General features: G+C 36.1%; 51 protein-coding genes and 2 tRNA genes (1 of these 53 running past the window's edge). 49 read left to right on the top strand and 4 right to left on the bottom strand.

The window, feature by feature from the left end; translation table 11 throughout:
- From racE to Q0371_RS12625, 19 genes are all read left to right on the top strand, one after another.
- Positions 1-357 carry the 3' end of a glutamate racemase gene (gene racE, locus Q0371_RS12715; RefSeq protein ID WP_169360996.1) on the top strand. The gene continues 441 nt to the left of window position 1, outside the view, so only the last 357 of its 798 coding nucleotides appear in the window; the start codon falls outside the window, past its left edge; the stop codon is at positions 355-357.
- A gap of 66 nt (positions 358-423) precedes the next feature.
- Complete coding sequence (rph, locus tag Q0371_RS12710) at positions 424-1,173, top strand: ribonuclease PH (RefSeq protein WP_169360997.1); 750 nt, start codon at positions 424-426, stop codon at positions 1,171-1,173.
- Positions 1,174-1,180: 7 nt separating this feature from the next.
- Positions 1,181-1,774: an XTP/dITP diphosphatase gene (locus Q0371_RS12705; protein ID WP_251553413.1), complete on the top strand. Its 594-nt coding sequence runs from the start codon at positions 1,181-1,183 to the stop codon at positions 1,772-1,774.
- Between the two features lie 16 nt (positions 1,775-1,790).
- Positions 1,791-2,297: a metallophosphoesterase gene (locus tag Q0371_RS12700; RefSeq protein WP_169360999.1), complete on the top strand. Its 507-nt coding sequence runs from the start codon at positions 1,791-1,793 to the stop codon at positions 2,295-2,297.
- A 77-nt stretch (positions 2,298-2,374) separates the two neighbouring features.
- A tRNA-Arg gene (locus Q0371_RS12695) sits at positions 2,375-2,448 on the top strand.
- Between the two features lie 738 nt (positions 2,449-3,186).
- On the top strand, positions 3,187-4,488 hold the full coding sequence (locus tag Q0371_RS12690; RefSeq protein ID WP_251553415.1) for a cation:dicarboxylase symporter family transporter: 1,302 nt from the start codon (positions 3,187-3,189) through the stop codon (positions 4,486-4,488).
- Between the two features lie 286 nt (positions 4,489-4,774).
- A complete protein-coding gene (locus tag Q0371_RS12685) occupies positions 4,775-5,092 on the top strand; it encodes a hypothetical protein (RefSeq protein ID WP_205964137.1) in 318 nt (105 codons plus the stop codon).
- Between the two features lie 45 nt (positions 5,093-5,137).
- Entirely contained in the window at positions 5,138-5,470 is a 333-nt protein-coding gene (locus Q0371_RS12680; RefSeq protein ID WP_169361001.1) for an antibiotic biosynthesis monooxygenase, read from the top strand.
- Between the two features lie 267 nt (positions 5,471-5,737).
- A complete protein-coding gene (locus Q0371_RS12675) occupies positions 5,738-6,910 on the top strand; it encodes an endospore germination permease (protein ID WP_298471658.1) in 1,173 nt (390 codons plus the stop codon).
- Positions 6,849-8,315 (top strand): spore germination protein, encoded by a 1,467-nt coding sequence (locus Q0371_RS12670; protein WP_298471655.1) that lies wholly within the window; start codon positions 6,849-6,851, stop codon positions 8,313-8,315. Before Q0371_RS12675 ends, Q0371_RS12670 begins: the two co-directional genes overlap by 62 nt.
- Entirely contained in the window at positions 8,296-9,447 is a 1,152-nt protein-coding gene (locus tag Q0371_RS12665) for a Ger(x)C family spore germination protein (RefSeq protein ID WP_298471652.1), read from the top strand. The genes Q0371_RS12670 and Q0371_RS12665 overlap by 20 nt, the downstream gene beginning before the upstream one ends.
- A 161-nt stretch (positions 9,448-9,608) precedes the next feature.
- Positions 9,609-9,682, top strand: a tRNA-Arg gene (locus Q0371_RS12660).
- A gap of 377 nt (positions 9,683-10,059) precedes the next feature.
- Entirely contained in the window at positions 10,060-11,025 is a 966-nt protein-coding gene (locus tag Q0371_RS12655; RefSeq protein WP_169361004.1) for a tRNA-dihydrouridine synthase, read from the top strand.
- Between the two features lie 140 nt (positions 11,026-11,165).
- A complete protein-coding gene (locus Q0371_RS12650; RefSeq protein ID WP_251553420.1) occupies positions 11,166-11,303 on the top strand; it encodes a YfhE family protein in 138 nt (45 codons plus the stop codon).
- Positions 11,304-11,521: 218 nt separating this feature from the next.
- Positions 11,522-13,075: a phytoene desaturase family protein gene (gene crtI / locus Q0371_RS12645; RefSeq protein WP_298471648.1), complete on the top strand. Its 1,554-nt coding sequence runs from the start codon at positions 11,522-11,524 to the stop codon at positions 13,073-13,075.
- A 120-nt stretch (positions 13,076-13,195) separates the two neighbouring features.
- Complete coding sequence (locus Q0371_RS12640; RefSeq protein WP_298471804.1) at positions 13,196-14,080, top strand: phytoene/squalene synthase family protein; 885 nt, start codon at positions 13,196-13,198, stop codon at positions 14,078-14,080.
- Complete coding sequence (crtI, locus tag Q0371_RS12635; RefSeq protein ID WP_298471646.1) at positions 14,080-15,582, top strand: phytoene desaturase family protein; 1,503 nt, start codon at positions 14,080-14,082, stop codon at positions 15,580-15,582. Before Q0371_RS12640 ends, crtI (Q0371_RS12635) begins: the two co-directional genes overlap by 1 nt.
- A gap of 15 nt (positions 15,583-15,597) precedes the next feature.
- Positions 15,598-16,722: a glycosyltransferase gene (locus Q0371_RS12630; RefSeq protein ID WP_298471643.1), complete on the top strand. Its 1,125-nt coding sequence runs from the start codon at positions 15,598-15,600 to the stop codon at positions 16,720-16,722.
- Complete coding sequence (locus tag Q0371_RS12625) at positions 16,715-17,248, top strand: glycosyl-4,4'-diaponeurosporenoate acyltransferase (protein ID WP_298471641.1); 534 nt, start codon at positions 16,715-16,717, stop codon at positions 17,246-17,248. The genes Q0371_RS12630 and Q0371_RS12625 overlap by 8 nt, the downstream gene beginning before the upstream one ends.
- A 74-nt stretch (positions 17,249-17,322) precedes the next feature.
- On the opposite strand, the gene dhaK is transcribed toward Q0371_RS12625, so the two are convergent.
- On the bottom strand, positions 17,323-19,074 hold the full coding sequence (gene dhaK, locus Q0371_RS12620; RefSeq protein ID WP_298471638.1) for a dihydroxyacetone kinase subunit DhaK: 1,752 nt from the start codon (positions 19,072-19,074) through the stop codon (positions 17,323-17,325).
- Between the two features lie 189 nt (positions 19,075-19,263).
- Here dhaK and Q0371_RS12615 point away from each other — a divergent pair, with 189 nt between their 5' ends.
- The 3 genes from Q0371_RS12615 (at position 19,264) to Q0371_RS12605 (ending at position 23,944) form a co-directional block, all read left to right on the top strand.
- Positions 19,264-20,487: a DUF819 family protein gene (locus Q0371_RS12615; protein ID WP_298471635.1), complete on the top strand. Its 1,224-nt coding sequence runs from the start codon at positions 19,264-19,266 to the stop codon at positions 20,485-20,487.
- 626 nt (positions 20,488-21,113) lie between these two features.
- Complete coding sequence (locus tag Q0371_RS12610; protein ID WP_251553427.1) at positions 21,114-22,295, top strand: nucleoside transporter C-terminal domain-containing protein; 1,182 nt, start codon at positions 21,114-21,116, stop codon at positions 22,293-22,295.
- A 401-nt stretch (positions 22,296-22,696) separates the two neighbouring features.
- Positions 22,697-23,944, top strand: coding sequence for a dicarboxylate/amino acid:cation symporter (locus tag Q0371_RS12605; RefSeq protein ID WP_298471632.1), 1,248 nt, complete (start codon positions 22,697-22,699; stop codon positions 23,942-23,944).
- A gap of 75 nt (positions 23,945-24,019) precedes the next feature.
- Here Q0371_RS12605 and Q0371_RS12600 read toward each other — a convergent pair whose 3' ends face one another.
- Positions 24,020-25,024: a hypothetical protein gene (locus Q0371_RS12600; RefSeq protein WP_298471629.1), complete on the bottom strand. Its 1,005-nt coding sequence runs from the start codon at positions 25,022-25,024 to the stop codon at positions 24,020-24,022.
- Positions 25,025-25,256: 232 nt separating this feature from the next.
- Here Q0371_RS12600 and Q0371_RS12595 point away from each other — a divergent pair, with 232 nt between their 5' ends.
- The 7 genes from Q0371_RS12595 (at position 25,257) to Q0371_RS12565 (ending at position 33,053) form a co-directional block, all read left to right on the top strand.
- On the top strand, positions 25,257-26,162 hold the full coding sequence (locus tag Q0371_RS12595; RefSeq protein ID WP_298471626.1) for an HNH endonuclease: 906 nt from the start codon (positions 25,257-25,259) through the stop codon (positions 26,160-26,162).
- 308 nt (positions 26,163-26,470) lie between these two features.
- A complete protein-coding gene (locus Q0371_RS12590; RefSeq protein ID WP_298471624.1) occupies positions 26,471-26,923 on the top strand; it encodes a hypothetical protein in 453 nt (150 codons plus the stop codon).
- 23 nt (positions 26,924-26,946) lie between these two features.
- The gene (locus tag Q0371_RS12585; protein WP_298471622.1) at positions 26,947-27,816 is read left to right on the top strand and encodes a tetratricopeptide repeat protein; all 870 of its coding nucleotides are present in this window, start codon (positions 26,947-26,949) and stop codon (positions 27,814-27,816) included.
- A 4-nt stretch (positions 27,817-27,820) separates the two neighbouring features.
- Entirely contained in the window at positions 27,821-29,089 is a 1,269-nt protein-coding gene (locus tag Q0371_RS12580; RefSeq protein WP_298471619.1) for an ATP-binding protein, read from the top strand.
- Between the two features lie 145 nt (positions 29,090-29,234).
- A complete protein-coding gene (locus Q0371_RS12575) occupies positions 29,235-29,840 on the top strand; it encodes a YitT family protein (RefSeq protein WP_298471616.1) in 606 nt (201 codons plus the stop codon).
- A 136-nt stretch (positions 29,841-29,976) separates the two neighbouring features.
- Positions 29,977-31,572 (top strand): amidohydrolase, encoded by a 1,596-nt coding sequence (locus tag Q0371_RS12570; protein WP_298471614.1) that lies wholly within the window; start codon positions 29,977-29,979, stop codon positions 31,570-31,572.
- A gap of 20 nt (positions 31,573-31,592) precedes the next feature.
- Positions 31,593-33,053 carry an amino acid carrier protein gene (locus tag Q0371_RS12565; protein WP_169361021.1) on the top strand — a complete coding sequence of 487 codons (1,461 nt, stop codon included), beginning with the start codon at positions 31,593-31,595 and terminating at the stop codon, positions 33,051-33,053.
- A gap of 59 nt (positions 33,054-33,112) precedes the next feature.
- Here the strand turns inward: Q0371_RS12565 and Q0371_RS12560 are convergent, their stop codons facing one another.
- Positions 33,113-33,508, bottom strand: a complete 396-nt coding sequence (locus Q0371_RS12560) for a pyrimidine dimer DNA glycosylase/endonuclease V (protein WP_169359843.1) — start codon at positions 33,506-33,508, stop codon at positions 33,113-33,115.
- 311 nt (positions 33,509-33,819) lie between these two features.
- Here Q0371_RS12560 and Q0371_RS12555 point away from each other — a divergent pair, with 311 nt between their 5' ends.
- Positions 33,820-34,110 (top strand): hypothetical protein, encoded by a 291-nt coding sequence (locus Q0371_RS12555; RefSeq protein ID WP_298471611.1) that lies wholly within the window; start codon positions 33,820-33,822, stop codon positions 34,108-34,110.
- Between the two features lie 122 nt (positions 34,111-34,232).
- On the opposite strand, the gene Q0371_RS12550 is transcribed toward Q0371_RS12555, so the two are convergent.
- Positions 34,233-35,063, bottom strand: a complete 831-nt coding sequence (locus Q0371_RS12550) for a Ku protein (RefSeq protein ID WP_298471609.1) — start codon at positions 35,061-35,063, stop codon at positions 34,233-34,235.
- A gap of 86 nt (positions 35,064-35,149) precedes the next feature.
- Between Q0371_RS12550 and Q0371_RS12545 the strand changes: the two genes are divergently transcribed.
- From Q0371_RS12545 to Q0371_RS12455, 19 genes are all read left to right on the top strand, one after another.
- Complete coding sequence (locus Q0371_RS12545) at positions 35,150-37,006, top strand: DNA ligase D (RefSeq protein WP_298471606.1); 1,857 nt, start codon at positions 35,150-35,152, stop codon at positions 37,004-37,006.
- 118 nt (positions 37,007-37,124) lie between these two features.
- Positions 37,125-37,355, top strand: coding sequence for a KGG domain-containing protein (locus Q0371_RS12540; RefSeq protein ID WP_298471603.1), 231 nt, complete (start codon positions 37,125-37,127; stop codon positions 37,353-37,355).
- Between the two features lie 141 nt (positions 37,356-37,496).
- Positions 37,497-37,712 carry a KGG domain-containing protein gene (locus Q0371_RS12535; protein ID WP_298471600.1) on the top strand — a complete coding sequence of 72 codons (216 nt, stop codon included), beginning with the start codon at positions 37,497-37,499 and terminating at the stop codon, positions 37,710-37,712.
- Between the two features lie 504 nt (positions 37,713-38,216).
- Positions 38,217-38,774: an integrase gene (locus tag Q0371_RS12530; protein ID WP_298471598.1), complete on the top strand. Its 558-nt coding sequence runs from the start codon at positions 38,217-38,219 to the stop codon at positions 38,772-38,774.
- A gap of 115 nt (positions 38,775-38,889) precedes the next feature.
- On the top strand, positions 38,890-39,057 hold the full coding sequence (locus Q0371_RS12525; RefSeq protein WP_298471596.1) for a hypothetical protein: 168 nt from the start codon (positions 38,890-38,892) through the stop codon (positions 39,055-39,057).
- A 695-nt stretch (positions 39,058-39,752) separates the two neighbouring features.
- The gene (locus Q0371_RS12520; RefSeq protein ID WP_169359851.1) at positions 39,753-40,748 is read left to right on the top strand and encodes a DUF3196 family protein; all 996 of its coding nucleotides are present in this window, start codon (positions 39,753-39,755) and stop codon (positions 40,746-40,748) included.
- A gap of 422 nt (positions 40,749-41,170) precedes the next feature.
- Positions 41,171-42,700 (top strand): family 10 glycosylhydrolase, encoded by a 1,530-nt coding sequence (locus Q0371_RS12515; RefSeq protein ID WP_298471593.1) that lies wholly within the window; start codon positions 41,171-41,173, stop codon positions 42,698-42,700.
- Positions 42,701-42,927: 227 nt separating this feature from the next.
- Positions 42,928-44,523: a glycoside hydrolase family 3 protein gene (locus tag Q0371_RS12510; protein WP_298471589.1), complete on the top strand. Its 1,596-nt coding sequence runs from the start codon at positions 42,928-42,930 to the stop codon at positions 44,521-44,523.
- A gap of 102 nt (positions 44,524-44,625) precedes the next feature.
- Positions 44,626-46,227: an extracellular solute-binding protein gene (locus Q0371_RS12505; RefSeq protein WP_169359853.1), complete on the top strand. Its 1,602-nt coding sequence runs from the start codon at positions 44,626-44,628 to the stop codon at positions 46,225-46,227.
- Positions 46,228-46,306: 79 nt separating this feature from the next.
- Positions 46,307-47,263 carry an ABC transporter permease subunit gene (locus tag Q0371_RS12500; protein WP_298471586.1) on the top strand — a complete coding sequence of 319 codons (957 nt, stop codon included), beginning with the start codon at positions 46,307-46,309 and terminating at the stop codon, positions 47,261-47,263.
- Between the two features lie 12 nt (positions 47,264-47,275).
- Positions 47,276-48,166, top strand: a complete 891-nt coding sequence (locus Q0371_RS12495) for a carbohydrate ABC transporter permease (RefSeq protein ID WP_298471584.1) — start codon at positions 47,276-47,278, stop codon at positions 48,164-48,166.
- A 282-nt stretch (positions 48,167-48,448) separates the two neighbouring features.
- Positions 48,449-49,066 carry a YesL family protein gene (locus tag Q0371_RS12490; RefSeq protein WP_298471581.1) on the top strand — a complete coding sequence of 206 codons (618 nt, stop codon included), beginning with the start codon at positions 48,449-48,451 and terminating at the stop codon, positions 49,064-49,066.
- A gap of 16 nt (positions 49,067-49,082) precedes the next feature.
- Positions 49,083-50,231 (top strand): DUF1343 domain-containing protein, encoded by a 1,149-nt coding sequence (locus tag Q0371_RS12485; protein WP_298471578.1) that lies wholly within the window; start codon positions 49,083-49,085, stop codon positions 50,229-50,231.
- A gap of 10 nt (positions 50,232-50,241) precedes the next feature.
- The gene (murQ, locus tag Q0371_RS12480; protein WP_298471575.1) at positions 50,242-51,162 is read left to right on the top strand and encodes an N-acetylmuramic acid 6-phosphate etherase; all 921 of its coding nucleotides are present in this window, start codon (positions 50,242-50,244) and stop codon (positions 51,160-51,162) included.
- Positions 51,163-51,176: 14 nt separating this feature from the next.
- Positions 51,177-53,021 carry a metallophosphoesterase gene (locus Q0371_RS12475; protein WP_298471572.1) on the top strand — a complete coding sequence of 615 codons (1,845 nt, stop codon included), beginning with the start codon at positions 51,177-51,179 and terminating at the stop codon, positions 53,019-53,021.
- Between the two features lie 58 nt (positions 53,022-53,079).
- The gene (locus tag Q0371_RS12470) at positions 53,080-53,946 is read left to right on the top strand and encodes a MurR/RpiR family transcriptional regulator (protein WP_251553447.1); all 867 of its coding nucleotides are present in this window, start codon (positions 53,080-53,082) and stop codon (positions 53,944-53,946) included.
- Between the two features lie 60 nt (positions 53,947-54,006).
- The gene (locus Q0371_RS12465) at positions 54,007-54,984 is read left to right on the top strand and encodes a BadF/BadG/BcrA/BcrD ATPase family protein (RefSeq protein ID WP_298471568.1); all 978 of its coding nucleotides are present in this window, start codon (positions 54,007-54,009) and stop codon (positions 54,982-54,984) included.
- 9 nt (positions 54,985-54,993) lie between these two features.
- On the top strand, positions 54,994-55,941 hold the full coding sequence (locus Q0371_RS12460) for a GNAT family N-acetyltransferase (RefSeq protein ID WP_298471565.1): 948 nt from the start codon (positions 54,994-54,996) through the stop codon (positions 55,939-55,941).
- A 40-nt stretch (positions 55,942-55,981) separates the two neighbouring features.
- Positions 55,982-57,166: an anhydro-N-acetylmuramic acid kinase gene (locus Q0371_RS12455; protein ID WP_298471562.1), complete on the top strand. Its 1,185-nt coding sequence runs from the start codon at positions 55,982-55,984 to the stop codon at positions 57,164-57,166.
- Positions 57,167-57,671 lie beyond the last annotated feature (505 nt).

Here is a 57,671-nt window from a genome sequence, read left to right as displayed (position 1 = left end):
CCAATTGTTGAGAGTAATGAATATGAGGGTGACTTTGCGAGAAAAATGGTTTTTGAAGCCTTGCAACCCTTAAAATCAGAGCATTTTGATACGGTTATCCTTGGTTGCACGCATTACCCATTATTGCAAAAGCATATTGAGGATGCAGTTGGTGAACATGTAAATGTACTATCATCAGCTGAGGAAACCGCCCAGGATGTATTGGAGTACTTAGATTATCATCATTTACGCAATCCGACCGAGATAGAGAAAGAACCTATTTTCTATACGACCGGTTCGGTGCCCATCTTTAAAACAATTGTCGAAAAATGGTTAAACTTGTCGAATGCAGATATACGGACAATTTCATTTCATTAACCCTGTTAAGAGAATCCTCGAATAGCGGGGTTTTCTTCTGTTCAGGTACATAAAAAGGAGAAATATATGATTAGATTTGATGGAAGAGAAACAAAGCAATTGCGAAAGGTAACGATCGAGACAGATTATTTAATGCACCCAGAAGGATCTGTATTAATCACGGTAGGTAATACCAAAGTTATTTGTAATGCAACAATTGAAGATCGAGTTCCTCCTTTTTTAAGAGGACAAGGTAAGGGGTGGATTACAGCTGAATATTCTATGCTTCCACGCGCCACAGAATCACGTACACAGCGTGAGTCGTCTAAAGGGAAGGTTACTGGTCGTACGATGGAAATACAGCGTCTAATAGGACGAGCTTTGCGATCAGTAGTAGACCTCGAAGTAATAGGGGAAAAGACAATTTGGATTGACTGCGATGTCATTCAGGCCGATGGAGGCACAAGAACTGCTAGTATAACTGGGGCGTTTGTTGCATTAACCATTGCACTAGGAAAACTGTATGAGCAAAAGCAGCTTCCTAAATTTCCTGTAATTCAATACCTAGCTGCTACTAGTGTAGGGATAGTTGATGAAATTGGAGTAGTGTTAGATTTAAATTACGTAGAGGACTCTTCCGCAACTGTGGATATGAATATAGTACAAACTAGCAGTGGTGAGTACGTTGAGCTTCAAGGTACGGGAGAAGAAGCAACTTTCTCAAAAAGTGAACTATTGGAGCTTCTAGAGTATGGCGAAGCTGGAATCCAGCAGTTAATGGATATCCAACGAGCTGCATTAGGAGATTTAGCTTCTAAAATTGATGAGAAAGGATGATTTGAACATGAAACAAATAATTATTGCAACTAAAAATAAGGGGAAAGCAAAGGATTTTGAAGCATTATTTAATCCCCTTGGATACGAAGTGCTAACCCTACATGACGTAGCAAAAGAAATGGATGTTGAAGAAACAGGTATAACCTTTGAAGAAAATGCCTTGTTAAAGGCGACTGCATTAGCTGAACATTTACAATCGATTGTAATTGCGGATGACAGCGGCCTTGAAGTTGATGCCTTAGGCGGTCGTCCTGGTGTCTATTCTGCGCGTTATGCGGGAGAAGAGAAGAGTGATGAGGCAAACATCACCAAACTGTTAGAAGAGCTTAAAAACGTAAAAGAATCCGAAAGAAGTGCCCGCTTCGTTTGTGTGATTGCAGTTGCATCTCCAACCATGGAGCCATTCACAGTCAGAGGAACATGCGAAGGCGTTATTGCTCAAGAAAGAAAAGGGAATAACGGTTTTGGTTATGACCCAGTCTTCTTTGTTCCGTCCGAGAATAAAATGATGGCCGAATTATCTGCAGAAGAAAAAGGGGCTATTTCTCACCGTGGAAATGCTATTAAGCAATTAAAGTCAAAATTACCTGATTTACTATAAAGGTGGTGGCTGTTCGATGAAGCTTTTAGTCATGAGTGATACGCATAAGGAAATAACGGCTATGGAAGAGGTAATCCGTTTATATACCGAAAAGGTTGATGCAATCATTCACTGTGGGGACAGTGAGTTAGAGGCTTCCTTTTTTGAGGACAAACCTGTTTCCGTTGTTAAAGGGAATTGTGATTATGATCTTGGATTTCCAGAGGAGAAAATTATTTCGTTGGAAGACCAAACCATTTTAATCGTTCATGGCCATCGTCATCAAGTCAAATCCACGATATTGCCTCTCAATTATAGGGCGCAGGAAGTAGGAGCGACGATTGTCTGCTTTGGCCATTCACATTTACTTGGTGCTGAGCTTCAAAACGGCATCTTGTTTGTGAACCCAGGAAGTCTTCAACAGCCAAGGGGACGCAAGGAAAAGAGCTATTCAATTATTGAAAAACAAAAAGATCGTTGGCAAGTTCTATTCTTCTCCTCTGACCATAATCTGTTAGAAGAAGTCACTTTCAATTTTTCATAAAAGTAGTGTTGACAATCATTTGTTATCATTATATAATAAATCTTGTCTTTCCTATCTGTGTGGTGGGGGAGTACTTGGTCTCAGTAGCTCAGCTGGATAGAGCAACGCCCTTCTAAGGCGTCGGTCGGGAGTTCGAATCTCTCCTGGGACGTAAATGGGTTCAGAAATAATTTTAAATCAATTAAAAGGCACCTCAAATCCTTTATTTTCAAGGATTTGAGGTGCTTTTTTGTTTTTTGCTGAACCTAGAGTAATGTTGATCCACCAATTATTGAGAAGATCTCTAATATATTCTCTATAAGCTGAAGGAGCCTTACTTTCAACCTAAGCTGCTTATAATTCAATGAAGCATTTAAACTAATTCCATAATAAATGGGCCTAAGAATATCGGTTTTTGAAAGAATACGCATAAAAGACATTGCCAAATGCCATAACAATTAGAGGCTATATAATAAATCAGCATAAACACTCTACATAAAATTGCTATCAATTGTTGTAGTAAATGCCCTCTAAATATCGCTTAACCTTTTTTTACTATAATGATCTTGGGTATACGAATAGGAAAAAGGAGCACAGCTATAGTCGATTAGAATATTGCCAAACGTATAAAATATACAAGCAAGAATCAAAAGCCAAGCCATAGAAATATGGCCATGAACGATAAAAAAATACTCCTACGAGCAAGGTGGCTGTACATAATAGATAATCTGTGAGTAGCGGTATGCATAGATATATTATCTTTATAGTCATAAAAATTTAAATGCTATTACCATTATTTTCATAGAGCTAATAATTTCACTCTTATATAATATTCTAGTATAATAAAAAACAATATATTATTTTAAGATAGTTTATTTTTATGCACAGTAATAAGGGGGGGTATAAAGAAATGAAAAAGAAAAATCGTATAAGAATTGGGCTAGCTTGGCAAATCTTAATCGGCTTGATATTAGGTATTATTGTTGGCGGTATATTTTATGGAAATGATATTATTTTAAAATACCTTTCTCCATTCGGTACAATTTTCATGAATATGATTAAAATGATTGTAGTCCCAATTATTATTTCGACATTAATTGTTGGTGTAGCCGGTCAAGGTTCTTTAAAACAGGTTGGAAAACTTGGTGTTAAAACACTTGTTTATTTTGAAATCATTACAACGGTTGCCATTATTCTAGGTATATTATTAGCTGATATAACGCAGTTTGGTAGCGGTGTCGATATGAATGAGTTAACAAAAGGAGATATTTCTTCGTATGTGGAAACAACAGAAGAAATGTCTAAAGAAGATCATAGCATAATGGATACAATTGTAAATATTGTACCGACAAACATTGTCTCCTCAATGGCAGCAGGGGACATGTTGCCAATCATCTTCTTTTCCGTACTGTTTGGTCTAGGGGTTGCAGCTATTGGTGATAAAGGCAAACCGGTATTAGCATTAGCACATGGTGTAGCTGACGCGATGTTCTGGGTAACGAATTTAATTATGAAATTTGCGCCAATTGGTGTTTTTGCATTAATCGCAACGACTGTTTCCACATTCGGGTTATCTTCTTTAATTCCATTAGGGAAACTAATGATTTTAGTTTATTTTGCGATGATTTTCTTTATTGTAGTTGTATTGGGCATAACGGCTAAAATTGTTGGGTTAAGCATATTCCGCATTATTAAAATGATTAAAGACGAGCTCATATTAGGATTTTCCACTGCAAGCTCGGAAACTGTATTGCCGCGTATTATGCTGAAAACAGAAAAAGCAGGTGTACCAAAAGATATTGGGTCATTTGTTATTCCAACAGGTTATTCGTTTAATTTAGATGGCTCTACTTTATACCAAGCAATTGCAGCATTATTCATTGCACAAATGTACAATATTGATTTGTCTTTATCAAATCAAATTATTTTAGTTTTAACGTTAATGGTCACATCGAAAGGCATAGCAGGTGTGCCGGGAGTATCGTTTGTCGTGCTTCTTTCAACACTTGGTGCAGTAGGTATTCCTTTAGAAGGGCTAGCTTTCATTCTTGGAATTGATCGTCTATTAGATATGATGCGTACAGTTGTTAACATATGTGGTAATACATTAGCAGCATTAGTCATGGCGAAATGGGAAGGCCGTCTTGACATGGACAAGTATAATAACTACTTTAATAACGAAACAGTTGATGCTTCAGTTAAAGAGGATTAATTGTATAAAAGTAAACAGATGTATCAAGGTTTAGAAAGTTGGTACCGTGGTAGAAAAGCGCTTAAAATCCTTTAACGTTGGGGGTCTTAGGCGCTTTTCTTTTTTTGAGAAGTCGTTAAATACAAGAAATTATTATCTTTTTGCTTCTTTGCCTGTAATCCACTGCTTTAATGGCATCTGTTTTTCTGGTAGCAAAACATACAGATTTCATTACTTAAAATTGACAGGATGTATACATTCGTATACAATTTTATGTATACGAATGTATACATTAGGGGGATGAAAAATGAAAAATGATTCCCATAGAGAAAGACTCACGGATCACTGTGAAGACCGAAATGGTCCTTGTAGAGGTAGTGGAAAAAGACGTGGAGCAAAAACGTTTCGTCGGGGAAGAGCTTTGGCCTTCTATGAGATAATGCAAACTAAATCTAATTCTCTAAAAAGACAGCTCGCTACTCCAGAGCTACAATCCGTGAACTCAGTGTTAGTGGGGGAGCTAAAGGCTGTAGAAATGTTAATGGATGAATTTGCCCAGTTATTTGAATTAGTAGAAGTTGACGAAAAAGATCAACAGAATGAAGTGGAAGAATCAGGACAGTAATAAGAAAGATATTACATATATTCGTAATAATTTGGAGGGATGACAATGTTCGTACAAATTCGCAAATGGACAGTAACAGAAGGAAACTCAGATAAGGTACTAGAACGCTTTAAGAAAAAACCAGATCAAGGACCATCTTTAATTGAACAAAGAGAAGGTTTTATCGGACGTGAACTTTTAGTGAAAAACGTTCGCCGTGGTGAAGAAGAAGTAGTAATGATCGTTCGCTGGGAATCAGAAGAGGCATGGAAAGCATGGGAAAAGAGCCCTGAACATATCGCTGGTCACAAAAATAAAATTAAAGAACACGGTGGAAAACCACCGAAGCCTGAATATGTAATTTCCATGGAGCACGGAAACTATTCAGTAGTTGAATAAGTATTTTGCAAAAGAGTGAGCTATTAATATAGCTTGCTCTTTTTGTTTTAGAAGAATCCCTACCCCGAGGAAAGCGTCCGGCTGGGGCGAAAAATCAAATCTACTCTCTGATTTAAGATTTCTTTGCATCATAAATCAACCCTACCCTTTAACATAGCTAATATAGTTGCTTAAGAATAGTTCTCAAATTTATATCTATTTTACCTTATAAACGCTTTAAAAGTTGTCAAAACTAGAAAGTATTATAAAACGTTAGAAGGTATGAATTTGAAAAGAGTCGGTCCGATAAGTATTTTACATATTGTTGCTTTATCCATGACGATGATTGGATTAAAAAATCATGTCACTATTCTACCACCCATTTTAGAGGTTGGGGGTAGAGATGGGTGGATGTCTGTCATACTGGCTGCAGTAGTTATGAGCTTCTGGATTTTTATACTTGTTTATATTTATAAGCAAGCGAAACAAAGGCCCTTGATGGAGTGGCTTCAGGAGGCAACAGGTCCCAAAACTAGTACAATCTTTCGTTACGTAGTAGGGATCTATCTGTTCGTATTGGCAGCCTTTACCATGCGTGAAGCGATGCAGTGGGTGAAAACCACCTTCTTGCCTACGACATCCATCATCGTCTTATTAATAATTTATATTGTTTTGTGCATCCTATTAGCAACTAGTAATATCCAAACTATTGCAATAGTAAATGTTATGGTCTTGTTTGGTGTTTTAGTTTTAGGATTTTTTGTTGCCTTTGTGAACATTCAGGTGAAGGATTATTCATTGATCCGACCTTTTTTAGAGCATGGCTGGGAGCCTGTGCTAAAAGCCAGTATATTTCCTGCTGCAGGTTATATCGAGCTAATACTACTTCTCTTTTTACAGCAACATATTAAAGACAAAATGAGATGGTACCATTTTGCCATTATCCTTTTCTTGTTAATGGGGCTAACTTTAGGCCCTTTACTGGGAGCCATTACAGAGTTTGGTCCACACGAGGCCGCGGAACAAAATTATCCGGCATATGAGGAATGGGGTTTAGTTACTATTGGGCAGTTCATCGAACATCTTGACTTTTTTTCCATCTACCAATGGTTAACTGGTGCCTTTATACGTGTTGGGCTGCTTTTATTCATCACAATTGACCTTCTTAAAATGAAAAACAAGAAGCCTGTATGGTTCATCTTAGCCCCAGCGTTCTTTATCATTTGTATGATTTTAACGTTAATAAACGACAATTTATTTCTTTTCATTAAAGGTAACTACTTTCTTATAACTACTTTCGTGTTCTTTTTACTAGTATCAATCTTCTTGTTCTTGATAGCTTTTTTTCATAAAAAAACAACAAAAAAAGAGAAAAGACGTATGAAAGGAGGGAAACAAAGTGAAACCAACGGAGGAGAAACTGGATCTTCAAACAATAAAAGAACTATTCAAGAAGAATGAAGATGTCATTTTTCAGTTGTATAACTATGGGAAATATAAAGTCCATTTCATTACCTGTGATGCTATGACCGATCTCCAACTACTAAATGAAACCATTGTTCCTCGGATACAAAAAATGTGCACTGAGGTTGGCGAGGAACCACTTGAGGAGTTCATTTTGAATAAGCTTCATATACCAGATTTACAAAAGGTAGAGGCAAAAGAAGATATAATCACTAGAATATTTAATGGTTATCTAATTCTTCATATTGAGAATGAAAATCTAACATTTTCAAGTAATATTGCTAAAAAGCCTAATAGAAGTCCTGAGGAATCCAGGATGGAAGTACTTATTAAGGGGCCAAGGGATAATTTTATTGAGGATATTTCGGTTAATATTGCTTTAATAAGAAAAAGATTACCTACAAACTCCTTGAATGTGGAAAAACTGGAACTAGGAAAAAGATCAAAGACAACAGTTGCTGTACTTTATATGGATGATATTGCTAGCAAGGACATCCTAAAGGATATTATGAGTCAATTAAAGGAAGTGGATATTGATATTGTTTTTAGTGGAGAACTTTTGCTGGAAAAAATAAATAAAAAATCTCCCATCTTCCCTAGAAATGATTATACTGGAAGGCCAGATTTTGCTGTACAAGCCTTGGTAAGGGGAAGGTTTCTTATTCTAGTTGATGGCGTGGCTTATGTAGTAATAACCCCAGTCAACTTATTTTTGCTATTAAAATCAGGGGAAGACGTAGAATATCCGATGGCTTTTAGTAGTGCTGAAAGAGTTCTGAGAATAATTGGTCTAATGATAGGATTAGCCTTACCTGCCTTTTGGCTAGCGCTTACTACTTTTCATCAGGACCAACTACCCTTTCAATTACTAGCCACTGTTGTTCAAAATAATTCTGGACTTCCGTTGCCTTCAGCCCTTGAAATGCTGACGATGCTAGTTATGTTCGAGTTATTTAGGGAGGCAGGCTTACGATTGCCAACTGTAATCGGAGGAACCATTAGTGTGGTAGGTGGCCTAATTGTAGGGGATGCAGCTATAAGAGCAGGTTTAACAAGCCCCGCCATGATTGTGGTGATAGCTATATCTACCATCGCTACCTTCACTTTAGTGAATCAGTCGCTTGTCACAGCTGTAAGTATAGTTCGAATCATACTCATACTGATTACTTCTATATTAGGGTTGTTTGGGTTTTTTATTTCTTTATATTTTTTACTTCTTTATTTATCAAGTATTAGAATATTTGGAGTTCCATATATGAATATTGCAACCGATTTGAGTTGGGCTACCATTAAAAAGTCGCTTATAAGGTCAGCACCCAAAAACTATAAAGAGCGCCCACATGCTTTAAGTCCTCAGGATTCTACTCGAATTGGAGGAGAAGATGATGAAGAGAATAACTAAACGGTTGTGCATTCTTTGCTTAGTTCTACCTTTACTTACCAGCTGTTGGGATGTGGATGAACCAAATAGAATACGATACATTTATGCAATAGGGATAGATTATAAAGAGGATAAGTATGAAATACATGCTCAAATCATCGACTTCATCAATATTGCAAAGACTGAGCAACCAAACCAGGATGCTATTCAGGTGGAAGTTGGAAAGGCTAAAGGTGACACCATAGAAGAGGCATTCTTCGAATTATATAAATCAATGGATTTGAAGCTTTTCTGGGGACATATGACGTATATGGTTCTTTCTGAGGAAGCACTGAAAGAAGGAAGAGCTAATATTGTTATTAACGCCTTTTTAAGATTTAGAGAGATTAGATATCAAACGTGGGTATATACAACGAAAGATCCTATCGGTGAAATTATGTTGTTAAATCCTCTTTTTAACAGTGCCATGACTAGACTTAAACTAGCCGATCCTATGAGTTCATACCAACAAGAGTCCTTTATAGAACCAATAGATTTTCGGAAGCTTGTTATCCGTTTAAATGAACCTAGTTACGAAGTAAACATACCCTATGTGAAAATAGACGATAATTGGGAGAATGAAAAAGAAAAAGATAAACTACCGAAATTCGAGGGTGTAGGTGTCGTTACTCCAGACGAATTTAAAGGCTTTATCTCAGGCGAAAAAATTAATGGATTACAATGGATGACTAAGGAAACAAAAAAAGGGGAAATTACGATTCCTCGTAATGATAAGTTTGTTTCGATTACGATAGATAATCTCAAAATAAAAGTAAAGCCTAAAGTACAAGGCGACGAAGTGAAATTTGAAGTGAAATTAAATATGAATGCTTTACTAAGTAGCTTTGAGGGGAAGATTACAGAGAAAGAGATTCGACAATTTGTGAAGAAACAAATTAAAAAAGAAATCGAAGAAACCTATTTAGAAGGACTGGAAAAAGACGTGGATATTTATCGTCTATCAGAATATTTATATAGAAGTGATGTGAAGAATTGGAAAAAAGTACAGAAGGATGGCAAAGTTCCTTTGACAGAAAGCTCTATTAGCAGTATAACGATAGAAGTTAATAAAGTTTATACAGGGAGAAAAGCATTTAAAGAAACAATTGAATAGCTTAATTGCTTCTTCTGTAGGAAATAAGGGGATAGGATAGGAAATAATGTTCTTTTTTCCTTATTAATTTATAAAAAATGATTAATACCCTTGACAATAAATCAAATATACATGATAATAAATATTGTCTTTCCAGTATTTTAATTCGGAAAGAAAATATTGTCTCAGTAGCTCAGCTGGATAGAGCAACGCCCTTCTAAGGCGTCGGTCGGGAGTTCGAATCTCTCCTGGGACGTAGATTGGTTCAGGTGATCGAAGTTTGAACCTAACTAAAAGTGCTTCAAATCCTTTTATATAAAGGGGTTTGGGGCATTTTTTCTGTCTTTTGACTCCTTGTTTTAAATGTGTCACTAAACGAAATAAATAAAGAGCAGAACTACCAAATTTACTTCTTGCAAAATGAAAATCTTTATAAGAGAAACATGTATGAAGATAAATTGAAAAAGCTAGGTTATACTATAAAAATGACTTTATTGCCTAGCCAAACGAGATCTTTATAGCTCTCTTTATATGTGCAATAACTTTTTATATGTAAATTAAATCATAATTTTTAATAACACTGGGATCTGTGGTTGAAGATGAATCCCATTACGAGAGGGTTGGAATATAAATATGACTAAAAATTTTTGGCAGGAATTGCCTAAACCTTTTTTTGTACTTGCACCAATGGAAGATGTGACAGATGTAGTTTTTCGTCAAGTTGTTAGTAAAGCAGGTAGACCTGATGTCTTCTTTACGGAATTTACAAACACGGAGAGCTATTGTCATCCAGAGGGCCAAAAAAGTGTGCGCGGAAGATTACTTTTTACTGAGGACGAACAGCCAATGGTTGCGCATATTTGGGGAGATAAACCCGAATTTTTCCGTCAAATGAGTATCGGAATGGCTGAGCTAGGTTTTAAAGGTATTGATATAAATATGGGCTGTCCTGTACCGAATGTAGCAACAAGAGGAAAGGGCAGCGGTCTAATTCTTCGTCCAGACACAGCAGCTGAACTTATAGAAGCAGCAAAAGCTGGTGGATTGCCAGTAAGTGTGAAGACAAGACTTGGATATACAGAAATAGATGAATGGCAAGAATGGCTAACGCATATTCTTGAACAAGATATTGCGAACCTTTCTATTCATTTACGTACTAGAAAGGAAATGAGCCAAGTTGACGCACATTGGGAGCTGATTCCAGAAATTAAAAAGCTACGTGATCGTATTGCGCCAAACACGCTTTTAACTATAAACGGTGATATCCCTGATAGAGAAACAGGGCTTAAGCTAGTAGAACAATATGGCGTGGATGGAGTTATGATTGGACGCGGTATTTTTAAAAATCCGTTTGCATTTGAAAAAGAGCCAAAAGAGCATAGTACACAGGAATACCTTGACCTTTTAAGGTTGCAGCTGGATTTACAGGACAAATATGCAGAGGAATTGCCACGCTCCATCTCGGCACTTCATCGTTTCTTCAAAATATATGTTAAAGGCTTCCCAGGGGCAAGTGAATTAAGAAATCAATTGATGAATACAAAGTCAACGGATGAAGTTCGTACGTTGCTCGATAATGTTGAATTAAAACAAGATTAATAGCTGAAGTGCATGATATAAGTAAAAGTTGGATAACATATCCCTGACAGGATTATTATACTTTTTTAAAATTAGCATGATGTAGTATATCTCTCCTTTCAAAGAACAACATAATAATATACTTTGAAAGGAGTGGTATGATGCCAGACCGTAAACCGCCACATGAGCAATTAACTGTAAAAGACAATGGTTTAACATCAACTCAAGAAGTTTTGTATCAGCAGGAATTTAAAAAGGCTGATCAAGCGACACAAAAAAATAATTCACGAAAAAAGTGAATAATAAATCATAGTATAGAACCCTCTTGTGCTAAAGGAGCACAAGGGGGTTTTTTTAATTTTATAATAGAAAGAAATAATTTTATATAATGTTTGTATAATGTAAAACAAATAAAGGTTATACAAATTGATTGACTTTTGTATAATGTTTGTGAATAATTAAAACAAATAACGTTTGTAGGATAAAGACAATATTTGACGGAGAGGAAGAATAAATAATGCCAAAAAGTAAAAAGAGAGTAGTAGTTATTGGAGCAGGGGTAGCTGGATTAGCAAGTGCCATTCGCCTTCAGCATGCTGGATATGAAGTGGAGTTATATGAAAAGGAGGCTTTACCAGGTGGCAAAATGAATCGAATTGACATGGATGGTTATCAATTTGATCTTGGGCCGAGTATTGTGATGATGCCTGAGCTATATAGGGAAGTATTTGAGTTAACTGGAAGAGATCCGGACGATTATATCCCTATGCAAAAAATTGATCCGATGTATTCAACTTACTTCGGAGCAAAGGCGGAGGAAAAATACGACATCTCTTCTGATTTGGTAGAGCTTATGAAGACGCTAGAGAATATATCAGAGGAAGATTCAAAAGGCTTTTTAAACTATCTTCAGGAAATTTACCAACGTTATCTTGTAGCAAAAAATCATTTTCTTCAAAGACCTTTCCGTAACTTCACTGATTTTTATAATCCAAATACGATTCGTCAAATGCTTAAGCTAAAAACGTTTGATAGTGCAGACCATTTTATCGGGAAGTATGTAAAGAATGAACGCATAAAGCAAATTCTCAGCTTTCAAACGTTATACATAGGAGTGTCGCCATACAATGGACCTTCTTTATACACAATTATCCCAATGATAGAAATGCTTTATGGAGTTTGGTTTATCAAAGGTGGAATGTATACAATGGCTTCCTCAATGGAGCGGTTATTTAAGGAACTAGGTGGCAAAGTTTATTACAATGCATCTGTAGATGAGGTTCTTATAAAAGATCAACAGGCTTATGGTATCCGAGTAAAAGGAAAAGAAGTTCTTTCTGATTTTGTTATGTGCAATGCTGATTTCCCTTATGCAATGAAAAATTTAGTCAAGGATACTAAATCCAAAGGAAAGTATACGGATAAAAAAATAGATAGTATGAAATATTCCTGTTCCTGCTTCGTGATGTATTTAGGAATGGATCGAAAATACGATGAACTGGACAATGTACACAATTTCTTTATCACTGAAGAGTTAGAGAAGAACCTCACTGATATTTTTGATGGGAACAAGTTGGAGCAGCCTTCTTTCTATGTTTACGTAGGCTCTAAATTAGATCCTAGTCTTGCACCAGAAGGAAAGGACGGGCTTTATATTCTTGTGCCAGTTCCTGAGCTATCTTCCTCGAAGTATGAATGGACAGATGAAACGGTTCAATATTATCGGAAAAAAGTAATGGATTCTCTAAAGAATGTTAAAGGGTTAGAAAATATTGAAGAGGAAATTGTTTCTGAAACGTATATGACTCCATTAGATTTTGAGTCGAAATTTAATGCATATAACGGTGCTTGCTTTGGTCTACAGCCAACACTGACGCAAAGCAACCATATGCGTCCACAGAGTAAAGCAAAAAACTGTGAAAATCTATATTTTACTGGAAGTAGCACGCATCCAGGAGCAGGAGTGCCTATCGTCTTACTCTCTGCTAAGATCGCAACCGAAGAACTGTTATTGGATGATGGAATAAAAGAAAAAAATAAAGCGGGCTTTCCAGAACTTGTGACCAATTAAAAAAGTGAAACTATGAAAATCTTGTTCGCTTGCTCCAATTATTGTCCAGCTATTGTTATTAGCAGGCTATGAGAGAGGATGCGCAAGTCCTATAAATATTAGAAGGAGGCGAAGGATTTGGTGAGAAAACAGGATACAACAGTAAAGGATTACTATCGGTATTGCGAAGAAATCATTAAAAAGAACTCGAAGAGCTTTTATTTCGCTTTTAGTCAGCTGCCAGAGGACAAAGCGAATGCTGTATTTGCTATTTATACTTTTTGCAGGAGAGCAGACGACAGTGTCGACGAGAATGGTTCCAAGGTTAGACAACAGGAAGAACTGGAACGCTTAAAAAAGGAGCTGCAGCTTTTTGAGAAAGGGGAAGAAATTCAACATCCAATGTGGCTAGCACTTCGGGACGTATTTAATAGATATAACATGAGCATTGAACCCTTTTATGAGCAATTGGAGGGTCAGCGGATGGATATAAATTTTACTGAACCAATGACGCTTAAGGAATTGGAGAAATACAGCTATTATGTAGCTGGAGCAGTTGGCTTAATGCTTTTGCCTGTCCTTGCACAAGGCAGTAGCATAGATTTAACAGAGCAGGCTATTAGCCTTGGTATAGCTATGCAAATTACGAATATTCTGCGAGACATCGGCGAAGATTACCAGATAAAAAATAGAATTTATATACCTCAGTCTCTTTTAGCTTCAGAGTTATACAGCGCGGATCATTTAAAGAATGCCACGATTAACTCCAGTTTTATTCGCATTTGGGAATCCCTAGCGCAACATGCGGAGGAGTTATACGACAATTTCTTTCATTCTATCTTTTATTTTGATGAGGATAGTCGTTTTCAAGTATTACTAGCAGCAAAGGTTTATCGGGGAATATTAAATGCGGTGAGAAAAAATAATTATGATTGTTTTCATGTAAAAAATTATGTTTCACCAATTGAGATGCAAAAAATTTATCAGGCAGCTCGTTTTGTAGTGAATAGGAAGGTGCTTTCATAATGGTAGAAAAACAAAAGACTGTCGTAATAATAGGTGGAGGATTAGGTGGTTTATCTGCGGCTATTTCATTGGCTCAGGCAGGCTATTCCGTTTCCCTTTATGAGAAAAACAATCATCTAGGCGGAAAGCTAAATCGACTAGAACAAGATGGTTTTGGATTTGATTTAGGACCCTCTATTCTTACAATGCCACATATCTTTAACCGACTATTTACACGTAGTGACCGTAATATGTCGGATTATATATCGGCATTTAGATTAGAACATGAGTGGCGTTCCTTTTTTACAGATGGAACAACTATTGATCTATACGGGGATCTTGAAAAGATGGCAAAGGAAAATATGAGCTTGTCAGCAAAGGATATACGAGAGTACGAGGCATTCCTTCTATATGCAAAAAGAATATATGAAGTAACAGAAGAAGGGTATTTAGGTAAAGGATTAGATAGCACCATGGACGTATTTAAGCAGCATGGATTCATAGAGTCACTAAAAGGCTTTGATTATTTTTCTACTATGTATGATGGGATAAAAAAGAGAATAAGCAATCCTAATTTAAGAACTATGCTTTCTTACTTTATTAAGTATGTTGGCTCATCTCCGTATGATGCACCCGCAGTACTAAATATGATGATTTATATGCAGCATGCACAGGGTGTATGGTATGTTCCAGGAGGTATGCATGGAATCGCCCGTGGGATGGTGAAGCTTGGTAAGGAGCTTGGCATATCCTTCCACACTGGAAAAGAGGTAAAGCAATTACATAGAGACGGAGCCAAGCGTATTGCTTCTGCAGAGCTTGCCGATGGAACAAGAGTTAGTGCAGATTATTTTATCTCTAATATGGAGGTAATTCCAGCATATGAAAAGTTACTAGAAGAAGAGCCAGCCTATGTAGAAAAGCTAGAAAATAAGTTTGAACCTTCAAGCTCGGGTTTAGTATTACATCTAGGGGTTAATAAAAAATATCCTCAATTAGCTCACCATAACTTTTTCTTTTCGGATAACTTGAAGGAACAAATGGATCAGGTTTTCCATCGCTATGAGCTACCTGATGATCCAACGATTTATTTGGTAAATACAAATAAAACAGACCCAAGTCAGGCGCCTCCTGGACATGAAAATATAAAAATATTACCTCATATTCCTTATATACAAGATAAGCCCTTTACGGATAACGATTATTTAGAGCTAAGAGAACGAGTATTGATTAAGCTTGAAAAAATGGGATTGGAAGGGCTTCGACAGCATATTGTCACGGAGGATATGTGGACACCACATGACATTGAACGTACGTATTATTCCCATCGAGGTTCTATTTATGGAACAGTTTCCTCGAAAAAGAAAAATCACGGTTTTAAGAACCCAAAGCATAGTGAACTATACGATAATTTATACTTTGTAGGCGGCACAGTGAATCCAGGTGGCGGTATGCCTATGGTTACACTAAGTGGTCAGCAGGTGAGCGGGATGATAGAGGAGAGAGACAGAAAGGAATCATAAGGAAGAGGTGGGCTTATGTTACAGTTACTTTTTATGATTATAGTTGCTTTTCTCATCCTAGCAATGGTTTGTGGTGTTCTGATGCTTTGGAAAATCCCAGTACCGGGACAAATAAAAGAAGAACTATCTGGAAACCCTTCTATAACAGTTATCATTCCAGCAAGAAATGAAGAAGGTCGCTTACAGCCATTGCTAGAATCATTACAAAAACAGTCTCTAAAGCCGAAGGAAATTATTGTTGTTGATGATGAATCCACTGACAGGACAGTACAAATTGCGAATGAATTTGGAGGCAGGGTTATACAAACCCATGAGGGAGACCTTAGCTGGAAGGGAAAATCTGCGGCTTGCTGGATCGGCTCAAAGGCTGCAACTGGAGATTGGTTATTATTTTTGGATGCTGACACAAGGCTGGAGCATGAGAATAGTTTAAAAACTCTAGCATTAAATTATCAGTCGCAAGGAGCGAGTGGAATTTTATCAGTCCAGCCTTATCACAAGGTTAATAAGCTGTATGAAAACTTTTCTGCCATTTTTAATATTATTGTGATAACTGGCATGAATGTCTTTACTGTGTGGAGTACTCGATTGGAAAGTGCTGGAGCATTCGGTCCCTGTATTCTTACATCCCGAAAGGACTATATGGATGCTGGAGGACATTTTGTTGTTGGTGAAGCGATTATGGATGATTTTGAGCTTGCGAAGGCTTTTAAAAAAATTGGTATACCAGTGCGATGTATTAGCGGTAGAGGAGTACTTAACTTTCAAATGTATCCGGAAGGCATGAACTCATTAATAGAAGGATGGACAAAAAATTTTGGTACTGCCTCTCGGTCTACGCATCCACTTGTAATGTCGTTAATAAGTACTTGGATCAGTGGAAGCTTTCTTCCCATTGCATTACTGATATTAGGATTTTATATTGGTTCTGTCTCATGGATTGCTATTGCCTGTATTTGTTATGTAGGATTTATGATACAAGTCTATTTAATGGCACGCCGTACTGGTAACTTTAGATTTTATGTATTTATAATTTATCCAATATTATTTTTCTTTTTTATTGGAATCTTTTCCTGGTCACTGGTGCGAACAAAGCTGTTTCGTACGGTTACTTGGAAGGGTAGAAAAATAAATGTATAAGGGGAATCCAATACAGCTGGTAGAGTTACCTATAATGGAAACTATTTTAATAGATATAGTAGCATGGACTTTTTTTCATATAGCTATATCGCTTTGCATGGCGGCTATTCCTTCAAGTAAATTTGAAAATGATAATAATTTATATCGTATTAGAGAATGGGAAAAATCAAATCAGCTATGGTCACGACTTTTCCAAGTTAAAAAATGGAAGCATCTGATACCAGATGGAACAAAAATCATCCAAAAGGGCTTTGAGAAAAAGAGTCTTATAAGTAAAAATAGGGATTACCTTTTCAAGTTTTTAATAGAGTCAAGAAGGGCAGAACTAACCCATTGGCTATCCATCTTACCTTCCATTTTCTTTTTTCTTTGGAATCCTTTGTGGGCAGGATGGGTCATGGTTCTGTATGCCTTTTTATTCAATGGTCCAATTATAATCGCACAACGGTATAACCGTAATCGATTAGAGAGAATCTTATCTAGTAAGAGAAAAAGCGTAGTAAAAAGAGAAAAAGTATTGAATTGATTACCAATGTAAAAATATAAAGAATATAATTTAAAACGACCTATCCTCCTTATGGAGAGATAGGTCGTTTATAGTTATTTGATAGAGTTGGAAAGCTCGGTAAAGATTACTCCTAACCCATAGGCTCCTGCATCAGGGTAACCGAGGCTTCGTTCACCTACTGTGCCTGCTCGTCCCATACGAGCTACAATGTCTTTTGTCTTTTCGGCACCTTCAACTGCAGCAGCAGCTCCTTGTTCAAAGGCTTTTTTAAATGTTTTTTCTGTAGAGACACTATCCATCCAAGACTCTACACAAGGTATTAAAGCATCGATCAGTGTCTTATCTCCAACCTCTGCACCTCGCCCAAAGGAACGTTCTCCAGTAGTTTGAATTCCTTTTACAGCTTCCTGGAGCATGTCAGCGAACTCAGCTATAGACAAGTCATTCTTACCCATTGTTGCTTTTCCAGCCGCTCTAAATGCAGATCCCCAAATAGGTCCTGATGCTCCTCCGCAATATTCCATAATTACTAGGGAACAACTGTGTAAAAACGATCCGATGTTTAGGTCACGCTGCTGAATAATGTCATTCCATTCTCTTTTCAATTGCTTAAAACCTTTAGCCACACTCATCCCAAAATCACCGTCTCCAGCATGGGAATCTAATTCGCAGAAAGGCACCTCGTTTTGTATAATAACTTCACTCATTTTGTCTATTAAGTAAATCATGTTGTGTAAGTTTAATTTTTCATTCTGTATTACCGCATAGTCTTCATCCGTTTCAGTTTTAAAGGATACGAGCTTATCTGTCTTTTCCTCTAACACTTCCGTATATTCAATTGGATCAACTGGTCCGTCTACTTTAAAGGCTGGTGTGTCACTAGGTTTTGAAAGTAATTCCTTTAGTTCATCATCTAATTTTAGAAATGTTAGAGAAGCCCCGGCCATATCGATGCTCGTCATATAATTGCCTACGAACATGCGATTCACTTTAATGTTCTTTTGTGATAGTACTCGCGTAACGGAGTTGTTTAACAAGTACAATTCTTGTAAAGGAGTTGCTCCAAAGCCATTTACTAATACTGCAATTTCATCCTCTTCGTTAATACCTAAATCTTTTATAAGGTCAGTGGTCATTCGATCTGCTAGCTCATCCGCAGAAAGCATTTTTTCTCGTTTTATACCAGGCTCTCCATGAATACCTACACCGTATTCTATTTCGTCATCAGCTAATTTAAAGGTTGGTGTTCCTTTTGCAGGCACGGTACAAGATGTAAAAGCTACACCAATGCTCCGTACGTTAGTTGCAGCTTTTTCGGCCACAATTTTGACTTCATTTAAATCTTTACCTTCCGCTGCAGCAGCTCCGGCTAATTTGTGTACAAAAACAGTACCAGCAACTCCTCGTCTTCCTACTGTATACAAGCTGTCTTCTACAGCAATATCATCGTCTACCTTCACATAGTCCACTTGTATACCATCTTCTTTGGCTAAAGCAGCTCCATTTTTAAAATTCATCATATCACCGCTATAGTTTTTGATGATCATTAAAAGACCTTTTTCACCAGCTGTTGCCTTAATAGCTTGGTACACTTGGATTTGAGAAGGGGAGGCAAATACATCTCCGCAAACAGCAGCATCTAGCATGCCTTTGCCTACAAATCCAGCGTGTGCATGCTCATGTCCGCTACCTCCACCACTAATTAAGCTAACTTTGTTATGATCAATCGTTTTCTTTTTAATAATTTTATACTTCTTTAAAAATTCTAGCTCTGGATGTGCTAGGACTAATCCGTTACACATTTCCATCACCATATTCTCGGGTTGGTTCATAAATTTTTTCATTATGTATAGCTCCTCATTTAATTATCTTCATTGATGTAGCACAGTAAATTATAATACATCCTTTAAAAGCTATCCAATGTTTCGATATGGTATATATTTTGAAAATTTAAATATTAATAATATAATAGATTAAAAGAAAGGGGCATTGTTTAAGAATAAATAAAATAATTTTTAAGTAGGGAGGATAACATGAGTAATACATTAATCCAAGCGGATGATACGCTTACACTGTGGGGAATCATTATTATCGTGGCTTCATTAAGTATCTTTTTAGAGCAGAGGTTCAGCTGGGCAGCTAAAATAACTGGAGCCATTATCGCATTATTGATTGCTATACTACTCTCTAATACAGGCATCATACCAACGGAATCAGCTGTTTATGATTCGGTATGGACTATAATTGTTCCTCTTGCTATACCACTGCTCCTTTTTCATGTAAATATCAAGAAGCTATTTAAAGAAAGTGGCAGGCTTTTAATGATTTTCTTAATAAGCTCCATTGGGACTGTTGCTGGAACGATTATTGCATTTTTTATATTAAAGGAACATATACCACTGCTTGATAAGCTAGCTGGAATGTTTAGTGCTAGTTATATAGGAGGTGGAGTTAACTTTGCAGCTATGTCTGCTAAGTTTGAAACACCTGGTGAGCTTGTATCTTCTGCAGTAGTTGCTGATAATTTGAACATGGCACTTTTATTTGTCATCTTAATGATTATTCCTACCATGCAATTTTTCCGTAAAAAGTATAAGACACCTCATATTGATGAGTTAGAATCCCAAGGAAATAATGATAAGGATAATCTAGCAAAGACTTATTGGAAGCCTAAGGAGATATCTCTAAAGGATATAGCTATGTCAGTTGGTATAGCATTTGCATTAGTTATTTTAGCTAAAAAGGTGTCTATATGGTTTGATTCGCTTATTCCTTCGGGAGAAAACGTCAATTTCCTTTTAAACCTATTAAACGGCTTAATAGGAGATCAGTATTTATTGTTAACAACCTTTACTTTCCTTGCACTATTATTATTTCCAAAATTCTTTGATTCTTTAAGAGGTAGCCAAGAAATTGGTACTTATCTTATCCATATTTTCTTTGTTGTAATAGGAATTCCCGCATCCATACCATTAATTATTGATAATGCTCCTTTGTTGTTAGTTTTTGCTTTTATCATTGTAGCTATCAATCTTACTATTTCTTTAGTAGGAGCGAAGGTATTCAAATTCGAATTAGAAGAAACACTGCTAGCTGTAAATGCCAATATTGGCGGACCTACAACAGCTGCAGCTCTAGCAATAGCAAAGGGCTGGAGCAATTTAGTAGGACCAATCTTAATAGTTGGGACACTAGGATATATTATTGGGAATTATGTGGGGACTTTTTTAGGAATTTGGTTTAGCAGTTTTATGTAGGATTATTAAGGTGAAGATATGCGAGCAAGCCGTAAAATTTTAAAATATATTGTGGTAATACCTTCCTGATAAACACTGAAATATTGAAGAATATTACTATTAACTTCCATTAGAAAGAGTGAGTTTAATAAAAACTCCTTCTTTCTTTTTTTTGTGGAGAGAAATATGTCCTATATCAGTTTCTATAAAATAGAAATTACTATCAATGTATAGTTCTAAATACACATTTCAATAGAAATTTTAGAATATTGGGGATTTAGTTGTTTTAAAAATTTTAAAATATTAATTATTTGACTAAAATAATATTTTCAATGTAGAATGACAAAACGAGTAAAAGTGCTAGAAGTATCACAGAGGAAGCACAACAAGTAATGTTAAAATATTATTTTGAAAGCGTTTTTGTTTCCTAATTTTAATAGATGATTCGAATCAAATAAGACATTCATTCTATGAAAAAAGAAGTAATTCACAGGATTTTGAAAGCGGTCCCAATAACATTTTCTAAAATTATTTAGAACTCACTCTGTACTTCTTTAGAAAGAGACTTTAGTGCTTTTGCGAACTAACAACATACAACAAGTAATCGTTGTTGAAAATAAAAATAAGAAAAAATTGAGGTAGAGAGAATGTCAATTTTAATTGGAATACTGGGGTTAGTTGTAGTCTTTGGCTTAGCTTATCTAATCAGTAATAATAAGAAAGCAATTAATTATAGAGCTGTTGGAGTTATGTTAGTTCTTCAAGTCGTTTTAACATTAATTATGTTTAAAACTACAATCGGATTAACTGTTATAGAAGGTATTGGGAATGGGTTTACAAAAGTCATTAACATTGGACGAGAAGGAGTTAACTTTGTAGTAGGTGGATGGGTGCCAGAGGGAGGATCCGTATTCTTTATAAATGTATTAGTGATCCTGATCTTTACATCTATGTTACTTTCAGTTTTAACTTACCTACGCGTTCTACCAATTATTATCAAGTATTTAGGTGGATTCTTATCTAAGATTACAGGTTTGTCTCGAGTGAGTACTTTCCATGCGGTAAATAATATTTTCTTCGGTCAATCAGAAGGAATCTTAGCTATCAAATCGCATGTGCTTAAGATGGATAAGAATAAGTTGTTTGTCATGGCAATTACGTCTATGGCATCTGCATCCGCATCAATAATGGGTTCATATATTACGATGCTGCCAGCGAAATACGTTCTAGGTGCTATGGCTTTAAATGCTTTATCAGGTTTAATCATTGGTATAATCATTGCTCCAGATTCTTCGAAAGAAGAGGAGGTTATTGACATCAAGGAAGCATCACAGGCTAAATCCTTGTTTGAGTCTATCTCAATGGGTGCTTTAGATGGTGGTAGAGTAGCATTAATCGTTGCTGCTATGCTTGTTGCTTATGTTGGTTTAATGGCGTTAATAGATGCAGGGTTCCAAGCTGCAGTCGGTATCACATTTACTGAAATCTTAGGATATGTATTTGCTCCAATTGCTTGGTTAATGGGTGTTCCTGCAAGCGAGATTTTAATAGCAGGTCAAACGATGGGTACTAAGCTTGCAACAAATGAATTCGTAGCAATGCTACAATTCAGAGATCAAATTCCTAACCTTTCTGAGAAAACAGTTGCGGTAGTTTCTGTATTCTTGATTAGTTTTGCGAATTTTAGTTCTATCGGTATTGTCAGCGGTTCTCTTCAAGCAATCAATGGTGAGAAAGCGTCTATCATTTCAAAACATGGTCTTAAGTTATTAGTCGCTTCTACTATGGTATCTTTCCTGACAGCAACTTTAGTCGGTATCTTTATTTAAATTACATTTTAAATAGCGTCACTCTCTTTATTGGGAATGATGCTATTTTAGTATAAAAGGTTAGTAGGGACAAAGTAAGAACAGGTATTTTTTTCTTAAATCTAGTGAGCTAAAAATTAATTAAGACTTTTTATTATATTAGGATTAGATTAGTTCATTTTGTGGAATATAAAATGAAGTTAAGAAATAATAAAAATTTATTAGCTAAACATGCAATCTAATTTGCCGGGCATTTTATTTTTAGAGAATATCGAATATTTAATCAGAAATACATAATATCATTTGATTAGTACTTAATAGTTTATCTACTCATTCGATTGGAAATACGATTACTCTAAGTTAGCGCAAAGCATAATTCATGCTAATAAGTTTTTTATATAATATTAGTAAAGGGTGATCAGATGAAATTAGCAACTAAGATATTGTGGGCTTTAGTATTAGGTGCAATTGTTGGGGTAATATTAAACATAACCTCGCCAGAGTTATTTGAAAATGCGGATAATTTTTTATTTACCCCATTAGGAACTATCTTTTTAAACTTAATTAAAATGTTGATTGTTCCTCTTGTATTTTTCTCGATTGTAGTTGGAGTTGCCAATATCGGGGATCCTAAATCATTAGGACGTATGGGTGCAAAGGCGATGATTTTCTTTTTATGCACTACAGCTTTGGCAATCTCGATTGGAATTGCTCTAGCATTAATTTTACAACCAGGTAGTAGTGGGAATTTTGAAACAGAGGCAGTAGATTATGAGGCTACAAAAGCACCTCCAGTTTCAGAAACTTTACTTGGCATCATCCCAGCAAATCCAATTGACGCTATGGCTAGTGGTGACATGCTGCAAATCATTTTCTTTGCTGTATTTATAGGCTTAGGGATCAGTTATCTGGGAAGCAAAGTAGAGATTGTACAGAGATTTATGGAGCAGGCAAATGAACTTATGATGTTTTTAGTTACGCTTGTTATGAAGTTTGCTCCAATCGGAACATTTGGTTTAATCGCATCAGCTGTAGGCAAACAAGGCTTAGATGCTTTAAAGGTAATGTTTATGTATATGGTGGTTGTTCTTCTAGCCTTGGCTGTTCATGCAATAGTTGTCTATGGAGCCTCTCTGAAGTTCTTAGCTAAGCAAAACCCATTAAAGGTTATAAAGGAATACTTGCCTGCTTTAACTGTTGCATTCAGTACTTCTAGCAGTAGTGCAACATTACCCGTCTCTATGGAAATTGCTCAAAAAAGATTAGGTGTACCAAAAGGGATTAGTAGCTTTGTCCAACCCTTGGGTGCGACTATTAATATGGATGGAACGGCAATCATGCAAGGTGTAGCTACAATTTTTATTGCTCAGGTATATGGTGTAGATTTAACATTTATTCAAATGCTTACGGTTGTTCTAACTGCTGTTCTTGCATCGATTGGCACGGCAGCTGTGCCGGGGGCTGGTATGATTATGCTAGCTATGGTTTTGGAGTCTGTTAACTTACCAGTAGAAGGAATCGCTTTAATTTTAGGTATTGACCGTTTACTTGATATGACAAGAACGATGATAAATTGTACAGGTGATTTAACTTGTACATTATATGTAGCGGAAAGTGAAAAGAAATATGAAAAGTCGGATGCTATCCAACCGACAGAGACGATTCAATAATATTGAAAAGGCTATCTAAGAGATGAACCTACTCACCTCTTAGATAGCCTTTTTTATAAACAACATAGCTTTTCTTTAAAGCTCTTCTTGGAAGTAAATCTTGTAGAATTTTCGATTGGTCACTTCATCATAGCCAACCTCAATCAGCTGTTCAACTTGCTCGATATCTCTAACATTCACTTGTATTTCAATATTAGAATCTAGCTTGATTTTACGCTTATAATTCTTTTCAATCTTAGCAATCGCACTTTCTGAAATAACAGTTTCAAATGGTTTTACTGAATTTATAATAATATCCTTTTGGACTTGATCCGCTTTTTCAAAAACCGTTTCTATATATTCGTCTACTTCAAATGCTTCTTCATTTCTAAAGTAATCGAGTGTCTTATTAAGAAGTCCAAGCTTTTCTGTATTCGTAAAGCTTTCTTCTTTTACGATATATTTTTTGCACTCTGTTAAAGCAAGACTAGTTTTTTGGAAGTGCTCGTCGGCGACTCTAATATTTAAAAAACGTTCCTGCCAGTAAACAACATCTTCCTTTTTCTTCGTTTTCATAAAAACAGCTGGTGGTGATTCTGCACCCATATCCAGGATTACTGCTATGTTGTTTATTTTCTTTACGTTTATACCATCTACACCGTTTACAATAACTTTTTCCTGATCATTTTTGATGTCTAAATACATTTCTTTTTCATCGATTTTAACGATGGAAATAGCTCTTTTAGCTTCTGTATTCCATATGCAGTTTTCAAATAGTCCGATAAATAATTCACCGTTTTTAATATTAGGATGCTGGGACACACTTTGTAAATGAACTGCTATATTCTTGGATTGCTCTAGGAAGCTATTTTTATTTTCAAAGATAGCTTTTACATATGTGTATACTTCGTTTAATCCTAAATCTGTTTGGTGGAAAAAATCATATTGTTGTTCAAAATCCACTTTGTTAAATGCTAGCTGAGTGAACGCTGCTTCTAGCATAACCTCAGGCTGGAGATAAGCTTCGTCACCTAAAATGAGTGAATCTCCTGCATAATGCACTATATATTGATCTAACTTACTTTCATTTACTTCTAACACTTCTTCACCTTCTAAATTTAATTTCTAGATATTCTACCTTATCATATTATAGTAGTTATTTTCATAAATTTTTTCACTTCATTTTGTTATGAATGGAAGAGCTGTTATATATATGCTGTTTCGAACTTTTTTAATAATCTAACTAAAATTGGAAGAGGTATTAGCCTATAATATTTTGTTGTTTTTTTGCTATAATATTTGTAACGGTTTATTGGAGAGTAGAGGTATTTATATGAATTTTTATATTGTCATGCAAGGACAAACGTATATAGAAGAAAAACAGCATAGTATTATTTGGTCCAAACAGGTTGATAAAAGTGGGATGCGCCCACCGTTTTGGGAGCGTATGAAGGAAGTGCAAGCAGGGGACTGTATTTTCCATTATGTAAAAGGTGACATTGTGGCAGTTAGTATTGCTAAAAGAGATTACTACGAGGCAGTTAATCCTTATGACGAGGAATATCAAAAAAAGGGCTATCTAGTAGAAACATCTTATGAGGAGTTAAATAACCCATTAAGTATTAAGGAATATTTTCAAGAGATAGAGTTATTACTCCCGATAAAGTATTCAGCTTTTCAAGAAAATGGGGATGGGAACCAAGGGTATCTTTATCCCTGTAACGAGCTATTGGCTATCAAGCTTTTAGAGTTAATAGCTGAGATGAATGTAAACCTTGAAAAACAAGAACAGCTTGAATTTGCAATCAGTCCAGTTCTGTTTAAGGAACGTAATCTCCTGCTACAAATCATAGCAATAATGGAGTCAGAGGCAAAGTCAAAAATCCGTAAAGGGAAGCAAAGGTTTAAGCAAGCCCTTTCTCCGATATGGAATAATGAATGTGCTATCTGTAGCATTAATTCTACAGATTTGTTACATGCTTCACCAGCAAAGGCATGGAAAGACAGCACAGAGGAAGAAAAAATGGATCCCTTTAATGGAATCTTGCTTTGCTCTAACCATGATGCATTATATACAAAGGGGTATATTGCATTTGATGGTCAAGGTAAAATCCATATTTCAGACCGCATAAAAGAAACGGATTACGAAAAGTATATGATTCATTCAAAAATACGTATAAAACGACAGGAAGAGCATAAAAAGTATCTTAAGTGGCATAAGAAAAATGTTTTAAAGTAATTAGTCAGCTAGCAGACTGACTAAAACAGTCTGCAATTTATTTGGCTAAGGAGAAATTTAATATTGTTGCTAGCTTTCCATTCTAACAGGATGGAAAGCTATTTTTGTTTTTTCCTATCTTTTTCTAAAAGAAACGACAGAATATTATAGCAATTAAAGCTCGGTAAAATGATTTTTAATGTTCGTATTCTACAGTAAAAATGGGATTTATGAAATTGCTGCACGATTATTATATAAATATTTGACTTTACAATGGAATAAATAGAAAATTATGTATATACCATAAGCAGGAAGGGAGGAAATACTTAATGGAGGGAGATCTTTATTCTCCTAGTTTATCTGGAGAACAAATAGAGGAAACGAAAAGCTATAATTTATCGAGTTTATTTATCGTGGCGGCTCTTGGGCAGCTTGTAGCGATTAGCGCACTCGGTTTACAGAATGCTATTTGGCTTAAAGTAAAAAGGAAGGTTTTGTATACACTTTTAAGCATAATTTCAGTGTTGTTTCTTTTGAAATTTTCTTTAATCTATGCCTATACCCATCAAATGATTGATATTGAAAGGTCTACTTATAGATTAATGGGGAGTGTAATGGCAATCGTCTGCTTCGCAGCTGTTTATAATTTGTTAAAGGGCTCATTTAATTTACATGTGTCTACAAAGGGTGATACGAAGTCACTTGTTGTTCCAGGCACCATTTGGTGTATTACCAGTGTGGCAGTAGAAATGATATTAATCATAACTATTTCTATAATATAGATGCTGGGGAAGGTGACTACAGAATGATTCATAAAGAGATGAGCTCATTTGATGTAATAGAACACTATTTTCAGATGGACCGTTATGAGCAGGTTATAGAAATGCTAGAGGATAATATGGGTGAGCATATTAATAATGAGAAAGCCTGGTATTATCTTGGATACAGTCATTTTCAGCTAAATTCCTTTGATTTAGCTGAAAAAGAAGTGAAAGAAGCTCTACGTTTAGGTATAGATGAGGAATCGGCTTTTCATCTGTTAGGTCTAATCTATTATTCTATGGAAGAGTGGCCGGAGTCTGAAAAAGCATTACTTGAAGCACTTCGATTAAATCCGAATAATGCGGATGTTCATGCTAGCTACGCTTATTTGATGAAAAGTGTAGGTCAAAATAAAAAGGCTTCGAGGTTAATTAGAAAAGCGATTGAATTAGATCCAGAGGACGGACGTATTCAGCGATTACATTATTTAATCGAAGGTGACGAAAAAAAGGAAAAAGATCATTTAGATACCATTCAAACTTATATTAATTCAAATGATAACGAACTGAACAAACTTCTTCACTTAGGGGTAACGGCCAAAAACCGAAACAAAACAAAAGAGGCAGAGGAATATTTTCGCCAGGCATTTGCATTAGATCCGAACAATGAGAAGCTATTAAGGAATCTGCAGGAATTAGAAATTATAAACCATCCGATATTATCTATTAGTCGATGGGCAAATAAAATTGGTATGCACTATACGTGGATTGTTGGGATTGGCGTTTCTATCCTCTTGTTTTCGTTAGATTTTGATACTGCAGGAGGAGCTTTATTTTCCTTATACGTGGTTTTTTGTATTTATATATGGGTATCCGAACCAATAGTGAAGTTATTATTAAAGAAGAGAAGGTGAGTAGGTGGAAAAAATAGCTTGGCTCCATCAAATGGTAGAAAAAGAACCACAGGACCCTCAAGCACATTATTGGCTAGCGAAGGAACAAGCAGAAAATGGGAGTATTTTTGAGGCAGTGCAATCCCTATCTACTGCTCTTTCTTGCTGTGAAGACGACGAGCTTCGAAAGGAAATAATTCAAGAATTATCTATCGTAAGTATGAAATTGAAAGAACCAGTGAGCAATGAAATGGTTGTGACTACTAACGTACAAGAAGATTCGATAGATGTAGAGGAAATGGAAGAAGTAAATGAGGTGCAAATAGTACAAGAAGATTATTTAGTTGATCAGAAAGATAACTTGAGTTTATTAAAGACAAAGTTAAAGGTGATCGATGGAGAGGAGAAGCCTAGGACAGTTCAAAAGAAATCTCACCATGTTACGTTTAAAGATGTTGCTGGGTTAGTGGATCTCAAGAAAACAATCACGCTTCGTATTATTAGTCCTTTTTATAATAAAGGGTTGTTTGCAAAGTTTAAGAAAAAGTCAGGTGGCGGGGTACTGCTTTATGGCCCTCCAGGCTGTGGTAAAACGTTTATCGCAAGAGCAACAGCTGGAGAATGTAAAGCAAATTTCTATCCTGTCCATATAACAGACATCATTGATCCTCACATAGGTGTTAGCGAAAGAAATTTAAAAGGAATCTTCGACAAAGCGCGCTTCCAAAAACCAAGCATTATGTTTTTTGATGAGGTCGATACAATCGGCTTTAGCCGTTCTAAATCCTCTGCCAGTCATAGGGGAATAATCGATACTTTTCTATCTGAAATGGAGGGTATTGATACAAGTACAGATGAAGTGCTTGTCATGGCTGCTACTAACACTCCATGGGATGTAGATAATGCACTCAAGCGCCCTGGAAGATTTGACAGACTCATATTTGTTGCACCCCCAGATGAAGAAGCGAGGAAACAAATCTTTCAGCTTAAACTGAGCGATCGGTATGCGGAAAATATTGATGTAGAGCTGTTAGCCCAAAAAACAGAGTTTTTCTCTGGAGCAGATATTGAAAATGTCATAGAAATAGCAACAGAAAACATCCTTTCCGAAATCTTAACAACAGGAAAAGAAAGACCTCTAAACACAGATGATATGCTTGAGGCATTAAACAATCAGCAGCCTTCCACATTGGATTGGCTACGAACAGCCAAGAATTATGTCCGTTATTCTAATCAGGGTGGATTATATAACGACATAGAAAAGTATCTCCAAAAGCATAGTCGAAGTATATAAACTGGTTTATAATAATTTATTTAAAAAAGAAGGTTAGTAGTGTTTAGATGCTACTAACCTTCTTTTTGTTGAGCACAAATAATTTAGACATGTTGTCCTCCTACTGTACATAAATTAAGTACATATCCAGACAATGGAGGTCCATATGTATTTATTTAAAAAGGGATTAGTAATTATCTTTGGCAGTATTTTTATCGCACTTGGAATAAATATGTTTTTAGTACCCTATGAGATATTAGACGGTGGAGTAATAGGTATAGGGTTAATCTTAAATTATTTATGGGGTTTTAAAACAGGTGCTACTATTATATTTTTTAGTATTCCCATATTTGTAATCGCTTGGTTTAAATACCGTGAGTATTTCTATAATAGTTTGCACGGAATGATTATTTCTTCTTTTTTTATTGATTTACTTAAACCATTCAGTACAATAGTAGTTTTCGATTCTGTTCCAAGTGCTATAGTCGGTGGTTCGATGGTAGGCATCGGGATAGGTTTCATGCTTAGGTATCGGACAAGTACAGGTGGAACGGATTTAATCGCACAGTTTATAAGTGCCAAAACAGGTGTAAATGTAGGGATTAATATCTTTGTAATCGATTCATTAGTTTTGGTAGTGGGAGGACTTTTACTTTCCATGGATTCTTTTCTACTCTCGATTATGACTATATTGTCAGTGGCAATGACTACAAGCCTCATTGCTAGAAAGACAATACCTAAGCCGATTTCCAAGGAAAGCGTAGTACATTAGATTTATCTAAGGTTTTTCTTTCTAGTGCTAATATGCTTTTATTAATCAAAATCACGATAAAAATTCAATAACATATATCTGAATATTAAATAAATTGATAGAATAAAGTATTGACGAAAAAGGGAGGAAAATGTAGATGCGAATAATGTATACTAACGGCAATATTTTTACGATGAACTTGGAGGAACCGCTTGTCCAGTCCATAGTGATAGAAAATGAAAAAATTATAGATTTAGGAACGAATGAGGATATGCTCCTTCAATGGGGAAGAAATCATACGACCGTAATTGATTTGGATGGTAAGTATGTATTTCCAGGAATGATAGACAGTCATTTACATATTTCGAGTGTAGGGATTAATGCACAGGAGTTAGACCTGACTGGAATTGAAACGAAAGAGAAACTACTAAATGTGATTAGTAACAAGGCTAGCTCTATTCAACCTGGTGAATGGATCCTAGGTAGAGGCTGGGATGAAAACATCTTCCCCGACAAGCAAATTCCTTCCATTGAAGAATTAGACTATGTCTCACCGGGCTCCCCATTATTTTTACCAAGAATTTGTGGGCATGCCTTCCTAGTAAATTCAAAGGCTTTAGAGCAAAGTGGGTATCACCCAGATATGACTATTCCTTATGGGGGAACAGTCGTAAAAAGTTTGGAAACAAATAAACCGAATGGATTATTACTTGAGACAGCCTCAGATTTAATTACAGAAAGAATACCAACAAAAAGCTACGATCAGCTCAAAGTTGCTTTAAAGTGGGGCTTAAAGGAAGCTCTAAAATTTGGCATGACAAGTATTCATACGAATGATCCTACATATTTGAATGGTGCTAGGCAAACATACAAGCTCTTTGATGAACTTATCAATCAAGAAGGAATGGGCCCACGAAGTAATCTATTAATGGACTATAAATATCTGGAAGAACTAAAGGATGCCGGTATGTCTGTTGGGTTTGGTAATGATAAGGTGACGATCGGGGCGATAAAGTTTTTTGCTGATGGTGCATTGGGAGGAAGAACAGCGCTTTTATCGGAGCCTTATGCTGACAATCCAGGTAATTATGGAAGCGCGATGTACGATAAGGAAGAGCTTTTGCAACTTATGAAAAATTGTAGAGAATTTAACATGCCAATTGCAGTGCATACCATTGGTGATCAGGCATTAATAGATGTTTTAGATAACCTAGACCAGCTAAAACCAGTTGCTTTTAGAGATAGACTAATACACGTGTCTATTTTAAACAATGAATTAATTGAGCGCCTAGCCAGCCCTCATCGAATAATTGATGTACAACCTAGATTCATAGCAAGTGATTATCCTTGGATTGTCGACCGTGTAGGGGAGACTCGTGCCAATATGTCCTATCCATTTAAAACTTTACTTGAAAGAGGTGTAATCACTGCGGGTAGCTCTGATGCACCAATAGAGCCCTTAAATCCTTTGCTAGGAATTCATGCAGCCGTTACTCGTAAAAAGATAGGAGAAGCACATAATGGCTATAATGAAGCAGAGAAAATTTCCATGTTTCAGGCGTTTAAAATGTTTACTATTGGAGGAGCTTTTGCCACTAATGAAGAACACACCAAAGGATCTTTAGAAAGAGGGAAGTTCGGGGATATGACTGTATTGAACAAAAATCCATTTACTATGGAAAATGCAGATCAACTGTTAGAAACAGAAGTAGAAATGACTATTATTGGCGGAGAAATAAAATATAGAAAATAATAGAATAAGGGGGTTACAGCATGGAAGCATTATTGGAAACGATAGTAGCATGGCTATGGGGTTTACCATTAATATTTACAGTTCTCTTTGTAGGACTCTACTTTACAATAGGAAGTAAATTGTTTCAATTTGGCTATCTGCCTCATATTTTCAAGGTAACTTTCGGGGAACTATTTAAAAAGAAAGATAAATCAGCTGATACAAAGGGTATATTAACGCCATTTCAAGCTGTAAGCACAGCGATAGGAGGGAGCGTCGGAGTAGGAAATATAGGTGGTGTCGCGACCGCTATAGCTATTGGTGGACCCGGTGCAGTCCTGTGGATGTGGTTGACTGCTTTACTAGGGATGATCACGAAGACTGTTGAAGTAACTTTATCGGTCCATTATCGAAATACAGACGAAAAAGGACAGCCATTTGGTGGACCCACTTATTATATGGAGAAGGGCTTAGGAGAAGAGAAAAACTTTAAGTTTTGGAAGATACCTGCCATTCTTTTTGGCATAGGGATATTTACTACATTCTTCATCACGCTTCAAAATTATACGATTTCCGAGGCATTAAGTTCTACGTTTAATATAAGTATGATCCCTGCATCCTTCATTTATCTAGTTCTCATTTATATTATTATTTATGGAGGAATTAAACGGATTGGAGAAATCGCTGGACGACTTGTACCTTTTATGTGTATTTTTTACGTGCTGGCTGGACTATTTATAATTTTAAAAAATTACTCTGAGATTATTCCGGTTTTTTCTTTAATATTTGATAGTGCTTTTAATGGAACTGCCGCAGTAGGTGGGTTCGCTGGAGCAGCAATCGCACAAGTAATTCGCATGGGAGTAGCAAGAGCAGTCTATAGTAATGAGGCTGGATGGGGGACATCCCCAATGATTCACTCTACGGCTAAAACTAGTCATCCGGTTAAACAAGGAATGTGGGGAGCAGTAGAAGTATTTATAGATACTATGATCGTTTGTACAATTACGGCATTTACTATTATTATCACCGGTGCTTGGTCTTCAGGATTAGATGGTGCTGCGTTAACACTGTCGGCTTTTGAGATTGGAATTGGTGAATTTGGCAGATATGTAATCACTATTTCTATTTTCCTCTTCGGTCTAACTACATCTACAGGCTGGTATACGTACTATGAAATTTTGTTAAGACAAGTCTTTGGGGATGAAAAGAAGTTAACGTTAAAATATAAGATTTTGCTTTGGTTTAAATGGCTTTACCCAATACCTGGGTTCCTAATGGTTGTTTATGCTGTGATGTATAACCTGCCTGGGAAGGCGGTATGGTATTTTGCTGATATAACTACAGCGATCCCTACCTTCGTAAACTTAGTTGTCTTACTATTTTTAAGTAAGAAATTCTTTGAGTTATTAAGAGATTACAAGGCTAGATATTTAAATATAGGCGTGGTGGATCCAAACTTTAATGTGTTTTATGAGGATCGTTTGAAGAAGAAAAAATGATTTTCGCCATGGGAGAGAAACACAAATGAAGGTTCAAGGAAACGTGAATGTATTTATATTCACGTTTCCTTTTTGTAAACGGACATTAAGGATTCATACTGTTCAGTATTAAAATCCTTCTGCCCTCGCATAAATTTTTCTTTTAGATTAAAATAACATATCTCTAAATATTCTTTCGTATGATGATGCTCAAATGGATTTGTTAGCGTTTTATAAGAGCGGCCTTCAAAATATTTTTCCATTTTGTCTACTGTACGTATATTTATGTTGCGTTTACGCATTTCCAGTAAGACCAATTGGGTATAAGCAAACAGATCATCTTTAGGGTAGTCATAAATATAGTTTATTAAAATATGGCGATCTTCTTTCGCAAAAATACTGTTTAACTCACGCCATTGTGCCAACAGTTGGGATTTCGGTAAAGAGCTTAGTAAATGTTGGTGCCATAAGCGCAAAAGATAACATCTCCTTTATGAAGTTGACCCTGTGTTAGAAACATTCATGTTATTAAATAATGATAATATTTGAATTTCGTGTTTATTTGCTACAAAGAGAATTGAGATATGGTTTAAAATGTAAAATAACTGTGCTATTATTAGGTGAATGGAGGTGCCGGAATGCCAACAATAGCATTACCTGGTTTTTTATTTACTATTATAGTTCTTGCTTTTATAGCAATCACAGCACTTATTATTATCTTTATGGCTACAAGTAAAACAAAAAAAGGATGACCTTCTAGGTGATCTTAAAGGGGAGATTCATTTAAATGGTTTTAAGAATGCTTTTAGAAATTCTTCGTATCATTTTCATTTTTGCAATCCTTGGTATAATTTTGAGTGGTTTACTAAATGCAATCTATACTAAGTTCGAGGTGGGAACTTATTCTTGGTTAGGTGGCGTGGCGATTTTATTATTACTATTTGTACTATATAGGAATAAACTTCAGTTCTCAGGTTGGTATAAAGGAGAAGGAAGAAAAAAATTACCTAATTCAGTTACTTATGTTATTGCTACAGTGTCAGTTTTTATGATCGTCTCTCCTTTTATTGTAGGTTAAAGGAGTTCCTAAAATCAAACAAAGCCCTCGTAATATATAGAGGGCTTGGGACTAGCTTAAGCTGATAACAATAAATTATGTGTATATTGAATCCAGGAAGTATGCTTTGATATAAAATAAGCTTAAGATGTCTTTGCCTTTGGAGTTCTTTTCCGAGCAGGCGTCTTTTTCTTTTTTGTTTTATCTAAGGAAGCTTGTAACGCTGCCATTAAATCCGTAACATTTGATGTTGCTGCAGGCTGTTGTTTACTGTCCGTTTCAATAGGCGGACTGCTAACTTTTTTCTCTTCGATTAATTCCATAAGTGCAGTGCGGTAATCATCTGTGTATTTTTCAGGGTTAAATTCAGTAGTTAGCTGTTCGACTAATAGCAAGGCAGTTTCTAATTCCTTTTGTACGACTGTTTGGTCAAGTGGGATATTTGGAACGTCTGAAGCCTTTCTCACTTCATCAGGGAAATGAATGGTTTCCATAACGAGCAATTCCTTGTATACACGCACAACTGCTAGCTGTTCTTTAGCTCTTATAATAATTTTAGCTACGCCAATTTTGCCAGATTCCTCTAAAGCTTTTCTTAAAAGGGAGTATGCCTTAGAGCCACCACTGTCAGGAGCTAAAAAATAGCTTTTTTCAAAATAGATAGGATCAATTTCTTCTAGTTTCACAAAATCGATTATTTGTACGGCTTTATCCTCATTTTCCTTTCGCAGCTTTTCAAGTTCCTCTTCATCCAAGACGACAAACTTGTTTTTAGAATACTCGTAAGCCCTCACGATATCTTCAGGTTTCACTTCTTCACTACAGCCCTCACAAACCTTTTTATAGGAAATAGGCTTCATGCATTCCTTATGAAGTTGGCGTAATTTAATATCTTTATTATCAGTTGCAGTATGAAGCTTTACAGGAATATTGACAAGTCCAAAACTGATGCTTCCTTTCCAAACTGTATGCATATGTGTTACACCTGCTTTTCTTTTCCCTTACTATGATATCTTTCGACTGGTTTTATGTATGAGGAAGATAAATTTATCAAAAGCTAATGAAAAAGAAAGGAGGAAAAAATATTAAACCGATGCTTTTAACTCCTAGTGATGAAATTCCTTTAGATAAGGATTGGATATATGAAACTAAATATGATGGTTTTCGATGTATATTAGAATGGTATGAGGAACCTATAATAAAAAGTAGAAATGAGAACGTTCTTAATAAAATGTTTCCAGAAATTATCCAATTTTGTCTTTCTATTCAGGACAAAATAAAACCATACTTACCAATAGTGATGGACGGGGAGATTGTACATTTAGTAAATAATTATAAGAGTAATTTTACAGTCGTTCAAACAAGAGGCAGGATGAGAACTAAAGATGCAATTGAACAGCATGCTGCTAAATTCCCTTGCCATCTTGTTATCTTTGATCTTTTAACTATTAAAGGAGAGGTAGTTAATAACTTGCCACTTGTTGGTCGTAGAGAGAAGCTTAGTACTATGTTTAAGAAACTTAAACTCCCTACTATTAATAGTGAAAGTAATAAACGACTACAAATAATTGAACAAAGTAAAGTGAGTAAACAGCTATGGGGAAAAATTGTAGCTTATAATGGAGAAGGTATGGTTGCAAAGAAAAAGAAGAGTTTTTGGGCAATAGGCAAGCGTTCAACTGATTGGCTAAAAATCAAAAATTGGAAGATTACAACCATCATTTTAACCGCGTTTGATAAAACTAATAATTATTTTTTTGGTGCAATTTATGATCAAGGGTCGTTAATTGAAGTAGTTAACTTTAGTCATGGGCTAAAGGAAGAGGAGCTTCAAACACTTCAATCCTTTTTTTATACAAATGGTCAAGCAGTTGGAAAAAATAAGTGGATTATTGAACCTTCCATATGTGTGGATATTGCTTCTATTGATTTTGACGGTAAAAGCTTAAGAGAACCTAGATTCTATCGTTTTAACTTTGACTGTGAACCGGCCGAGTGCACAAGAAAACAATTTAATTTCCAATTATACTCGATACCCGAAAATGTAAAGGTAACTCATCCAGATAAGCCTCTATGGGTTTCAAATGACATTAGAAAAGAGGACTATCTCTATTATCTTCAACGAGTTTCATCTTATATCATCCCATTTTTAAGAAATAGACTCTTAACTGTAATTCGATATCCTCATGGCACAATAAGAGACGAGCGTTTTTATCAAAAGAATTGGGAGGATAACATTCCTAAATATGTTGAAACAAAACTGGTTGAAGATAATCGGTACGTTATTTGCAACAATATACAAACACTTCTTTGGCTAGGGAATCAGATAGCACTAGAATTTCACATTCCTTTTCAAACAATTGATACAGAGATGCCAACAGAAATAGTCTTTGACTTAGATCCGCCATCCGTTGATTATTTTTGGATGGCAGTCGAAGCAGCTATTAGAATGAAGGCTATTTTTGATGAATTTTCTCTTGTTTCATTTATTAAAACGTCGGGAGGGAAAGGGTTGCAAATCTATATTCCACTACCTAAAGGTATCTTCTCTTATGAGAATACCAGGGTATTTACTAAGTTTGTATGCGATTTTCTGTGTGAGCAGGAGCCAAATCTTTTTACGACGGAACGCATGAAAAAGAATCGAGAAAACAAGCTTTACTTAGATTATGTTCAGCATCATGAAGGAAAGACAATTATTGCTCCTTATTCTACTCGCGGTAATGAAGGCGGATTTGTCGCTACTCCATTATATTGGGAAGAGGTAAATAAGGAGCTGAGTCCTACTTTGTTTACTATTCCAATTGTTTTAGAAAGAGTTAGCAAGTATGGAGATATATTTCATACGTTTAGACACGTAGACAATCAACTTGCATTCAAAAAAGTAATAGAACAGTTAAAAAACATATTATTTTAACTAAATACTTGAGAGGAAGGCACTATTTTAAGGATAAAATGTTTTAGTCTTTAATAGGTGGGAATATGATTAGTGAGCTTGATAGTAGCTCAAAAACAAAGTAAGAGGAGGAATTAATATGGCTAACAACAACCAAAACAATCGCGGAAGAAATAACAATGGAAACATGTCGTTTGAAGAAGCAGGACGTAAAGGCGGGGAAGCTACCTCCAATAATCACGGACAAGAATTCTACGAGGAGATCGGACGTAAAGGCGGAGAAGCCAATTCCGACAACCATGACAAAGACTTTTACAAAGAAATTGGTAAAAAAGGCGGAGAGTCGCGAGGCAACTCCAACAACAATTAAACTCAAGGCTTTATGAATAAACTTAAAATGTTAATCTCTAACTAAAATCCAAGTTCTAAAAACCGAACTAAAAATAATCCGAATGAAATATTAAGAGAATCTAAATAGTGAGTTTTAACTATTACTAGGAGGATGATTTTAATGGCTACAAACAATCGAGGAAACAATAATGGTAAAATGTCTGTAGAAGAAGCAGGACGTAAAGGCGGAGAAGCTACCTCCAATAATCACGGACAAGAATTCTACGAGGAAATCGGACGCAAAGGCGGAGAAGCCACATCCGATAACCATAACAAAGACTTTTATAAGGAAATTGGACGTAAGGGCGGGGAAACTCGTCAACAAGGTAATAACTAATTACTAATTTCTTCAATCTGATATACAAAAAAAAGACCATTTCTGCAATACCCGAGTCGATTATGACTCGGGTATTTTTGGTTATTAGCATATTGTAAATAACAATATATCAGATTTATACACGCAGGTTAAAGGTTTTAAAATAATACTTATAAAGAATTCCTTTTTGTATTCAAAGAAAGAATACTGTTTATTTCCTCGGAAATGATATAAGTATAATTACATCTTAATTAGTCGTCATAACCACATGTTACATAATGTTAGATATAGAATTATAAAAATTAAAAAGAGATCACAACTAGCGTGCCCCTGGACACAGATAAGTGAAAAACACTTCTAATTGCTTATTAAAAAGCATATACAGTTCATTATGTACTTACTTACTTGAATTGTGATTTAAGATTGTATGCAAAAATATTGTAAAATTTTAGTTATTGTTATATAGTATTACTCATTGAAAACTTGTCCTAAGAATAAATACATAAGGGGTAAAAAAGAAACAAAATGACAGATGTTAAAACACAAAATAATATAGAAGAAATAATCCATTCAACAGTGCACTCGGTTAACATGACCATGGAGGTTTATAAAGACAATTCAGGGATTAATATGAGCTACAACTTTATAGGCAATTATATCGGAGTAGATTTGCACAGATTATTTATAGCCATAGAAGAGATGCCTTGCTCTTTAACAATGGAGTTATATGTTAAAATACTAACAATGCATGAGCTAGGTCATGCCATGGATCGTGTTGCATTAATGAATACTCTGGAGCGAACAAAAGAAATTTTTCATATGAAACGAAATCATTCGATAAAAGAAATTTACAATAATTTAGAAATGTTATCTGTGATTTTAGAAGAACATGAAATGAATCTTGTCTTTGAGGAAACAGCCTGGACTAATGCGGAGACACTTAACGAAACATATAAAATAGTAGATCCTGTTCATTTAGAATTTGTTAAAAAACATAGCTTGTCTACCTATATAAATTCATACGAGGCTGATCTTTCTATTTATAACAGTCTTATGGAAGAAAACAATGAACAAATCGCGTAAGTCCTAGTCATCTGTAATCTATATACAGATGGCTTAATTTTTTCTCTAAGGGTTTCACTAATCTCTAAAAGGGAATATATATAGTAAATCCATCTAGAGAAAGAAGGAAATCTTAATGCAACAAAAAAACGAACAAAAAGATATGAGACAACCAAATAGCTTTCAAGAGCAAGGTAATTCTGCTCATCCCAAAGATGAAAAAGATACTAGGCAGCCTAATAGTTTCCAGGAGCAGCCTCCAAATACGGAAAAAAACCACACCCAAAAAGCCAAAGAAAACTAAGACTTTCCGATGAATGATACAATTAGTAGACAAGAAGATAGCTTCAATAAATAAGTGAGTGTTTGAAAGGGTATTCCTTGAAAGAATTATTTAGGGATATCCTTTTATTTTTATATAAAGCTTTGTTAAAGTTATGGGTTTATTATGACTAACATTTCTTATTTATAGTGACTGTTAACTATATATAAGTGACCTTCAAATGACTACTAAAATCATAAATAAATTATGAAATTGGGGTTGGTGACATTTTTCAGCTTTGTTTACGCGAGTAAATTTTTAGCGATTTATAAATAATGCTAAAGCTGTTCCATGTATTGATTGGAACGCCAGACGGCGACTCCTACGGGATGAGTGAGTCAGATAAGACATCACAAATAAGCGCTAGCGATGGGTGATGGCTTATCGCTCACCCCGAGGAAAGCGTCCGGCTGGTGCGAAAAATCAATTTCAATGATTTCTTTACATCATAAATCAACCCTACTCTTTAACGTAGCCTTATATAATAATATGACCCTATCTTAATAACGTAATTTCTCACATAGTTATTTTTATATTAAGTAAAATATGACCAGGCTGGTTTTATTTCTTGTGATTATAAATGAATTACCTTTTTTACAGTTTGTAGTTAGTACATAAGTAAGAGTTAGTATAAAATAATACATATACATAGTGAAAATAAAAGGCGGCGGAATATATTGAAGAAGAAAAAACATAAACTTCAAACAAATGAAAATGTAATTGTGTTTCCGGGAATGGTAGACACATTAATAAGTGATGGGCTTGCCTATGCGGAGGCTAATAATTATGTCAAAGCAGCAGCTTGCTTTGACGAAGCGAAGAAATATGTGGTACTCGATGATGTGATTCTAAGTGTTTATGTGCTTACCTTATTAGAAACTAGGAGGGCCAAAGAGGCAAAGCAAATATGTGAGGGCCTACTAGAAGAGAAATCTCCGGTTTTTGAACAGATAGTAGAGCTTTACTTGACTATATTATTAGATTTAAAGGAGTATTACGAGTTAAATCAAGTGATTAACCGAATTTTAACTGAATATAATTTTTCAGATGAAAGAAAGACCAATTTTAATCAGCTAAAAGATTTAAGTAATCGCCTTGCTAATGAGCAACCGCTTATAGATGATAATGAGGAAACTGCTCTTATACCTATTGAGAAGGAGCAACTTGAGTTAAAAACGTTTAAACAACTAAGCTTTGTTGAACAGGAGCAAATTCTACAGCAAGCTTTTTATAGAGACATCCATTCAGCTATTCCTGAAATTAAGGCAATTGTAGAATATCCTGACGTTTCTCCGACCGTTCAAACACTAGCACTTTTACTATTGGGTAGTGCTGGAATTACAGATACGATCACAATCAGTAAGTTTGGTTTGACTCAGCAGGTAAATCCTTCTTCTCCTCCTCCTCAAACAGGTGTAGATCGAATGGAAGAAATAAATCAGCATGTACAAGAATATCTTCAAAAAGACCCATCTAAGCAAATGCTTACGACGGAGCTTTTACACCGCCATGCCTATGCTCTTTTTCCTTTTGACTGGCAAGGGTACAAAAATGAAGAGGTTGCAATGGCGTACATTGATTTTATTAAAATTATGTTTGGGGAAGAAAACGTGCATTTAAATTCCTTGTTGGAATTTATTGAGACAATAGAAAATTCGATAGAAAAGCCTTAAGTTAATTTCTCGCGTCTTTTAAAGGAATATAAATCTTTATTTCATAAATATAAGAAACTCATTCGTTACCGCTTAAGCTTAAGTAGTAATTAATGAGTTTTTTTAATGGGAAAAAATGAAACTATATTTTATTTAAAAAGAATTATATTGACTTTTTTTATCAATTCAAATAATATACAAATAATTGCTAATATTTTGTAAAATTTAGTTATTTTGAGAAATAGTGTTGTAAAGTAATCATCTTGTTGTGGCAACGGGCGACTAAAGTGGAGAAAGTGAGCCAATAAGAAACCACACTTACATGTATTATAGATTTTCCTTCTCTAGCATCACACTAATAACTTAGTATTATATAAATTTTATGGAAAAGGAGGGCATTTATTAGTTGTATAAAAATAAGAATTGGAAAGAGGAGGAAAAGAATGAATAAAAGGTATTTTAAAGCCTTTATTGCTGTGTTACTTACGTTTACTCTATTCTTTACAAGTATCGAAACAGGAAGTGCGGTGAGTACAATTTCTCCTAAGGTTGAAATGAGAGCTTCATGGATTTCTACTGTTGCAAATATAGACTTGAAGCCAGGTATGGATGAAGCTGCTTATACATCATGGGCTCGCTCTACCATCAAAGAGTTAGAACGAAAAAATTTTAATACAGTTGTTTTTCAAGTTAAACCAACTGCCGATGCATTATATCCATCTGAGTTAGCACCTTGGTCACGTTATATTACAGGTAGTAAACAAGGGACAAACCCAGGTTACGACCCGTTGCAAATTATGCTAGATACTGCACATGAACATGGTATGGAGTTACATGCTTGGATCAATCCTTACCGAGTTACAATGGCTAATCAAAAACTAGAGGAACTAGCACCAAATAATATAGCTTCTATTCATCCTGAATGGGTAGTAAAGCATGGGACTCAATATTACTTAAATCCAGGAATTCCAGGAGTCCAAAGTTATTTAATAGACGCTGTAAAAGAACTAGTGACAAATTATGACGTGGATGCGGTTCACATGGATGATTATTTCTATCCAGGAGTTAATTTTGATGACGCTGCAACCTACGCACAGTATGGTGCTGACTTTAACGACATCGGTGACTGGAGACGTAATAACGTCAATGAACTAGTTCAACATATTAATAGTAACATCAAACAAATTAAGCCTTGGGTACAATTTGGTATTTCTCCATCAGGAATTTGGAGAAATAGTAAGGACGATCCGAATGGAAGCGAAACAAATGGATCTGCTCATTATGACTCACTTTTTGCAGACAGCAGAAAGTGGATTCAATCAGGGTATATAGACTATATTACACCGCAAGTATACTGGTCTCGTCAGTTGGCTATAGCAAACTATTCGGTGCTTCTAGAGTGGTGGAGCAGACAAACAGAAGGATATCCGATAAATCTTTACATTGGAATGGCAGATTACAAAGTTAATGCTAACTTTGATACGGCGTGGGACAATCCGTATGAATTACCAGAGCAAATTTTGGACAACCGTATAAATGGAAAGACGATGGGCCAAATGCATTTTACTCTCCGGGATATCCTTGCAAATAAGCTTGGCTATGCTGATATAGTAGAAAATGAAATTTATCAGACAAAATCCTTAACCCCTCCTACTCCATGGAACGGAGCAGAAGAACCTAAAAAACCTATACTAGTTACTGCTAAAAATGATGGGAACTCTGTTCAAATTTCAATCGACAATAAGAAGCGGAAAGATGCTAGGAAATATGTGATTTACCGCTTCGAGGGTAATAAAGCAGGGGATTACAGTAATCCCCAAAATATAGTAGGAGTTGTTTTTGATCAAGATGGCTTTGCCACTTTCCAAGATAAAAAAGTGGATCCGAATAAGCGATACACTTATGGTGTAACATCTATTTCTTACACAGGGATGGAAAGCAAGAATGCCGAGGAAACAAAAACCAAAAAGTAAGCTATTCAAAACCTGAAGCCGTTTAGGCTTCAGGTTTTTTATATGGATGAAATCTATCTTTATAAAAACATTAATTGAAATAATAAAACGAAAATAATTATAAATTTCAAAAATTATGTTTCATTTTCAAAATAAATATGATATGTTATTTAATATTCAGACTTTATAGAAAAGTCGTTGTTGTGAGAACTGTTTTTTTAATTGATTAATATAAAGAAGGTGTTTATTTGAGTCAACGGGTTGCATCTATTCAAGTCGGACAATTAATGGTTGTAGGATTTAAAGGGAAAATTGCACCAGAGGGTATCATTGACCTGATCCATCGACACCGAATTGGTGGAATTATATTGTTTAGTCATAATGTTGGTACACCTCAGGAGCTCTTAAGTTTAACCTCTTCTCTTCAGCGCGAAGCACAAAAAGCAGGCTATGAATATCCTCTTCTGATTTGCCTGGATCAAGAGAATGGGGTAGTACGTAGATTGGGAAAGGGTGCAACTACATTTCCTGGAGCAATGTCCATTGGAGCTACGGCAAACTCAGAAAATGCTTTTGATATAAGCCTTGCCACTGGAAAAGAGCTAAAAGAGTTAGGGGTTAATTGGAATTTAGCACCTGTACTAGATGTAAATAATAACCCGGATAATCCGGTTATTGGGGTTCGATCCTTCGGAGAAAATCCACATTTAGTAGCTGAATTTGGGAAAAATGCAATGAAGGGCTTGCAAAATGCAGGAGTGATCACTACATTAAAGCATTTTCCAGGTCATGGTGATTCAAATGTAGATTCCCATTTATCCCTTCCAGTGATAGGTCATACAAGAGCAAGGTTAGATGAAGTAGAGCTTGTACCATTCCAAGCTTGCATTGCCGAAGGGGCAGATACTATTATGTCTGCTCATGTTTATTTTCCTGCAATTGAGGACAGAGAAAATGTCCCTGCTACTTTGTCCAAAAAAGTAATTAGTGGGCTGTTGAGAGAGGAACTTGGATTTGACGGTGTGGTCACAACAGATTGTCTGGAAATGAAGGCAATTTCAGAAACAATTGGTACTGAAAAAGGTGCCGTTGAGGCCCTTAATGCAGGTGTAGACTTAGTAATGGTCTCACATACACATGAAGTTCAGCTACGTACGATAAAGGAATTAGAGCTAGCCTTAGCTCAGGGTGTATTACAAGAAGAGAGCTTAAAGGCTTCCCTTAATCGCATTAATAAACTGAAGGGAAAATATTTGTCATGGGAAAACACTCCCTTCCATTCCGAGTTTGTTTCACTTGGTAGTGAAGAACACAAAAATATAGCTGAGAAGGTATTTCAAGAGAGCGTTACAATCGTGAAAAATGAGGGCCTGCTCCCTTTACAGATGGATCAAACTATATTAGTAATTAATCCACCTAACCAAACTATTTATGGTGTTGAGGATGTAAAAGAAATAAAAACAACACTAAGTGATGCAATGAAGGAATTTAGTAATCAAGTAGAGGCTTATGATTTACCGACATCATTCACTCTTAAGGAAATGGATTTACTCATTCAAAGGGCAAAGGAATTTGATGTAATTGTTATTGGTACTCTATCTGTATCGGCTACTAGCTATGAGATAGAGTTGTTTAATAGACTTTTGAAATTAGGTATTCCGGTTGTTGGAGTAGCAATGAGAAATCCGTATGATTTAAGGTTTTTCCCGGATGTAACGGCATATTTAGCAACCTATGAATTTACTTATCTTGCATTAAGAACCGCAGCTCAAGCGATATTTGGAAAAGTCTCGGTTAGTGGAAAACTTCCAGTAACTTTACTTGAAACAAAGACAACATTTTAGGGGGTGAGGGATACATAAGCAGGGAGGGAAGAAGTGTTTACAAGAATAGTTTGTTTTGTTTCATAGCAATGACTATTTTAAAAAAACTAGGGGGTATTACAAATGAGAGGTAAAAAGATAATTTCGTTAGCACTTATAGCCGCATTAGCCTTAGCAGCATGTTCGGATGATGAAGCAAAAGGCACTGTAGAACCAGATAGCAAAAATTTTAACAAAACAGGAATGCCCATTGTAAACGAAACAATTAAGTTGGACATTTTTGCAGGTAAGTCAGCTACTACGGCTGATGATTGGAATGACGTTCTAATACTTAATGAATATGAAAAAATGTCAAATATAGATATTACCTGGCAGCAGGTACCAGCCGATGGATTACAAGAAAAACGAAATCTTGCTTTAGCTAGTGGAACATTGCCTGATGTTTTTTATGCGGCAACTATTCCAGTAGGGGATTTACAGAAATACGGCCAACAAGGCACATTTATTCCATTAAACGACTTAATAGAGGATTATGCACCTAATTTAAGTAAAGTGTTAGAAGCAAATCCTGAAATTAAGAAAGGGCTTACTTTCCCAGATGGGAATATTTATTCGTTCCCTACTATTTATTCACCAGAGTTCACGTCTCTATTAATAGGTGCTAAGCCTTGGATTAAACAAGATTGGTTAGATCAATTAGGTATGAAAAATCCTGAGAATTTAGATGAGCTATATGCTTACTTGAAGGCAGTAAAGGAAACTGACCTGAATGGAAATGGAAAAAATGACGAGATTCCTTTAAGTAGTGTTTCTATGACTCGTATACTACATTGGATTTCCGGAGCATTCGGTGTACAAAACAAAGGATCTCTTCATACTTTACTTGATACGGATTCTGCTGGTGAGCTTCGTTTCTTCCCAACGGCTCCAGAGTATAAAGAAATGTTAGAGTATATGCATAAATTATATTCAGAAGGCTTAATCGATCAAGGTATTTACTCCATTGACGTTCCTAAATATTTGGCTGCTGCAGCTGAGGAGTTGTATGGAGCTACTCAATTCTACAACCCTGTTGAACTCTTTGGAGAAGAAATCGGTAAGGACTATGTGGTAGGAAATGCACTTGCTGGCCCAAGTGGGGAAAAATTATACACAGGAATTACCTCTCCATTAAGAGACTTAGGAAACTTTGCTATTACGAGTGAAAATAAATACCCTGCTGAAACGGTAAGATGGTTAGATCATTTCTACAGTGATGAGGGAGCTTTGATGTTCTTCATGGGAATTGAAGGAGAAACGTTTGAACAAACAGCAGATGGACCGAAGCTATTAGATAAAATCACAAATAGTAAAGACGGACTTACGATGACACAAGAACTAGCTAAATATTTAATCAATCCAGGTGGAAATCATCCGGTAATGATTACAGATGATTACTTCACTGGATCAGAGAATGCACCAGGTGATAAAGAGGCTACGAAAGAGCTTGAACCATATTTAATAGATGAAGTATGGCCTAACTTTACCTATACTGCAGAGGAAAATGATCGAGTATCAGTTTTAAAAGCAGATATTGATAAATATGTACAAGAAATGCAAGCGAAATTTATAACAGGAGAAACTCCTTTAACTGAATGGGACTCTTATGTGGGAACCATTGAAAAAATGGGATTAAAGGACTTCATGGAGCTTCAACAAAAGGCGTATGAAAGATACAAAGATTAATAAATGAGTTGCTTTCTAATTTGCAGAGGAAGTATCTTCCTCTGCAATATTAGAAAAACGGGGAGAAGGGGGTAAAAATATGCACATTAATGAAACAAAAGCAAAGCATGGGGTTGTTCCGAAAGTGAGTCGTTTTGCTAAAATCAAAAGAAATTTCCTAAAAAGCTGGCAGCTCTATGTTTTCTTACTTCCTGCGCTTTTATATTTTTTAATCTTTCACTATGTTCCTATGTATGGAGTACAAATAGCCTTTAAAAACTTTATGGCTAATCAAGGGATTTGGGGAAGTCCGTGGATTGGATTTGATCATTTTACGCGCTTTTTTGATTCATACTACTTTTGGAGATTAATAAAAAATACAATCATTCTTAGTCTATATCAATTGTTATTATTCCCTTTGCCAATTATTTTGGCCCTTTCATTAAACGAGCTGAAAAATGGTGCTTTTAAAAAATGGGCTCAAACACTTACATATGCTCCTCACTTTATATCCGTAGTTGTAGTTGTTGGGATGATTGTCATTTTCTTAGATCCTGCAAATGGTTTAGTCAATCAAATCATCACTCTCTTTGGCGGGGAAAAAATACGCTTTTTAGATGAGGCTAGTTGGTTTAGACATATATTTGTTTGGTCTGGGGTATGGCAAACATTAGGCTGGAGCTCCATAATTTACTTAGCCGCATTAGCAGGCATTAATCCAGAACTACATGAGGCGGCAGAAGTAGACGGTGCATCCAAATTACAACGAATTCTACATATCAACATACCGGGTATTTTCCCAACCATTGTCGTTCTACTTATATTGAACATTGGTAGCTTTATGTCTGTAGGATTTGAAAAGGTTTTACTATTACAAAATAGCTTGAACTCTGAAACCTCAGATGTCATACAAACCTATGTATATCAAGCTGGATTACTAGAAGGTCAATATAGTTTTGCAGCAGCTATTGGTTTATTTGACTCCATCATTAACATAGCTTTACTAATAACCTTCAATTATGTTGCAAGAAAAACTAGCAATAACAGCTTATGGTAAGGAGGGGTTCAAATGAAAAAAGTTAGTTTGTCTGATAAAGGCTTTGACGTGCTAAACAAAATATTCTTAACGGTCATCGTCATTTTAATAGTTTATCCGCTTGTCTTCGTTATTAGTGCCTCCATAAGTGATCCCTTAGCCGTAAGCTCAGGGAAAATGTGGTTATGGCCAGTCGATATTACATTTGAAGGTTATAGAAAAATATTACAAAATGACTCTATTTGGCTAGGGTATCGCAATACCATTTTATATACCGCAGTAGGAACACTTCTCCATTTATTTGTTCTGTTGCCATGTGCTTATGCACTTTCTAGAAAAGAGTTAATGGGAAGTAAGTATATCTTATGGTTTGTTCTATTCACAATGATGTTCAGTGGTGGTTTAATTCCAACTTATTTAGTGATCAAAACGTTAGGAATGCTTGATACCATTTGGGCTATTGTAATACCTGGAGTGGTTGGGGCTTGGTCTATTTTAGTAGCGAGAACTTTCTTCCAAAGCAGTATTCCGGATCAGTTAGTAGAAGCGGCTAAAATTGACGGAGCATCTGATTTTTATATGTTTATCAAAATTGTATTACCACTATCATTGCCAATTATAGCGGTTATGGCATTGTTCCATGCAGTTGGCTTATGGAATCAATATTTTAATGCGTTAATTTATCTGTCTGATCGGGATAAATATCCTCTTCAGCTCATTTTGAGGGAGATATTAGTAGTAAATCAGGCACAATTAGGCGAAGGGTCTGGGGAACAAACGGAATCGCTCATCCAACAGGTGAGGACAGGTGGTCTTATTAAATATGCGGTCATCATCATTTCCTCTTTACCATTACTAATTGTTTACCCGTTTTTACAACGATTCTTTGTCCAAGGCGTATTAATCGGTTCGATTAAAGAATAGCTTTTCATGGTGTCTAGCTTCGGCGCCTTGCCCCTCGGGTCAAATGGATAAATACTTCGGTGGCTGAAGAGCTGCCTCCTCGTATTTCCCCATTTGCCTGCCAGGGCAGAGATAGGCGCCTACGCTTTTCGTGGTGTCTAGCTTCGGCGCCTTGCCCCTCGGGTCAAATGGTTAAAAGCTCCGGTGGCTGAAGAGCTGCCTCCTCGCTTTTTTTCATTTGCCTGTCGGGGCAGAGATAGGCGCCTACGCTTTTCAATTTAAACATAGAAGGGAGAGTCTACTATGAACAGTTTTGTTAATGGATACTATCAGTTTGCGGTGTGGGCAATGAGGTTAGCATACTTGAACATACTTTGGTTTGTATTCACACTAGTAGGCTTGTTCTTTTTTGGACTCATGCCTGCTACAGCGGGTATGTTTGCTGTAGTAAGAAAATGGGTTTCTGGAGATACAGATATTCCCGTATTTCAAGCCTTTTGGAAATCTTATCGTCAAGAATTTTTTAAAGCTAATCTACTCGGATACATACTTGCCGGTATAGGATATCTACTATATATTGAGCTGCAAATTTTAAGAGCTCAGGAGAATATGGTTTACTTTGTGGCAAGCTATGGGGTAATAGCACTTTTTATAGTTTTACTTATTGTATTGTTATACTCTTTCCCAATCTTTGTACATTTCAATATAAGCACCTTACAAAATATTAAATGGGCTTTTGTAATAGGAGTCATTCATCCTATACTAACGATTGCATTGATTGCAATATTATTATTTGTTCACTATGTAACTTTTATAACCATTCCCGCTTTACTCTTTTTCTTTGGTGGAAGTGTAACCGCCTTTATCTTAACGTGGGGAGCGTCTAAAACGTTTACAAAGTATGAGCCCTCAAATGTCTGATTAGTGGAGGAAACAAATGAAGCTAGGGGTAGAAGTATTTTTGGAAGATGGCTATAAACCTTTTATAGGAAATCGTATAGGCTTGGTGACGAATATGACGGGTGTAAACCAAAAGCTCACACCGACTATTGAATTGTTTGTCGATCATCCTGGCATAAATCTTACAGCTTTATATGGTCCAGAGCATGGGATACGTGGAGATGCTAAAGAAGGAGAAGGAGTTCAGTCTTCGATAGACCCTTACACAAATCTTCCGGTTTACAGTCTATATGGTGATTCAAGGAAGCCTACAAAAGAGATGTTAGAATCTGTTGATGTCATTGTTTTCGATCTGCAGGATATTGGTTCAAGATACTTCACGTACATTTATACAATGGCATATGTAATGGAAGCCTGTGGAGAGCAAGGAAAACAGTTTGTTGTATTGGATCGACCAAATCCAATTTCTGGTGACCGAATAGAAGGAAACCTTGTGGAAGAGGATGTTCGCTCCTTTGTTGGTTTGTTACCTATTCCAAATAGACATGGGATGACTGTAGGAGAACTTGCCCAGTTGTTTAAATATAAGTTTGGATATAATTGTGACTTAACAGTTGTTCCAATGGAGGGTTGGCTACGATCCATGTACTTTGATGACACTCCTGTATTGTGGGTACCCCCTTCTCCAAATACTACTAATATTGATATGAATGTATTATATCCTGGAACCTGTTTAATAGAAGGAACTAACTTATCTGAAGGGCGAGGCACTACAAGACCCTTTGAATGGATCGGTGCTCCTTATGTGGATGGGCAAAGGCTAGCAAAGGTATTTAATGAGAAAAAGATAGAAGGCGTTATCGCAAGGCCCATTTCTTTTAAACCAACTTATCAAAAGCATATGAATGTTATTTGCAGCGGAATTCAGCTACATATTGTCGATCGCCGCATATTAAATGCTTGGGAAACTGGTCTCTTGCTTATAGAGACAATCGCAGAAATGTATCCAAAGGATTTCTCATTTATAGAAAATGGGCAGAAGAAGTATTTCTTTGACTTGTTGGCTGGATCTAAAAGTATGAGGGAACGTATTTGGAATGGAACGACAAAAGAATATATAGAGAATTGTCTATCTTTAATAGAAGGCTTTCAAAAAGAAAAGCAAATATACGACATATATAACTAGGATGATTAAAATGAATGATTTATCTAATTTGAATAAACTGTCAACCGAACAGAGAAATAGCCATTCCATAAACATTGATCATATGTCTACTAAAAGCATTTTAGCAATGATTAATGAAGAGGATAAACGTGTCGCTGAATGTGTACAGGATGAAATAGATGATATTGAAAGGGCTGCAGAGGCTGTATTCAACTCATTGAAATCTGGTGGAAGACTATTTTATGTTGGAGCGGGAACAAGTGGGAGACTAGGTATTTTAGATGCGGTCGAATGTCCACCCACCTTTGGGACACCGTCCAATTTAGTGCAGGCTGTTATGGCAGGTGGCCTTTCAGCTTTCGAAAAAGCGGTAGAGGGCGCCGAGGATAGTCCAGAGAAAGGTAAAGAAGATTTAAGAGAAAGAGCTTTGTCTAGTTATGATGTAGTGATAGGAATAGCAGCGAGTGGAAGAACGCCATATGTAATTGGGGCATTAGAATACGCTAATGAGGTTGGTGCACAAACGATCAGTTTAACTGCAAACAAAAATTCCTCCATCAGTGAACATGCTACTATTAAAATTGAAGTAGAGACTGGACCAGAGGTAATTACGGGGTCTACAAGGATGAAAGCAGCTACTGCACATAAGCTCATTTTAAATATGATCTCAACAACGGTTATGATTAAGCTAGGTAAGGTTTATGAAAACTTAATGGTAGATGTATCCGTTAGCAATGAAAAGCTAAAAGAGCGAGCGAAGGGTATTATTCAAACGATTACTAACCAGTCATATCAAGAGGCAGAAGAATTTTTAGAACTTGCAAATAATGAAGTAAAACCTGCGATAGTAATGATGAAAGCTAATGTGAATTATGAAGAGGCAATAGATTATATTAAACAGGCAAACGGTTTTGTAAGAAAGGCTATTGAATTGGCGGATAGGAATTTATAAGAGGAGGGAAAAGGATGAATGAACATAAGATGCTAATCTTGGACGATTTCAATAATGCCAATCTTAGTGACTATGAAACCAATCATTCCTTTGTCTCCTCCTATTATTTATCTTTAAACAAAGATTACGTCAAGCATGGAAAGTATAGCTTAGAGGTTAGCTTTAACTACGGAGGTTGGGTTAAAGGAAATGGAGCTATGTATATCAAGTTTAAAAAGAAGTTAGTGACACAGCAGATGCCAAAAAAGCTGGCAGTGTGGGTCCATAGTGATGGAAAAACACCATGGCTACGAGCAACCATAATTGATGGAGATAATGAACGGAAGATAATTAACTTAACTAATGGAAATATAAGCTGGAATGGATGGAAATACTTAGATGTAGAGTTGGAGCAAAACTGGAAGCTTCCATTAAGGTTGGAGCAAATATATGCAGTTGAAACAAATTTGGTTAATCAAAAAGACTCCAGTATTAATGGAAAGTTCTATTTGGATCATATTACATTTGTATATGTAGATGATCAAGACTTAACGGGACCAATTTTTAGTGACATATTACCGCAAAAGGAGAAGATATATAGAAATTCCTTTGTCTTCTCTGCAGTAGTGAGCGATGACATGTCAGGTGTAGATTTCGATTCTTTAATCATGAAAATCAATAATAAATTGGTTGTTCCTTCTGTTCGAGCGAACAAAATATCTTATCATGTAAAAGAGCTTCAAGAGGGAAATTGTAAAGTTAGCATCCAAGTAAAAGATTTGGCTGGTAATTGGTCAGTACCGTATCTAGAAAAAAATTATTTAATAGATTTAAATGAAGATCATGAATGTCCTATTATATCTGATGTCACACCAAGTGATTCCGCTTTAATTCATACAGCTACACCGCGAATTGGCTTTCGACTTTGTGATGAACATAGTGGGATTGAAAAGAACGATATAATTCTTACTATTAATAATGAAAAGCAAAAAGTGTTCTATGATGAAGAAACCGGCTGGGGATTTGCAATATCTAGTAGTCATTTAATAGATGGTCCACATCACCTTTCTATTCATACAAAGGATCGAGCGGGAAATGAAATGGACCCATATCAGCAAAATTTTGTTGTTCACTCTATAAAAGGGCCAATAGACGAGGACAACTTTATAGTAGGCATAATTCCAGATACACATACGCTGGAGCATGGAAAAGCTGCTTTAGTACATTTATTGGAGGAAGCACCTGAGTTTATCATACATATGGGTGACTTTGTAGATCAAGGAACAGAAGAGGAATTTAAGTTAGCGAAGACATCTCTATTTTCGGATATGAAGAAACATATACCCATATTAACGCTTGCTGGGAATCATGAAGCATTTCGAGGAAACTTAACGCTATATCAGAGCTTTATGGGTTCACCATCCTATCATTTTACGTATGGGAAAGTACTGTTTATCATTTTAAATAGTGCTTTAGGGCAAAGTCTCACGCTTTCAGACTCAACCCAATTAACTTACCTGAAGGAAGTATTATCTACCCATGAGCAAAAGCATATTGTAGTACTTACTCATGTACCTACTAAGGACCATTTTGGAACTGCACATGAAATGGTATATGAAGATTCCGTTCAATTAGTAGAAATACTTACCGAACACAAAAGTGAATTACCTTCTAGAGACATTGTAGTTTTATTTGGACATTTACATACGCAAGACCAATGGGAAGTTAGCGGAGTGAGATACATTATTACAGGCAATGCCTCACCAAAAAAATATGTAATGAAGCAGGAGAATAACATTGGTTACGGACTACTCCATATACAATCTAACGGTATGTATTATGAATACAAGCCTTTTAACTTAATACCTCCGGTGACCTAGTAAAAAGGGAGAGGTATAGTTAAAAAGCTATTTCAAGGAAGAAATGAGTGGATAAATTATGTCATCTGCCAACGGTGGACTAGTTATGCTAAATGAAATGGTGAATACATTGCCACCCTCTGAGAAGAAAATTGCAAGATATATATTAAATCATCCTCAAGAGGCAATTTCTTTAACTGCAGTTGAATTAGGGAAAAGAAGCTCTACTAGTGGGGCGGCAGTCATCAGGCTTTGTAAGTCATTAGATTTAAAAGGCTTACAAGATCTGAAGCTCAGAATTGCAGGAGATTTACAAAAGACAACAGAGCATGGTTTTAGAGATATTGAACCGAACGAACCGATTATGTCGATAATAGATAAGATGACAAACAATAGTATTAAAACGATTCGAGAAACGGCAGAAATGCTAAATACCGAAGAATTAGAAAAAGCTATTGACCTGCTTAGAGTGGCAAATACAATCCATTTTGTTGGCGTAGGTGCTTCTAATATCATTGCACAAGATGCTCAACAAAAGTTTTTACGCATTAACAAGAACTCTTATGCCTTTCCAGATATGCATTTAGCAATGACACTCGTAGCTACTGCGGAAAAAGGGGATGTGGTTGTGGCAATTTCCTTTTCTGGAGAGACATCAGAAGTTGCTAGAGTTTTAGAGCTTGCTAAGGAAAAAGGTATCTCTATTATCAGTATTACGAAATATGGTAACTCCATCGTTTCTAAAATTGCAGACATTAAGCTATATACGTCTGCCACTAGAGAATCAACGTTTCGTAGTGGCGCTACCTCGTCTCGAATTGGACAGCTGCAAGTGGTGGATATTTTGTTTATGGGAGTTGCTTCTCTGCAATATGAAGAAACGGTTAAGTATTTAGATGCTACCCGAGATGCGGTCAATTTTCTATCAAAGGATTCAAAGAAATAATTATTCATAAGCTGACTCTTCTATGAGTTGGCTTGTTTATTGTCAAAAGGGGTGTAGAGAATGTATGTGTTAGGGATTGATGGCGGAGGAACGAAAACTACTGGAATCATTGCTACATCTAAAGGTGAAGTAGTAGCAAAAGCGACGGTTGGTGGAACTAATATTAATAGTACGGGGAAAATAGCTGTCCAATCAGAACTGCAAAAGCTTATAAGGGAACTAAAAGAATTGGCACCACAAAATTTCTTACTAGTAAAGCGTGTATTTGCTGGTATGGCAGGAGCGGGCAATATAACCAACCAAGACGCCTTAAAAGCCATACTACAACCTCTATTTTCTTCAGAGGTAAGTATTACTATAGACCATGATGCGATTACAGCACTTTATTCCGGGACAATAGGAAAACCAGGGATAGTCCAAATTGCTGGAACTGGAGCAATCACATACGGTGTGAATGAAGCCTCAGATCGAGCGCGTGTAGGAGGATGGGGCCATCTGTTTGGAGATCAAGGGAGTGGATATGCCATTGGTAGAGATGCATTAGAAGCTGCCTTTAAAGCGAGGGATGGTCTCATGGAACAAACATTATTGTCTGACCTACTTATCCAGCATTTCAATAAAGAAGAATTACCGGATATTATTCCGGTTATTTATCAGGCAGACAATCCGAAAAAGCTGATATCCTCGCTCACGGTGCTTGTTATGAAGGCGGTAGAACGTAATGATTTATTGGCTAAGCATATCATCGATCATAATGGAGCAGAGCTTGGAATGGCGATATCTGCTCTTGTAAAACAGCTATTCAGCCAAAGGAATGTTGTTATACGAGTTGTTTTAGTAGGTGGACTTTTTAATAGATATGACATTTTGAAAGAATCAATCGAAAGAACGATTAAAAATGAAGGTATTCATGTAGATATAATCTTCCCGAAAATATTACCGGCAGGTGGGGCAGTAGTTGCTGCTCTTTTAGAAGAAAATATAGAAATAGATGAGTATTTTTTAGAAACATTTAATAGAACAAACTATGATAATTGAGGTGAAAGCATGCAGTTGATAGAATGGCGGTTAGATAGACTAGATGAATTGGTGAGTTTGTGGAATCAAGAGCTAGGTAGAGATTTTCCAATGCGAAAGGAGCTATTTGAGCAAAATAGTTTTCAGGATGAAAATATTTGCTATGATGCTTCGCGAATAGCTGTAAATGAGCAAGGTCAAATAATCGGGTTTGTAGTAGGTAAAAGGTGGCAGGAAGAATTAGAGATACCGATGAAGGATAAAACAGGCTGGATTCAAGTAATTCTTGTTCATCATGAGTACCGAAACAAGGGAATCGGCTCTAATCTATTAAGGCATGCAGAGGACGCTTTTCAATTAGCTGGAATGCAGGAAATATTATTAGGAAAAGACCCATGGCACTATTTCCCTGGCGTCCCATTAGATAGCTATGAAGATTGGTTTGAAAAAAGAGGCTATCATTCTTTTGGAAAAGAGTTCGATATGCTCTGTAAATATGAGGGTGAGGTAGCGAAAGAATTACCTGCTCTTCCTAATGTTGAGTTTTCGATATTAAAGTATGAGGAAAAGGAGGCGTTCCTTACATTTTTACATCGATGCTTTCCAGGACGATGGGAATACGAGGCTCATCAATATTTCCAAAAGGGTGGGAATGGTAGGGAATTTGCCGTTCTTAAAAAAGAAAATAAGATTATTGGGTTTTCAAGAATTAACGATAATAGCTCGCCCTTAATTGCTCAAAACGTGTACTGGGCACCGCTATTCAGCCAAGAATTAGGGGGGGTAGGACCTTTAGGGGTCGATTCTGCGGAACGCGGAAATGGATACGGTATAGCAATCGTACAAGCTGCTATAGCTTTTCTAAGAAATAGAGACATTAAACATATTGTCATTGATTGGACAGGGCTTGTCGATTTTTATCGTAAATTAGATTATAAGGTTTGGAAAGGCTATACCTCTTATAGAAAAGTACTCTAATATGCTTTTATTATAAATTTCTTTATAGGGAGAGATGTATTTGGAAGAGCAAACAAGCTATGTAGTTGGCCTTATGTCCGGAACATCACTGGATGGGGTAGATGCAGCTCTCATCAACATTATTGATATTAATGACAATTTGCAAATAGATTTAGTAACGTATTTGTCAGTCCCTTACTCAAGGGAACTAAAAGAAAGGCTTAGAGAAATTTGCACTCCTGAAATAGCAAAAGTAGCAGACATTAGTGGGATGAATATGTATTTAGCAGAAATCTTCTCTGAGGCTACCTTATCTATTATTCAACAAGCAAATTTAACGCCGAAAGATATTTTACTTGTAAGCTCCCATGGTCAAACTATCTTTCACCAGCCGACTTCCATTAACATTGAAGGAAGAGATGTTACATCTACTCTACAAATAGGGGACATAGCAGTAATTGCTGAACGTACCGGTATTACAACTGTTGGTGATTTTAGGACACGAGACATGGCTGTAGGGGGAGGGGGAGCTCCGTTAGTCCCTTATGCTGATCATATGCTTTATACGAATAAGAGTCATGGGAGAGTGCTCGTTAATATAGGAGGAATAGCTAACATAACTGTCCTTCCGAAAGGAGCTACAGCATCGGAGGTTATTGCATACGATACCGGTCCAGGAAATATGATCATTGATGCATTTGTCCATTGGGCAACAAATGGGAAGCGTGACTATGATCGCGAAGGGGCTATCGCAGCAAGCGGCAATGTGAATGAAAAATGGCTAACTAAGCTACTTGCTTATCCGTTCTTCCATCAGGATTACCCAAAAAGCACCGGTAGAGAGATGTTTGGAAGTCAATTTGCGAGAATGCTGTGGGACGAAGCTGAACATTTAGCTATTAGTCTGGATGATCGGATTGCTACCATTACTGCATTAACTGCACGGACGATTGCTACAGAGATTTTGAAATTCATTGAATCTGCACAGATAGAAGAAGTAATTGTTAGTGGCGGGGGGAGACATAATTTGACCCTTTTCAACAGCCTGCAAGTTTATATGTCAGATCGTGTTTCTGTGGTTGGAATGGAAGCATATGAAATAAGCGCAGATGCTAAAGAGGCGGTAATTTTCGCTTTATTAGGCTATCAATGCTTAAAGAAAAAAACAAATAACCTCCCTTCAGCTACCGGAGCTAAAAAAGCAGTTGTTATGGGCAAAATAGCTTGGGGAAATTCGATTGTGTAAGTGGATTTAATACAGGGATCGTAACCAAAAAGCATTTCTTCTGTACGGATTGCGAAAGTTACATGTGCTATATAAGTAGGGATGAAAGAGACAGCTAACACATCAAAATTGCGCGTGTTAATGACGGGTGATGACTTATCGCTTACCACGTGAAATGCGCCCGTATACAGGATAATCAATTCTACTCTATAAATATAAAAGCATTCTAAATGTCATAATTCTTATATTTGTAGCTTGCGTTAGCAAATCAAAATAAAAAATATAAGCTTTGTTAAAGTTATTGGTTGATTTTTACTAACAATTCTTTTTATAGTGACTGTAAACATAAACAAGGAACTTTCAAATGGCTATTAAGAACATAAATAGATGATGAAATTGGGGTTAGTGACAGTTTTTCAGCTGTTTATGTTAGTATTTGTTAGCGCTTTATCGATGCTAAAGCTGTTACCGTTTATTGATTGGAGCACCAGACGGCGACTCCTACGGGATGAGTGAGACAGATAAG

The organism is uncultured Psychrobacillus sp. (assembly GCF_938022135.1).
Classification (GTDB): Bacteria; Bacillota; Bacilli; order Bacillales_A; family Planococcaceae; genus Psychrobacillus.
Note: the sequence above shows the minus strand (reverse complement) of the source record. Positions and strands in the feature narration are given on the sequence as shown.

Coding starts and splice junctions, on each gene's coding strand:
- rph (WP_169360997.1), top strand. CDS start 424: ATGATTAGATTTGATGGAAGAGAAACAAAGCAATTGCGAAAGGTAACG.
- Q0371_RS12705 (WP_251553413.1), top strand. CDS start 1,181: ATGAAACAAATAATTATTGCAACTAAAAATAAGGGGAAAGCAAAGGAT.
- Q0371_RS12700 (WP_169360999.1), top strand. CDS start 1,791: ATGAAGCTTTTAGTCATGAGTGATACGCATAAGGAAATAACGGCTATG.
- Q0371_RS12690 (WP_251553415.1), top strand. CDS start 3,187: ATGAAAAAGAAAAATCGTATAAGAATTGGGCTAGCTTGGCAAATCTTA.
- Q0371_RS12685 (WP_205964137.1), top strand. CDS start 4,775: ATGAAAAATGATTCCCATAGAGAAAGACTCACGGATCACTGTGAAGAC.
- Q0371_RS12680 (WP_169361001.1), top strand. CDS start 5,138: ATGTTCGTACAAATTCGCAAATGGACAGTAACAGAAGGAAACTCAGAT.
- Q0371_RS12665 (WP_298471652.1), top strand. CDS start 8,296: ATGATGAAGAGAATAACTAAACGGTTGTGCATTCTTTGCTTAGTTCTA.
- Q0371_RS12655 (WP_169361004.1), top strand. CDS start 10,060: ATGACTAAAAATTTTTGGCAGGAATTGCCTAAACCTTTTTTTGTACTT.
- Q0371_RS12650 (WP_251553420.1), top strand. CDS start 11,166: ATGCCAGACCGTAAACCGCCACATGAGCAATTAACTGTAAAAGACAAT.
- crtI (WP_298471648.1), top strand. CDS start 11,522: ATGCCAAAAAGTAAAAAGAGAGTAGTAGTTATTGGAGCAGGGGTAGCT.
- crtI (WP_298471646.1), top strand. CDS start 14,080: ATGGTAGAAAAACAAAAGACTGTCGTAATAATAGGTGGAGGATTAGGT.
- Q0371_RS12630 (WP_298471643.1), top strand. CDS start 15,598: ATGTTACAGTTACTTTTTATGATTATAGTTGCTTTTCTCATCCTAGCA.
- Q0371_RS12625 (WP_298471641.1), top strand. CDS start 16,715: ATGTATAAGGGGAATCCAATACAGCTGGTAGAGTTACCTATAATGGAA.
- dhaK (WP_298471638.1), bottom strand. CDS start 19,074: ATGAAAAAATTTATGAACCAACCCGAGAATATGGTGATGGAAATGTGT.
- Q0371_RS12615 (WP_298471635.1), top strand. CDS start 19,264: ATGAGTAATACATTAATCCAAGCGGATGATACGCTTACACTGTGGGGA.
- Q0371_RS12610 (WP_251553427.1), top strand. CDS start 21,114: ATGTCAATTTTAATTGGAATACTGGGGTTAGTTGTAGTCTTTGGCTTA.
- Q0371_RS12605 (WP_298471632.1), top strand. CDS start 22,697: ATGAAATTAGCAACTAAGATATTGTGGGCTTTAGTATTAGGTGCAATT.
- Q0371_RS12595 (WP_298471626.1), top strand. CDS start 25,257: ATGAATTTTTATATTGTCATGCAAGGACAAACGTATATAGAAGAAAAA.
- Q0371_RS12590 (WP_298471624.1), top strand. CDS start 26,471: ATGGAGGGAGATCTTTATTCTCCTAGTTTATCTGGAGAACAAATAGAG.
- Q0371_RS12585 (WP_298471622.1), top strand. CDS start 26,947: ATGATTCATAAAGAGATGAGCTCATTTGATGTAATAGAACACTATTTT.
- Q0371_RS12575 (WP_298471616.1), top strand. CDS start 29,235: ATGTATTTATTTAAAAAGGGATTAGTAATTATCTTTGGCAGTATTTTT.
- Q0371_RS12570 (WP_298471614.1), top strand. CDS start 29,977: ATGCGAATAATGTATACTAACGGCAATATTTTTACGATGAACTTGGAG.
- Q0371_RS12565 (WP_169361021.1), top strand. CDS start 31,593: ATGGAAGCATTATTGGAAACGATAGTAGCATGGCTATGGGGTTTACCA.
- Q0371_RS12555 (WP_298471611.1), top strand. CDS start 33,820: ATGGTTTTAAGAATGCTTTTAGAAATTCTTCGTATCATTTTCATTTTT.
- Q0371_RS12550 (WP_298471609.1), bottom strand. CDS start 35,063: ATGCATACAGTTTGGAAAGGAAGCATCAGTTTTGGACTTGTCAATATT.
- Q0371_RS12545 (WP_298471606.1), top strand. CDS start 35,150: ATGAAAAAGAAAGGAGGAAAAAATATTAAACCGATGCTTTTAACTCCT.
- Q0371_RS12540 (WP_298471603.1), top strand. CDS start 37,125: ATGGCTAACAACAACCAAAACAATCGCGGAAGAAATAACAATGGAAAC.
- Q0371_RS12535 (WP_298471600.1), top strand. CDS start 37,497: ATGGCTACAAACAATCGAGGAAACAATAATGGTAAAATGTCTGTAGAA.
- Q0371_RS12530 (WP_298471598.1), top strand. CDS start 38,217: ATGACAGATGTTAAAACACAAAATAATATAGAAGAAATAATCCATTCA.
- Q0371_RS12525 (WP_298471596.1), top strand. CDS start 38,890: ATGCAACAAAAAAACGAACAAAAAGATATGAGACAACCAAATAGCTTT.
- Q0371_RS12515 (WP_298471593.1), top strand. CDS start 41,171: ATGAATAAAAGGTATTTTAAAGCCTTTATTGCTGTGTTACTTACGTTT.
- Q0371_RS12505 (WP_169359853.1), top strand. CDS start 44,626: ATGAGAGGTAAAAAGATAATTTCGTTAGCACTTATAGCCGCATTAGCC.
- Q0371_RS12500 (WP_298471586.1), top strand. CDS start 46,307: ATGCACATTAATGAAACAAAAGCAAAGCATGGGGTTGTTCCGAAAGTG.
- Q0371_RS12495 (WP_298471584.1), top strand. CDS start 47,276: ATGAAAAAAGTTAGTTTGTCTGATAAAGGCTTTGACGTGCTAAACAAA.
- Q0371_RS12490 (WP_298471581.1), top strand. CDS start 48,449: ATGAACAGTTTTGTTAATGGATACTATCAGTTTGCGGTGTGGGCAATG.
- Q0371_RS12485 (WP_298471578.1), top strand. CDS start 49,083: ATGAAGCTAGGGGTAGAAGTATTTTTGGAAGATGGCTATAAACCTTTT.
- murQ (WP_298471575.1), top strand. CDS start 50,242: ATGAATGATTTATCTAATTTGAATAAACTGTCAACCGAACAGAGAAAT.
- Q0371_RS12475 (WP_298471572.1), top strand. CDS start 51,177: ATGAATGAACATAAGATGCTAATCTTGGACGATTTCAATAATGCCAAT.
- Q0371_RS12470 (WP_251553447.1), top strand. CDS start 53,080: ATGTCATCTGCCAACGGTGGACTAGTTATGCTAAATGAAATGGTGAAT.
- Q0371_RS12465 (WP_298471568.1), top strand. CDS start 54,007: ATGTATGTGTTAGGGATTGATGGCGGAGGAACGAAAACTACTGGAATC.
- Q0371_RS12460 (WP_298471565.1), top strand. CDS start 54,994: ATGCAGTTGATAGAATGGCGGTTAGATAGACTAGATGAATTGGTGAGT.